The organism is Streptomyces sp. NPDC019224 (assembly GCF_040632605.1).
GTDB lineage: Bacteria > Actinomycetota > Actinomycetes > Streptomycetales > Streptomycetaceae > Streptomyces.
Genome location: NZ_JBEYCF010000021.1, coordinates 56,771 through 112,467 on the forward strand (window position 1 = coordinate 56,771; position 55,697 = coordinate 112,467).

At 73.4% G+C, this 55,697-nt stretch carries 29 protein-coding genes; 19 read left to right on the plus strand and 10 right to left on the minus strand.

Going from position 1 to position 55,697, the window contains the following annotated elements; translation table 11 throughout:
* Positions 1 to 471: 471 nt before the first annotated feature.
* The 9 genes from ABZ564_RS16085 (at position 472) to ABZ564_RS16125 (ending at position 11,174) form a co-directional block, all read left to right on the plus strand.
* Complete coding sequence (locus ABZ564_RS16085) at positions 472 to 1,146, plus strand: ScbR family autoregulator-binding transcription factor (RefSeq protein WP_360855885.1); 675 nt, start codon at positions 472 to 474, stop codon at positions 1,144 to 1,146.
* 514 nt (positions 1,147 to 1,660) lie between these two features.
* Positions 1,661 to 2,680, plus strand: a complete 1,020-nt coding sequence (locus ABZ564_RS16090; RefSeq protein WP_360855888.1) for a LacI family DNA-binding transcriptional regulator — start codon at positions 1,661 to 1,663, stop codon at positions 2,678 to 2,680.
* 90 nt (positions 2,681 to 2,770) lie between these two features.
* The gene (locus ABZ564_RS16095; RefSeq protein WP_360855891.1) at positions 2,771 to 4,063 is read left to right on the plus strand and encodes an extracellular solute-binding protein; all 1,293 of its coding nucleotides are present in this window, start codon (positions 2,771 to 2,773) and stop codon (positions 4,061 to 4,063) included.
* Complete coding sequence (locus ABZ564_RS16100) at positions 4,060 to 5,001, plus strand: sugar ABC transporter permease (protein ID WP_360855894.1); 942 nt, start codon at positions 4,060 to 4,062, stop codon at positions 4,999 to 5,001. Before ABZ564_RS16095 ends, ABZ564_RS16100 begins: the two co-directional genes overlap by 4 nt.
* A gap of 1 nt (position 5,002) precedes the next feature.
* The gene (locus tag ABZ564_RS16105) at positions 5,003 to 5,860 is read left to right on the plus strand and encodes a carbohydrate ABC transporter permease (protein ID WP_360855897.1); all 858 of its coding nucleotides are present in this window, start codon (positions 5,003 to 5,005) and stop codon (positions 5,858 to 5,860) included.
* Between the two features lie 5 nt (positions 5,861 to 5,865).
* Positions 5,866 to 6,945 carry a glycosidase gene (locus tag ABZ564_RS16110; RefSeq protein WP_360855899.1) on the plus strand — a complete coding sequence of 360 codons (1,080 nt, stop codon included), beginning with the start codon at positions 5,866 to 5,868 and terminating at the stop codon, positions 6,943 to 6,945.
* Positions 6,942 to 8,183, plus strand: coding sequence for a Gfo/Idh/MocA family oxidoreductase (locus tag ABZ564_RS16115; RefSeq protein ID WP_360855901.1), 1,242 nt, complete (start codon positions 6,942 to 6,944; stop codon positions 8,181 to 8,183). Before ABZ564_RS16110 ends, ABZ564_RS16115 begins: the two co-directional genes overlap by 4 nt.
* The gene (locus tag ABZ564_RS16120; protein WP_360855904.1) at positions 8,180 to 9,802 is read left to right on the plus strand and encodes a glycoside hydrolase family 13 protein; all 1,623 of its coding nucleotides are present in this window, start codon (positions 8,180 to 8,182) and stop codon (positions 9,800 to 9,802) included. The genes ABZ564_RS16115 and ABZ564_RS16120 overlap by 4 nt, the downstream gene beginning before the upstream one ends.
* Positions 9,783 to 11,174, plus strand: a complete 1,392-nt coding sequence (locus ABZ564_RS16125) for a phosphomannomutase/phosphoglucomutase (protein ID WP_360855907.1) — start codon at positions 9,783 to 9,785, stop codon at positions 11,172 to 11,174. The genes ABZ564_RS16120 and ABZ564_RS16125 overlap by 20 nt, the downstream gene beginning before the upstream one ends.
* A gap of 387 nt (positions 11,175 to 11,561) precedes the next feature.
* Here ABZ564_RS16125 and ABZ564_RS16130 read toward each other — a convergent pair whose 3' ends face one another.
* A complete protein-coding gene (locus tag ABZ564_RS16130; RefSeq protein WP_360855975.1) occupies positions 11,562 to 12,125 on the minus strand; it encodes a TetR/AcrR family transcriptional regulator in 564 nt (187 codons plus the stop codon).
* A 318-nt stretch (positions 12,126 to 12,443) separates the two neighbouring features.
* Between ABZ564_RS16130 and ABZ564_RS16135 the strand changes: the two genes are divergently transcribed.
* A complete protein-coding gene (locus ABZ564_RS16135) occupies positions 12,444 to 14,345 on the plus strand; it encodes an RICIN domain-containing protein (RefSeq protein ID WP_360855910.1) in 1,902 nt (633 codons plus the stop codon).
* A 103-nt stretch (positions 14,346 to 14,448) separates the two neighbouring features.
* Here the strand turns inward: ABZ564_RS16135 and ABZ564_RS16140 are convergent, their stop codons facing one another.
* Positions 14,449 to 14,736 (minus strand): hypothetical protein, encoded by a 288-nt coding sequence (locus ABZ564_RS16140; protein WP_360855913.1) that lies wholly within the window; start codon positions 14,734 to 14,736, stop codon positions 14,449 to 14,451.
* A 175-nt stretch (positions 14,737 to 14,911) separates the two neighbouring features.
* Between ABZ564_RS16140 and ABZ564_RS16145 the strand changes: the two genes are divergently transcribed.
* From ABZ564_RS16145 to ABZ564_RS16160, 4 genes are read left to right on the plus strand one after another with little or no spacing between them, the layout of a single operon-like run.
* The gene (locus ABZ564_RS16145) at positions 14,912 to 15,667 is read left to right on the plus strand and encodes a (5-formylfuran-3-yl)methyl phosphate synthase (protein WP_360855916.1); all 756 of its coding nucleotides are present in this window, start codon (positions 14,912 to 14,914) and stop codon (positions 15,665 to 15,667) included.
* Between the two features lie 7 nt (positions 15,668 to 15,674).
* The gene (locus tag ABZ564_RS16150; protein ID WP_360855919.1) at positions 15,675 to 17,084 is read left to right on the plus strand and encodes an aldehyde dehydrogenase family protein; all 1,410 of its coding nucleotides are present in this window, start codon (positions 15,675 to 15,677) and stop codon (positions 17,082 to 17,084) included.
* Positions 17,081 to 18,193, plus strand: coding sequence for an NAD(P)-dependent alcohol dehydrogenase (locus tag ABZ564_RS16155; protein ID WP_360855922.1), 1,113 nt, complete (start codon positions 17,081 to 17,083; stop codon positions 18,191 to 18,193). Before ABZ564_RS16150 ends, ABZ564_RS16155 begins: the two co-directional genes overlap by 4 nt.
* Positions 18,190 to 19,107 (plus strand): class I SAM-dependent methyltransferase, encoded by a 918-nt coding sequence (locus ABZ564_RS16160; protein WP_360855925.1) that lies wholly within the window; start codon positions 18,190 to 18,192, stop codon positions 19,105 to 19,107. The genes ABZ564_RS16155 and ABZ564_RS16160 overlap by 4 nt, the downstream gene beginning before the upstream one ends.
* 123 nt (positions 19,108 to 19,230) lie before the next feature.
* Here the strand turns inward: ABZ564_RS16160 and ABZ564_RS16165 are convergent, their stop codons facing one another.
* Positions 19,231 to 20,247, minus strand: a complete 1,017-nt coding sequence (locus ABZ564_RS16165; protein WP_360855927.1) for an Lrp/AsnC family transcriptional regulator — start codon at positions 20,245 to 20,247, stop codon at positions 19,231 to 19,233.
* A 157-nt stretch (positions 20,248 to 20,404) separates the two neighbouring features.
* Between ABZ564_RS16165 and ABZ564_RS16170 the strand changes: the two genes are divergently transcribed.
* Positions 20,405 to 21,694 (plus strand): MFS transporter, encoded by a 1,290-nt coding sequence (locus ABZ564_RS16170; protein ID WP_360855930.1) that lies wholly within the window; start codon positions 20,405 to 20,407, stop codon positions 21,692 to 21,694.
* Complete coding sequence (locus ABZ564_RS16175; protein ID WP_360855933.1) at positions 21,691 to 22,977, plus strand: amidohydrolase; 1,287 nt, start codon at positions 21,691 to 21,693, stop codon at positions 22,975 to 22,977. Before ABZ564_RS16170 ends, ABZ564_RS16175 begins: the two co-directional genes overlap by 4 nt.
* A 157-nt stretch (positions 22,978 to 23,134) precedes the next feature.
* Here ABZ564_RS16175 and ABZ564_RS16180 read toward each other — a convergent pair whose 3' ends face one another.
* Entirely contained in the window at positions 23,135 to 24,073 is a 939-nt protein-coding gene (locus tag ABZ564_RS16180) for an aldo/keto reductase (protein WP_360855936.1), read from the minus strand.
* Between the two features lie 190 nt (positions 24,074 to 24,263).
* On the opposite strand from ABZ564_RS16180, the gene ABZ564_RS16185 reads away from it, so the two are divergent.
* The gene (locus ABZ564_RS16185; RefSeq protein ID WP_360855939.1) at positions 24,264 to 25,064 is read left to right on the plus strand and encodes a GNAT family N-acetyltransferase; all 801 of its coding nucleotides are present in this window, start codon (positions 24,264 to 24,266) and stop codon (positions 25,062 to 25,064) included.
* 174 nt (positions 25,065 to 25,238) lie between these two features.
* A complete protein-coding gene (locus tag ABZ564_RS16190; protein WP_360855942.1) occupies positions 25,239 to 26,465 on the plus strand; it encodes a hypothetical protein in 1,227 nt (408 codons plus the stop codon).
* Positions 26,466 to 26,561: 96 nt separating this feature from the next.
* Here the strand turns inward: ABZ564_RS16190 and ABZ564_RS16195 are convergent, their stop codons facing one another.
* On the minus strand, positions 26,562 to 27,290 hold the full coding sequence (locus tag ABZ564_RS16195; protein WP_360855945.1) for an alpha/beta fold hydrolase: 729 nt from the start codon (positions 27,288 to 27,290) through the stop codon (positions 26,562 to 26,564).
* Positions 27,291 to 27,440: 150 nt separating this feature from the next.
* A complete protein-coding gene (locus ABZ564_RS16200) occupies positions 27,441 to 28,034 on the minus strand; it encodes a VOC family protein (RefSeq protein WP_360855948.1) in 594 nt (197 codons plus the stop codon).
* 276 nt (positions 28,035 to 28,310) lie between these two features.
* Here ABZ564_RS16200 and ABZ564_RS16205 point away from each other — a divergent pair, with 276 nt between their 5' ends.
* Positions 28,311 to 31,508 carry a TIM-barrel domain-containing protein gene (locus ABZ564_RS16205; protein ID WP_360855978.1) on the plus strand — a complete coding sequence of 1,066 codons (3,198 nt, stop codon included), beginning with the start codon at positions 28,311 to 28,313 and terminating at the stop codon, positions 31,506 to 31,508.
* A 31-nt stretch (positions 31,509 to 31,539) separates the two neighbouring features.
* Here the strand turns inward: ABZ564_RS16205 and ABZ564_RS16210 are convergent, their stop codons facing one another.
* The 4 genes from ABZ564_RS16210 to ABZ564_RS16225 all read right to left on the minus strand — a co-directional run bounded on the left by ABZ564_RS16210 (position 31,540) and on the right by ABZ564_RS16225 (position 55,291).
* The gene (locus tag ABZ564_RS16210; RefSeq protein ID WP_360855951.1) at positions 31,540 to 32,745 is read right to left on the minus strand and encodes a TerD family protein; all 1,206 of its coding nucleotides are present in this window, start codon (positions 32,743 to 32,745) and stop codon (positions 31,540 to 31,542) included.
* Positions 32,746 to 32,898: 153 nt separating this feature from the next.
* Positions 32,899 to 33,348: a spore-associated protein gene (locus ABZ564_RS16215; RefSeq protein ID WP_360855954.1), complete on the minus strand. Its 450-nt coding sequence runs from the start codon at positions 33,346 to 33,348 to the stop codon at positions 32,899 to 32,901.
* A 107-nt stretch (positions 33,349 to 33,455) separates the two neighbouring features.
* Positions 33,456 to 40,985, minus strand: a complete 7,530-nt coding sequence (locus ABZ564_RS16220) for an amino acid adenylation domain-containing protein (RefSeq protein WP_360855957.1) — start codon at positions 40,983 to 40,985, stop codon at positions 33,456 to 33,458.
* Complete coding sequence (locus ABZ564_RS16225) at positions 40,982 to 55,291, minus strand: amino acid adenylation domain-containing protein (RefSeq protein WP_360855960.1); 14,310 nt, start codon at positions 55,289 to 55,291, stop codon at positions 40,982 to 40,984. The genes ABZ564_RS16220 and ABZ564_RS16225 overlap by 4 nt, the downstream gene beginning before the upstream one ends.
* Positions 55,292 to 55,697: the final 406 nt, after the last annotated feature.

The following is a 55,697-nucleotide window of genomic DNA, read 5'->3' on the forward strand; positions in this document are numbered from 1 at the left end:
ATCGGACGCGGACGCCGTTCCACGGCTACTGCGGTCAGGGCGGTGCCGCTGAGGGCGCCGCGGCGGACTCGGACCCTCAGGATCACCTCGTCCGAAACATCATGGTCGTTACGTTAATTTGGCCTATTCAATTTTCGCAATCACCAATTCGAGTGCACCGAAAAGCCTCGGAAGGTGTCCGACGAGTTTGCGAGCCGGCCCGGCGAGCGCCGTTGTCCCGCGTCGGCCAATCGGCAGAAACGCCTGATGGGGATGGCGTTCCGAGGTCGTCGACGGGGGCGGGCGGGGGCGGGGTTCACGCGCACCCCGAAACGATTCTTCCGGCAGAACGCCGGATTGCGCGGAGCCACCCACACACACGCCCGGACGATGAATAATAAGATCTTCGCGCGATGCGACTGCACCCTACGCCGACGGGCGGAACGGACTTTCATGTCGCGGTGCCAGAACATACGAGCGAAGGTGGAACAGGTGCAGGACAGGGCGCGCGCGACCCGCAAAGCACTGCTGGAATCGGCGGCACACCTATTCGCCGAACGGGGATATGCGGGAACGAGCGTCAATGACATAAGCGACCACTCGGGAAAAACCAGCGGGGCGATCTACTTCCACTACTCCAGCAAGGAGAAACTCGCGCTGGCCGTCGTCCGCGAGCAGTTCGCCACCTGGCCGCAGCTCGCCGCCGCGTACGCCGCACCCGGCGTCCCCCCGCTGGAGAAACTGGTCGCCCTCAGCTTCCGCGTCGCCCAGTCCCTCAGCGAGGACGTCCTGGCGCGGGCCGGCGCCCGGTTGTGGGCGGAGCGCCGCGCCATCGAGGCGCCCGTGCCCGCACCGTTCGACGCCTGGACGCTGGCCTGCGCGCGGCTCCTCGCCCAGGCCCGGACACGGGGCGAACTCGCGGCGGGAGTCGAGCCGTCGGCGGCGGCCGTGGCGCTCGTGTGCGGGTTCTACGGGCACTGCACGCTGACCGACGAGATGCCGGACAAGGGGACCTGGGCGGAGCGGCTGGACCAGTGGTGGCGCATGGTCCTCACATCCCTTCAGGCAAAACCCGATCCGGCGGGTCTGCTCGCCCGGGCGCGGGCCCGGATCCCCGCACAGACCGACGCGTCACGCGCCGACTCCCTTTCCCGGCAGGGCGGCTGAGCACCCGCGGTCCGGCTCCCGCCGCGGGACCCGCGTCGGCGGCATGGCGGCCGGGCCGCCGACGGTCGAGGACGGGCGGCGCCGAGACCGGCGCCGGTGTCCCCTCCCCCGCCCACGAGACCGCCGCCCTGCGGTAACGGGGCGACAGGGAAGCCGCGTTGGAGGCACAGGCAGAATCCCTGTCCATCCGGCGGGAGACGTGCGACCGGGGCGGCACGGCCGACTGCCCAGCCTTCACGGCCCGCGCCCCTCTCCGTTTCGGCACCCTCGAAACAGCCCGCACCAGCTGGGGGCGGCGCCCGGAACCGGGGCTCCGGCACCACACGGCCCGGCACCGCAAGGCGGGCCACGAGGGGTTTCCCTTCCCCGCCCCGACCAGGGAGCGGTGACGCGCATCACAGGCTCCCGCATCTTGACGGCTTCTTCCCAAACCGGTTTGGTTGTCCTCGTTCGAGTAGTCAAACCGGTTTGAGGACAGCTCGTCCTCGGCCCGCCGCAAGAAAGTCCAGGCACCATGGCACGCAAGCCCACCATCGCGGATGTCGCTCGGCGTGCCGGTGTCTCACGTGCCACGGTCTCCTTCGCCCTGAACGACCGGCCCGGCGTCGCCGAGGAGACCAAGCAACGGATCCTCGCGGCGACCCGGGAGCTCGGCTGGACCCCCAGCCGTCAGGCCAGGGCCCTCTCGCTCGGCAAGGCCGGCGCCTTCGGCCTCGTCCTTGCCCGCGACACGGAGCAGGTCGGCGCCGACCCCTTCTTCCCGGCGTTCATCGCCGGCGTCGAGGCGGTGATCGGGCAGCGCGGCGACGGATTGATGATCCACATCACCGCTCCGGACAACGAGCAGAGCGTCTACCGGCGCCTCGCCTCGGAGCAGCAGGTGGACGGGGTCCTCCTGACCGACCTGCGCCGCGACGATCCGCGGCCGGCTCTGCTGCGGGAGCTCGGTATGCCGGCCGTCGTGGTCGGTCAGTCCGAGTGGGGTGACGGCCTGACGGCGGTGAGTCTGGACGACGAGCCGGCCTACACGGCCGCCGTCCGGCAGCTCGCGGAGCTGGGACACCGGCGCATCGCCCACGTCGAGGGGCCGCAGGAACTGCTGCACGCGCATCGGCGCCGGACCGCGTGGGAGCAGACCCTGCGCGCGCTCGGTCTGCCCGAAGCGCCCGTACTGCCGGGCGGTTTCACACCCGAGGGCGGCGCACTGGCGACCAGACAGCTGCTGGCCTCGGCCGAGCCGCCGACCGCGATCGTCTACGGCAACGACCTCGCCGCCATGGCCGGGCTCTCGGTGGCCCAGGAGCTGGGTGTCCGGGTTCCCGACCAGTTGTCGCTGGTCGGCTACGACGACGCTCCCCTGACGCGGTACAGCTACCCGCCGCTCGCCTCCGCCCGTGCGGATGCCCGGGGCTGGGGCGAGGCGGCGGCACGCACGCTCGACGCGGTCATCGCCGAGGGCGCCGCCGACCATGTGCGGCTGCCACCGGCGCAGTTCGTGCCCCGCGGATCGATGGGGCCCGCGCCCCGCCGGTGACGTACGGGGGGCAATCGACCGGTCGTGCTCGCGCCGACCGGGAATTCCGTGCGGCGACGAGGCCGCACGTGAACAGTTCGGAGATCAATCATGCTGAGGAGAACGGCGTACGCGCTGCTCGTGCTCGCTCTCGCGGGCACGGCGACGGCCTGCGGCCGGTCGGCTCCCGATCCGGCCACCGCCGCCACGGCGCGCGGCCCGATCACGGTCTGGCTTTCCAACAACGCGCAGGAGGTGCAGTGGGGCAGGGCGATGGTCGCCGCGTGGAACGCGGACCATCCCGACCAGCACGTCACCGCGCAGCAGATCCCGGCGGGGAAGACCTCCGAAGAGGCCATCAGCGCCTCGATCATCGCGGGAACGTCGGCCTGTCTCGCCTTCAACACCTCGCCGGCTGCGGTGCCGACGTTCCAGAAGCAGAACGGTCTCGTCGCCCTGAGCGACTTCCCCGACGGTGAGAAGTACATCACCGAGCGCGGCGGCTCCCTCACCGACCAGTACCGCTCGACCGACGGCAAGTTCTACCAGCTGCCGTGGAAGAGCAACCCGGTCATGATCCTCTACAACAAGAAGCTGTTCGCGAAGGCCGGTCTCGATCCCGAGCACCCGAAGCTCGCCACGTACAAGGAGTTCCTCGAGACCTCCCGCACGCTCGTGCACAGCGGCGCCGCGAAGGCGGCGATCTGGCCCTCGCCGAGCAGTGACTTCTTCCAGCCCTGGTACGACTTCTACCCGGCGTTCGCCGCGCAGAGCGGTGGCAAGCAGCTCATCGAGAACGGCAAGCCGCAGTTCGACTCGGCGGCGGGCCGGCAGGTCGCGGCGTTCTGGCGCACCCTGTACGCGGAGAAGCTGGCGCCCCAGGAGCAGTACCCGGGCGACTCGCTCAACGACGGCAAGGCCGCCATGGCGACCGTGGGCGCGTGGGCGGTGGCCGCGTACAAGGACAACGTGGACATCGGTGTGGCACCGGTGCCGACCTCCGTCGCGAAGAGCGCCAAGCACTCCTTCAGTGACGAGAAGTCCGCGTCGATGTTCAGCGCGTGCAAGAACCGGGCCACCGCCTGGGACGTGCTGAAGTTCGCCAGCTCCGCCGCGCAGGACGGGAAGTTCCTGGAGGCGACGGGCCAGATGCCGCTGCGTGAGGACCTGACGTCGAAGTACCCGGCCTACTTCGCGAAGAACCCGACGTACAAGGCCTTCGCCGACCAGGCGGAGCGCGTCGTCGAGGTGCCGAACGTGCCGGGCTCCATCGACATCTGGCAGGCCTTCCGCGACGAGTGGACGAAGTCGGTCGTGTTCGGCCGCGAGTCCACGGCCGAGGGGCTGCGCAACGCATCGTCCGAGATCACCGACCTGCTGAACGAGTACGGGGACCCGTCATGAGCGTGAACCTGGACGCGGCGCCCGGCGCCGCACGCACGAGGGCCAGGGCGACCGCGCCGCGCCGCAGGGCGAGCGGCAGGTCCCGGGTCGGGGCACTGTTCGTGTCGCCGTACGTGCTGTTCATCGTGGTGGTCTTCGCGATACCCCTCGTCTACACGGTGTGGATCTCCTTCCACCGCTTCTACTTCACCGCGCCGGGCACGGACATCGACTCCCCCTGGGTGGGTCTGTCGAACTACCGGGACGTCTTCACCGACCCGGTCGTCGGCCGGGCGTTCCTCAACATCCTGATCTTCCTCGTGATCAACGTGCCGCTGACCGTGGGCCTCTCGCTGGTCCTGGCGACGGCGCTGAACGCGAAGATCCGGGGCCGTTCGTTCTTCCGTGCCGCGTTCTACGTCCCGTACGTGACGGCGAGCGTCGCCCTGGTCGCCGTATGGCAGTTCCTCTTCGGGTCGGACGGGTTCGTCAACCACCTCCTGGGCTCGCACGCCCCGGACCCGTCGTGGCTGGTCAACTCGCATCTCGCGATGCCGATGATCGCCGTCTTCGTGACCTGGAAGCAGCTCGGCTTCTTCGTGATGCTGTACCTGGCCTCGCTGCAGAACGTGGGCAAGGAGCTGTACGAGGCGTCCGCCATGGACGGCGCCGGGCGGGTGCGGCAGTTCTTCTCGGTGACGGTTCCGGGCGTACGGCCGGCGACGACGCTCGTGGTGATCTACGCGATCATCACCGGCGCCAACCTGTTCAGCGAGCCGTACCTGCTGACCGGGGGCGGTGGCCCCGACCACTCCTCCACCTCTCCCGTCCTGCTGATGTACCAGAAGGGCATCGAGCAGGGTCACCCCGACTTCGCGGCCGCGCTGGGCGTCGTCCTCGTCGCCTTCGTGATGGTCGTGTCGCTCGCCGCCCGCAAGCTCACCGAGAAGGGCGACTGACATGAGCGCCACCACACCGAGGCCCACCCGCCGCGTCTCCGCGGGCAGCGTCCTGCGCTACGTCCTGCTGTCGCTCGGCGCCGTCGCCTTCCTGTTCCCCTTCTACTACATGATCGTCGGCTCGCTGCGCGGGACGACGGCCGGTGACCTGTCCGCGGCGATACCGTCCGGGCTGACCGGTGACAACTACGCGGCGGTCAACGGCGCGATCTCCCTGGGGCGCTCCCTGCTCAACTCGGGGATCATGACCATCGGGGTGCTGCTCTGCACGCTCGTGTTCGGGGTGCTCGCCGGGTACGCGCTGGCGCAGCTCCGCTTCCGGGGCAAGGGGGCGGTCTTCGCGGCCCTCCTGCTCGTGCAGATGGTCCCGTTCCAGCTGCTGACGCTGCCGCTGTACGTCCTCGTCGTCCGCGACTACGGTCTCGGGGACAACTACCTGGGCATGATCCTGCCGTTCGCGATCAACTCGACGGCCGTGTTCCTGTTCCGCCAGTTCTTCGCGCAGATGCCGCAGTCCCTCTTCGAGGCGGCCCGCATCGACGGCGCGAGCGAGCTGCGCATCCTGTGGAAGATCGCGCTGCCGATGGCCCGGCCCGCCGTGCTGACCGCGCTGCTGCTGACGTTCATCGGGCCGTGGAACGAGTTCCTGTGGCCGTTCCTCGTCACCAAGAACGCCGACATGCAGCCGCTGGCCGTCTCGCTCGCGAGCTTCCTCTCCAACCTTCAGGGCACGGTCTCCAACCCGGCCGGTGCCCTGCTGGCCGGCGCCTGTGTGCTGGCCATCCCCGCGGTGGTCCTGTTCCTCCTGTTCCAGCGCCACTTCACCTCTACCGACATCGACTCCGGAGTTAAGGGCTAATCGCCATGAGCAACACCACCACCGCCACCCACATCCCGTACCGCATGGTCCGCAAGGGCGTGGTCATGTCCCCCCTGGCCGGTGAGGCGAACGAGGTCGAGGGTGTCCTGAACCCCGCCTCCGGCCGCACCCCCGACGGAAAGCTGCACCTGCTGCCGCGTCTGGTCGCCGAGGGCAACGTCTCCCGGGTCGGCCTCGCCGAGGTGACCTTCGACGAGGCGGGCGTGCCGAACGGCGTCGAGCGCCGCGGCACCGTCCTCGCGCCCGACGAGGGCTGGGAGCGCGGCAAGAACAACGCCGGCGTCGAGGACCCGCGCATCACCTGGATCCCGTCGCTCGGCAAGCACGTCATGAGCTACGTCGCCTACGGCCCGCTCGGCCCGAAGCCGGCGCTCGCCGTGTCGGAGAACCTCACCGACTGGACCCGTATCGGTCCGATCCAGTTCGCCTACCAGCCGGACCTGGACACCGACCTCAACCTCTTCCCGAACAAGGACGTCGTCCACTTCCCCGAGCCGGTCCCGGGCCCGGACGGCGAGATGGCGTACGCGATGCTGCACCGCCCGATGTGGGACCTGGGCTGGTTCCGTCCCGGTGAGGGTGTGCACCTGCCCGCCGGCGTCACCGACGAGCGGCCCGGCATCTGGATCAGCTACGTGCCGGTCGCCGAGGTGGAGGCCGACATCACCGCCCTGGCCCGGCCGCGCGGCCACAAGCTGCTGGCCCTGTCCGAGTACCCCTGGGAGTCCCTGAAGATCGGCGGCGGCCCCGCCCCGATCCGGGTGCCCGAGGGCTGGCTGCTCATCCACCACGGCGTGTCCGGCTCCATCGAGGACCCGTGGGCGCAGAACCAGGACGTGTCGTACGCGGCCGGCGCGATGATCCTCGACCCGGCCGACCCGTCCCGTGTCATCGCGCGGTCGGACCAGCCGCTGATGGCTCCGGAGACCGAGGAGGAGCGCTCGGGCACCGTCCCGAACGTCGTCTTCCCGACGGCCATCGAGGAGATCGACGGCGAGCTGTACGTGTTCTACGGCATGGCCGACGCGCACATCGGCGTGGCCCTCCTGGAGCGCACGGCATGACGGACGGCGCCCTCGGTATCGGCCTGGCCGGCTGCGGCGGTTTCGCGGAGTTCGTCCTGGACGCCGTGGCCGGTCTGCCGGGCCTGCGGCTCGCGGCGGTAGCCGACCCCTCCCACGAGCGGGCCCGGCTGCTCGGTGAGCGGCACGGCGTCCCGGCGCTGGGTTCGCTGGACGACCTGCTGGAGCGGGACGACGTGGCGGCGGTACTCATCGCCACGCCGCCCGCCACCCATGCCTCGATGGCCACGGCCGCGCTGCGCGCGGGGCGCCACGTCTTCTGCGAGAAGCCTCTCGCCACCACGACCGAGGACGCCTCCGCGGTCGTCCAGGAGGCGCGGCTCGCCGGGCGCGCCCTGGTCGTGGACCATGTGCTGCGCTACAACCCGCTGCTGCGGGCCGTGGAGCGGCTGACCCGGCGGGGTCTGCTCGCGCCGCCGCGCCGGTTCCTGTTCGAGAACGACGCGTCCGACGAGGACCTGGGGTCCGACCACTGGTTCTGGGACCCGGCGCACAGCGGCGGCATCTTCATCGAGCACGGCGTCCACTTCTTCGACGCCGCCCGCGCACTGCTCGGATCCGATCCGGTGAGTGTGCGGGCCACCGCGGTCGGCCGCCCCGGCGGCCCGGTCGACATGGTCAGCGCCGATGTCGTGCACCCCGGGGGCGTACTCGCCTCGCACCTGCACTCCTTCACCCACGCCCATCGCGCCGAGCGTCAGCTGATGCGCCTGGACCACGGGTTCGCGGAGACGCGGATCAGTGGCTGGATCCCCGTGCACGCGCGGATCACCGCGTGGGTGGACGAGGAAGGGGCCCGTGCCTGGGAGGAGCTGCCCGGGCAGCGGGACGAGCTGCTGGCCGTCGAGGGGTTCCGGCCCGGCGGCGGTGAGCGGATCACCGTCCACGTCGAACGGCACGCCGGGTCCACCGCCCCGGCCCGGGGCCGGGGCGAGGAGCGCACGGTGCCGCACCGTGTGACCGCCGTCCTGGATCTCGGCGGCGAGGCGCGCAAGCAGTACGTGTACGCGCAGAGCGTGCGCGCGGCGATGGCCGACCTGGTGCGGTCGGCCCGCGAGGGTACGCCTCCGGTGGCCGGTGCGGTCAGCGGGTTCGCGGCGGTCGCGGTCGCCGAGGCGGCCACGGTCGCCGCCGCGACCGGCGCCGAACAGAGCGTCCTCTCCCCGGGTCCGGCCCTGTCCGCACCCGTCCGCGAACAGGCCGAAGGAGCGTCCGCATGAGCTGGTGGCAGGACATGGTCTGCTACGAGGTGTACCCGCGGGCCTTCGCCGACTCGAACGGGGACGGGACCGGCGACCTGGCGGGCCTGACCGCGCGCCTGGAGCACATCCGGGACCTGGGCGCGGACGCCGTGTGGTGCACCCCGTTCTACCCGTCCCCGCTGGCCGACGGCGGCTACGACATCTCCGACTACACGGGGGTGGCCCCGGACCTGGGGACCGACGCGGACGCCGGACGGCTGACGGCCCGCGCCCATGAGCTGGGTCTCAAGCTGATCGTCGACCTCGTCCCGAACCACACCTCCGACCGCCACCCGTGGTTCCTGGACGCCCTCGCGGCGGGCCCGGGATCGGCGGAGCGGGAGATGTACCTGTTCCGGGCCGGCCGGGGCGCGGCGGGCGAACTGCCGCCGAACGACTGGCGGTCGGCGTTCGGCGGGCCCGCCTGGACGCGGGTCGCGGACGGCGAGTGGTACTGCCATCTGCACGCACCCGAGCAGCCCGACCTGAACTGGCGCAACCCGAAGGTGCGTGACGCCTTCACCGAGGTGCTGCGCTACTGGCTCGACCGGGGTGTGGACGGTTTCCGGGTGGACGTGGCACACGCCCTCTTCAAGGCGGAGGGCCTGCCGGACGCCGGGCCCGGGCAGCACACCGACCCGCTGCAAAACCACCTGATGCCGTACTACGACCAGGAGGAACTGCACCCGCTCTACCGCGAGTGGCGGGCGCTGCTCGACACCCATCCCGCGCCGCCGGGGGCGGTCGCGCCGCACGACCGGGTGATGGTCGCGGAGTCGGCCGTCTTCGACCCGGAGCGGCTGGCCCGCTACATCCGGCCCGACGAGATGCACCAGGCCTTCAACTTCGCCTTCCTGGAGGCGGCGTGGGAGCCGGCCGAGCTGCGCCGCGTCATCGACGACTCGTTCGGTGTGCCGGGCGCGGCCGTCACCTGGCTGCTCTCCAGCCATGACGCGGTGCGTCCCGTCACCCGGTACGGTTCCCCGGCGCGGGCCCGCGCCGCCGCGCTGCTGATGCTGGCGCTGCCGGGTTCCGCGTATCTCTACCAGGGCGAGGAGCTGGGCCTGCCCCAGGCCGAGGTGCCCGTCGACCGCATCCTCGACCCGCTGTGGGAGCGGTCGGGCCGCACGGAGCGCGGGCGCGACGGTGCGCGGGTGCCCCTGCCGTGGTCCGGCGCGCAGGCTCCGTACGGTTTCACCACGGCGGACGCCGGGGCCACCTGGCTGCCGCAGCCCGCGGACTGGGCCGGTCTCACCGTCGCCGCGCAGGAGGCGGACCCCGGCTCCACGCTCGCCCTGTACCGGGCGGCGCTGCGGCTGCGCCGCGCCCATCCGGCACCGGACCCGGCGGCGCCGCCCGTCTGGATGTCGGAGCCGGGCGCGCCCCTCCTGGCGTTCCGGCGCGGGGAGTTGACGTGCGCCGTCAACCTGGGCGCCGAGCCCGTACGTACCGCCGCACTCGGCATGTCCGGCCGCCCGCTGCTCAGCAGCGGTCCGCTCGACGGGGACGCGCTGCCGCCCGACACGGCCGTGTGGTTCCTCACCCCGACTTCCTCCCGTTCCTCCCAAGGAGACCCCGATGACGACGCCCGTGACTGACCCGACGCCCCGGACCGACCTGTCCGGGCTCGTCAAGGCGTACGACGTGCGCGGTGTGGTGCCGGACCAGTGGGACGAGTCGACGGCGGAGCTGTTCGGTGCCGCGTTCGTCCGGGTCACCGGGGCGGACGCGATCGTGACGGGCCACGACATGCGGCCCTCCTCCCCCGGGCTGGCCCGGGCCTTCGCCCGGGGCGCCACCGCGCAGGGTGCCGATGTCACCGAGATCGGTCTGTGCTCGACGGACCAGCTGTACTACGCGTCGGGCTCGCTCGGGCTGGCCGGGGCGATGTTCACCGCCTCGCACAACCCGGCCCGGTACAACGGCATCAAGCTGTGCCGGGCCGGCGCGGAGCCGGTGGGCCAGGACACCGGTCTCGCCGAGATCCGCGCCCTGGTGGAGCGCTGGACGGATGAGGGGGCGCCTGCCCCGGCCGCCCGCGCGGGCGCCGTGACCGGGCAGGACACCCTGGCCGGCTACGCCGCGTATCTGCACTCCCTGGTGGACCTCTCGTCGGTCCGCCCGCTGAAGGTCGTGGTGGACGCGGGCAACGGCATGGGCGGCCACACGGTTCCGACGGTGCTCTCGGGTCTGCCGCTGACGGTGGTACCGATGTACTTCGAGCTCGACGGTACGTTCCCGAACCACGAGGCCAACCCGCTGGAGCCCGCGAACATCGTCGACCTGCAGGCGCGGGTGCGCGCCGAGGGCGCCGATCTCGGGCTCGCGTTCGACGGCGACGCGGACCGCTGCTTCGTCGTCGACGAGAACGGTGACCCGGTCTCGCCGTCGGCGATCACGGCCCTGGTCGCCTCGCGCGAGCTGGCGCGGCATCCCGGGGCGGCCGTCATCCACAACCTCATCACCTCCCGCGCGGTGCCCGAGGTGATCCGTGAGGCGGGCGGCACCCCGGTCCGTACGCGTGTCGGCCACTCCTTCATCAAGGCGGAGATGGCCCGCACCGGGGCCGTGTTCGGCGGCGAGCACTCCGCGCACTACTACTTCCGGGACTTCTGGAACGCGGACACCGGCATGCTGGCCGCGCTGCACGTCCTCGCCGCCCTCGGCACCCAGGACGGCCCGCTGTCCGCGCTGACCCGCCGCTTCGAGCGTTACGCCGCCTCGGGCGAGATCAACTCCACGGTCACCGACCAGGCCGCCCGTACGGCTGCCGTCCGTGCGGCGTGGGAGTCCCGCCCGGACGCCACGGCCGACACACTCGACGGCCTCACCGTCAGCGGCACCGACTGGTGGTTCAACCTCCGCCCGTCCAACACGGAACCGCTGCTGCGGCTCAACGTGGAGGCCCGCACGGAGGAGCTCATGCGGCAGGTCAGGGACGAGGTGCTGGCGACGGTGCGGGAAGCCTGACCGACGGCGGGGCGCCGGCCCTCGGCGCCCCGCCCTCCCCACTCCCCCGGCCTGTCGGTGCCGCCGGGCACGATGCGGCTCCATGAGCCTGCACTACGAAGTCGTCTTCACCTGTTTCCTCCGCGACGACACACCCGCCACGGTCCTGGACACCCTGAGGTGGCACCTCGGACCGACCGGGCAGCCGCCGGCAGGACACGGCGAGGAGGAGTACGACTGCCCTCTGCTCGCCCCCGACCCTGGGCGAGGAGGTCGGTTGTCACGAAGTGCAACTGCTCGCGGCCGACGACGCGTACGTGCGCACGTTCCACGAGGCCTGCGGCTTCACGCCGCGGGCCCGGGGCTTCCGCCGCCACCTCGAACGGAAGGCGGGACCCGTACCGGTGATCAGCCGGCCCCACCGAACCGGTGAGGGGCCAGCGACTTCAGCAGGGCGGTGAGCACCAGGTCCGTGGAGGCGGCCATGTCCACGGAGCCGGGCGCCAGCAGCCATTGCACCTGCAAGCCGTCCATGACGGCGATGACGGCGTTGGCCGCGTTCTCGACCTTCTCGGGCTTCTCGTCGGGGAGTTCGCACGCCTCGCGGAGGGCGTCGGCGACGAAGGTCCGCAGGCCGTCGTAGCGGTCCCGGAAGTAGTCCTGCGCCGGGTGGTCGTCCGTGACGGACTCCGCCGACAGGACGGCGTAGAGGCGGACGATGCCCTCGCGTTCGGCGTTGCGGGTCGCCGTGTCGACGAGGTGGCGCAGGAAGGCGAGGCCCTGCGGGCGATCGGGGCCCAGTTGCTCGATGTCCGACTGGTCGCGGAGTTCGAGGACGCTGGTGAGCAGGAGCGCCTTGGACCGGAAGTAGTGCAGGACGCCGGCCTGGGTGAGGCCGACCCGGTCGGCGATCTCGGCGAGCGAGGCGTTGTTGTAGCCGCGGGCGGCGAAGGTGTCCATCGCGATGTGCAGGATGTCCCGCTGCCGCTGCCGGGCTTCCGGGCTGCGGGGCGTGCGGGGTTTGGCCGACCGGCCGGGCCCGCCTGCTGACTGGTTGCTCACCGGCACAGCTTAGACCGGCCGCGACGCGGGTCGGGCGGGGCCTCGGGGGCGCTGACCCGGGGGCGTTCGGGGTGTGAAAGCGCCGTGGAGCAAAGCCGCGCCGAGTACTTACTAACCACTTAGTGAGTGTGCTTTCATATCGCCCGTCATCCAAGGAACCGCGCCCCGCCACGGCTGCGGTGGATGCGCCATGTCCTCCCCCCAGGCATGACCGAAGGAGAGCCGCACATGTCCCACGACACTCCCCCGCGCCCACGGGCACGCGCCGCAGGTGCCGCCCTGGCGATGGCCGTCGCGGCCATCGGCCTGGCCGGCAGCGGCACGCCCGCCCGGGCCGCCGACCCCACGGCGCAGGTATGGGTCACCACCCCCGACGGCGCGAAGAAGCTGTCCGCCGAGGGAACCGTCGCCTTCACGGGCTCGCCGCAGAGCGTCGACATCCGCGTCGACGCGAACAGCAGGGGCCAGCGGTTCACCGGGGCGGGCGCCTCGGTCACCGGGGCCTCGGCCCACCTCATCCAGGGCCTGCCGCAGGACAAGCGCAACGCGCTGATGACCTCGCTGTTCTCGTCCGCCGGCGATGGCATCGGGCTCAGCTATCTGCGCCAGCCGCTCGGCAGCAGCGACTTCAACGCCGACAGCAGCCTCTACACGTACGAGGACAGCCCCGGGTCGTTCTCCATCGACCGGGACAAGGCCGAGATCATCCCGGTCCTGAAGCAGGCCACCTCCGTCAACCCGGCCATCCGCTTCATGGGCACCCCGTGGTCGCCGCCGGCCTGGATGAAGACCAACAACGCGCTCAACGGTGGCAGCCTGAGGACGGAGAGCTACCAGGCGTACGCCGACTACCTGGTCGAGGCGGTCAAGGCGTACGGGCAGCAGGGCATCACGCTGACGGACCTCACCGTGCAGAACGAGCCCGAGTACGCCGCGAGTTACCCGTCGATGACCATGACGGCCTCCCAGCAGGCGGCCTTCTTCAAGGTGCTCGACCGTGCGCTGACGGCGGCGGACCTGCCGACGAACCTGCTGGCGTTCGACCACAACTGGGACCACCCCGACTACCCGTTGGAGGTGTTCGGCGGGACCCCGGGCATGAGCCGGGTCATCGGCGCGGCGTTCCACTGCTACGGCGGCAACCCCTCCGCCCAGCAGCGGGTCGTCGACGCCGGGAAGCGCGTCTTCTTCACCGAGTGCTCCGGCACCGAGAGCGCCGACCGGTCCGCCACGTTCGCCGACACCCTCAAGTGGCACGCCGAGAACCTCGTCGTACAGAACATGCGCAACGGCGGCGAGACCGTCATCGACTGGAACCTGGCGCTCGATCAGAACGGCGGGCCGCACCAGGGAGGTTGCTCCGACCGCTGCAACGGGGTCGTGGAGATCGCGAACGGCGGTGTGACGCGCAACGCCGAGTACTACGTGCTCGGTCACGTCGCCAAGTTCGTCGAGCCCGGCGCCACCCGCATCGGCTCCACCAGCCAGGGCAGCGGCGGGGTGGAGAACGTCGCCTTCCAGAACCCCGACGGCACCCGTGCCGCGTACGTCGTCAACTCGGCCACGAGCGCGCAGCGGTTCTCGCTGACCGACAACGGGAAGTCGCTCGTGTACACACTGCCCGCCGGCGCGGTCGCCACCTTCGTGTGGAGCGGTACGGACGGCGGTACGACAGAGCCGCCCGAGGGCTCCATCGACCCGTCCGCCTGGTACCGGGTGAAGAACGCCGACAGCGGTGCCTGCCTGGACGCCGCCGACTGGGGCACCGCCGACGGGACCGCCCTGCAGCAGTGGAGCTGCACCACCGGCGCCAACCAGGGCTGGCAGTTCCGGCCGGCCGGTGACGGCACCTACCAGGTCGTCAACCGGCACAACGCGAAGGTGTGGGACGTCGACGGCGGCCCCGGAGCGACTGCCGCCGGCACCCGGGTGCACCTGTGGTCGTACGTCGGCGGCGCCAACCAGCAGTGGCGGGCGGAGCCCTCCGGCGCAGCCGGCCAGTACCGCTTCGTCGCCCGCAACAGCGGCAAGTGCCTGGCCGTGGACGGGGCTTCCACGGCCGACGGGGCGCGGCTGTCGCAGCAGCAGTGCGACGGCTCGGCGGCTCAGAGGTTCTCGCTGGACCGCTGAGTCCCGTCCGCGCCCTCGCCCGGCCGGGGGTCGGGCGCCGGGAGCCGGGCGGTGCGGTGTCCCCGTGGGCGGAGCGCTCGCGGGGACACCGCGCGTCCACGGCTCAGCCGAGACCGCGATGGGCCGCCCACAGGGTGCCCGCGCGGCTCGCCGCCTCGGCCACCAGGTCCGCCAGTTCCGGCCGGTCCGGCACCGGGAACGACACATAGGCGCCGCGCCCGCCCTCCACCGGCCGGCCGTACGCCTTCACGGCGAGGTGGCCGTCGGGCAGGAGCCGGACGTTGAGGGTGCTGAGCCGGAACGTCGTGCCGCGCCGGTTGTCGGTCCAGCGGAGCTCCGGCGGGACCGTGACGTTGATCGCCAACGCGCTCACTTCCAGGTCGCTGCTCATCCCCGCATGATCCCACGGTGCCCCCCTCGCGCCGGGGCGCGCGGCGCACTGCGCGTGGGCGGCTGTGCTCCCGGGGGGCTCCTCGCGCCCTACCGGGGCCCGTGGGTGGCGGAAATGATGAGCACACCGCAGGTCAGCGAGGTGATCCGCACCTCCGCGGTGGAAGGAGCCCATAGTGTTGCTTCTCATCTCTCCGGACAGCGTCGAGGAAGCGATCGACTGTGCGAAGGCGGCGGATTACCTCGACATCGTCGATGTGAAGAAGCCCGACGAGGGGTCGCTCGGCGCCAACTTCCCCTGGGTCATCAGGGAGATCCGGGAGGCGGTCCCGGCCGGCAAGCCGGTGTCCGCGACCGTGGGAGATGTCCCGTACAAGCCCGGCACGGTGGCGCAGGCGGCGCTGGGGGCCGTGGTCTCCGGTGCTACGTACATCAAGGTCGGTCTCTACGGGTGCACGACGCCCGACCAGGGCATCGACGTCATGCGGGCGGTCGTACGGGCGGTGAAGGACTACCGTCCGGAAGCGCTGGTCGTCGCCTCGGGATATGCCGACGCCCACCGCGTCGGGTGCGTCAATCCACTCGCCCTGCCCGATATCGCGGCCCGGTCCGGGGCCGACGCGGCCATGCTCGACACCGCGATCAAGGACGGGACGCGGCTGTTCGACCACGTGCCGCCGGAGGTCTGCGCCGAGTTCGTCGGCCTCGCCCACGCCTCCGGTCTCCTCGCGGCCCTCGCGGGCAGCGTCAAGCAGGTCGACCTCGCCACCCTGACCCGCATCGGCACGGACATCGTGGGCGTGCGCGGGGCGGTCTGCGAGGGCGGTGACCGCAATGCCGGAAGGATCCAGCCGCATCTGGTGGCCGCGTTCCGGGCGGAGATGGACCGGCACGCCCGGGAGCACGCGGCCGGCGTCACCGTCGCGGGCTGACCGCGGGATGCCGGCCTTCGATGCGGTGGCCGAGGCCCGCGTGCCCGGCCGGGCCGCGCGGTTCGCGGTCGTCGACCCGGCCACCGGGGAGACCTTCGGCGAGGCCCCCGACACGCGGCCGGACGAACTGGACGCGGTGATCGGCCGGGCGCACCGGGCCTGGCCCGGGTGGCGGGCCGACACCGGCGCCCGGACCCACGCGCTGCTCGGCGCGGCCGACGCCGTGGAGGCGGCCGGTGGCGACCTCGCCCGGTTGCTCACCCGGGAGCAGGGCAAGCCGCTGGCCGAGTCGTACGCGGAGATCGCCCGTACGGCGGCCCGGCTGCGGTACTTCGCCGAGCTGGCCCCGAGGACGCGGCGGATCAGCGACGGCCGGCCCGTGCGCAGCGAGGTCCGCTGGCGTTCCCTCGGGCCCGTCGCCGCGATCGTGCCGTGGAACTTCCCGCTGCAACTGGCGGCGGCGAAGTTCGCGCCCGCGCTGGCGGCGGGCAACACCATGGTCCTCAAACCGTCCCCCTTCACCCCGCTCGCCACCCGGCTGCTGGGGTCCGTACTCGCCACCGCGCTGCCCGAGGACGTGTTCACCGTCGTCACGGGGCGCGAACCCCTCGGTGCGCGGCTGGCCTCCCATCCGGGCATCCGGCACGTCACCTTCACCGGTTCGGTGTCCACCGGCCGGGCGGTCGCCGCGGGGGCGGCGGCCTCCCTCGCCCGGGTGACCCTGGAGCTGGGCGGCAACGACGCGGCCGTCCTGCTGGACGACGTCGATGTGGAGCGGATCGCGGACCGGTTGTTCTGGGCCGCGTTCCGCAACTGCGGGCAGGTCTGCATGGCGGTCAAGCGCGTGTACGCCCCCGCCCGGCTGCACGCCGAGGTCGTCGAGGCGCTCGCCCAGCGGGCGAAGTCCGTCGTCGTCGGTAGCGGCCTGGACCCGGCCACCCGGCTGGGTCCCGTCAACAACGCGCCGCAGCTGGCCCGGGTGCGGGAGGTCACCGAACGGGCCCTCGCGGACGGCGCCCGGGCCGCGGCGGGCGGCCACCGGCTGGACGGGCCCGGCTACTTCTTCGCACCGACGGTCCTCACCGATGTCCCGGCCGGCAGTGCGGTGGTGACGGAGGAGCAGTTCGGGCCGGTCCTGCCGGTGCTGCCGTACGGGAGCCTCGACGAGGCGGTCGACGCCGCCAACGGAACCGGCTTCGGGCTCGGCGGCTCCGTCTGGGGCACCGATCCGGACCGGGCCGAGGCGGTCGCGGACAGGCTGGAGTGCGGGACGGCGTGGATCAACCACCACGCCGAGCTGTCCCTCGCCCAGCCCTTCGCCGGGATCAAGGACAGCGGGGTGGGCGTCGCCGGCGGACCGTGGGGGCTGTACGGCAACCTGCGGCCGTTCGTCGTCCACCGCCCGGAGGACGCATGACGACGCGATTCCGGGCGGCGGTGCTGCGCTCGTACGAGGACCCGTTCGCGGTCGAGGACGTCGTCCTGGACACGGAACCCGCCGCCGGCGAGATCCTGGTGGAGATCGCGGGCGCCGGGATGTGCCGTACGGATCTCGCGGTACGGCGGTCGGCCGGCCGCAGCCCGTTGCCGGCGGTCCTCGGCCACGAGGGGGCCGGGGTCGTCGTACGGGCGGGGGGCGGCTCCGACACGGAGATCGGCGTCGGCGACCACGTCGTCCTGAGTTTCGACTCCTGCGGGCACTGCCGGAACTGCCGGGGCGCGGCCCCGGCCTACTGCGACTCCTTCGCCGCCCTCAACCTCTTCGGAGGGCGGGCAAAGGAGGCGCCCCGGCTCACCGACGCGGACGGCAAGGCGCTGGCTCCCCGGTGGTTCGGGCAGTCCTCGTTCGCCGAGTACGCGCTCGTGTCCGCCCGCAACGCCGTCCGCGTCGACCCCGCGCTGCCCGTGGAGCTGCTCGGGCCGCTCGGCTGCGGCTTCCTCACCGGGGCCGGGGCGGTCCTGAACACCTTTCGCGCCGGGCCCGGCGACACGCTGGTGGTGCTCGGTGCCGGGGCGGTGGGTCTGGCCGCCGTCATGGCGGCGGGGGCGGCCGGGGTGCCGGTCGTGGCGGTGGACCGGCATCCGCGACGGCTGGAGCTCGCCGAGCGGTTCGGCGCCGTCCCCGTGGCCGCCGACGCGGCCGGGCTGCCGGAGCGCGTCCGCCGGCTGACCGACGGCGGCGCGCAGTACGCGCTGGACACGACGGCCTCGCCCCGGCTCGTCAACGACGCGCTCCGGGCACTGCGGCCGACCGGCACCCTGGGCCTGGTGGCCCGCCTGCACACCGCGCTGCCGCTGGAGCCGGGGACGCTGGACCGGGGCCGGAGCGTCCGCCACGTCTGCGAGGGGGACGCGGTGCCGGGGCTGCTGATTCCCGTACTGACGGGGCTGTGGCGCGCCGGACGTTTCCCCTTCGACCAGCTGATCCGTACCTATCCCCTGGCCGACATCAACGAGGCCGAACACGACTGCGAAGCGGGCCGGGTGGTCAAACCCGTCCTGCTCCCGGAGGGAAGAACCCGATGAACGAGGCAATCGGCATCACGGAATCACCGCAGCCGGACACGGAGGGGGTGGACGGCGGCGTGGGTCTGACCGCTCTCCTGGTCGCCGCGTCCCGCGCGATCGAGAGCCACCGCCGCGACAGCCTGGCGCAGGACGTCTACGCCGAGCACTTCGTGCGGGCGGCACCGGCCTGCGCCGAGTGGCCGGTGCGCATCGAACAGGTCCCGGAGGGGGACGACAACGCGTTGTGGGGTCGGTTCGCCCGCTACTTCGGGCTGCGCACCCGGGTCCTCGACGACTTCGTCGTACGGTCGGTGCTCGCCGGCGCCCGCCAAGTGGTGCTGCTGGGAGCCGGATTGGACACGCGGGCGTTCCGGCTGGACTGGCCGTCCGACTGCGTGTTCTTCGAGATCGACCGGGCGGGTGTGCTGGCCTTCAAGCACCGGGTGCTGACGGAGCTGTCGGCCGCCCCGAAGGTGAAACGCGTGCTGGTCCCGGTCGATCTGCGCGACGACTGGGTCACCGCGCTGACCAGTGCCGGCTTCGACCCCGCCGCGCCGAGCATCTGGCTGGCGGAGGGGCTGCTCTTCTATCTGCCGGGCCCCGCAGAGACGTATCTCATGGACACCGTGGACCTGCTGGCCACCGAGGGCAGCTCCCTGGCCTTCGAGGCGAAGCTGGAGGCGGACCTCATGGCGTACCGCGACAGCGCGATCTACACGGCGACCCGGGAACAGATCGGCATCGACCTGCTCGACCTCTTCGACAAGGGCCCCCGGCCCGATTCCGCGGGCCGCCTCGCGGCCAGGGGCTGGTCAGCCTCGACGCACACCCCCTTCGAGTTCGCCCGACGCCACGGGCGGGGTCCGCTGCCGGAGGCGAACGACGCGCTGGAGGGGAACCGGTGGGTGTTCGCGTACCGGCGCCGGATCTGACGGCCGCCGCGGCTACGGCAACACGCGGGTGAGCCGGACGACTTCGCCGTCCTCCTCCGTGGAGAGGTGGCCCCGTGGACATGCCCTTGCTCACCCCGGGGCCGCCGGGCGCGACGGCCGGACTCAGAAACCGATGGCCACGTGCCGTACCGCGCGTCCGTCCTCGCCCAGGACGCGTCCCATGCGCTTGGCGGTGTGCAGCGTGACGGTACGCTCCTGGACGGTCAGCCGGGGGTACCGCTCGTCGAGCAGTGACTCCAGGGCCGTTATGCCGTCGAGGTCGCGCAGCCACACCGAGAGGAGCAGGTTGCACGAGCCGGTCACGGATGCGCAGAGCCTGACTTGCGGGAGGCGCGCCAACGCGGCTCCGGTGGCGTTGAGTTCGCCGTGCGGGACGACCGCCCGGTACGTGGCGATGCCCGGCCATCCGGCGGGCTGCTGGGCGAGGTCGCAGCGCACCACGATGTCGCGGTCGCGCAGTTCGCGGCCGACGCGGCGGCGCACCGTGGATTCGCTCAGGCCGGTGTGCGCCGCGAGTTCCGCCCAGCCTGCGCGGCCGTCGGCGCCGAGTGCTTCCAGGAGCCGGCGGTCGGTGTCGCCGCGCAGGGCGTGCGGGGAAGGGCTGCCGGGGTGGCCGGCCGCGTGCGGGGCGGTGAGCCGGGCACGGCCCGCCGGTTCCAGGGCCCGCACCTTCCAGCCGCTGCCCTCCTGGTAGATCCGCAGCCCGAGCCGGGTACGGGTGGACCGTACGCCCGGAAGCAGCGCGAGATCGGTCCCGATGCGGCGGCCGAGCGCGGGCAGGTCGGGGGCGACGACGGTCAGGAACAGGTCGAAGTCGCCGACGACGTGCTCGACGCTGGCCACCCATGGGAGCGCGGTGAGCCGTTCGCTCAGCGCGTTGAGGCGGCGCGGCCGGCAGGTGACCTCCACATAGCCGACGGTGGCGGTGGCGGGTCCGGCGTACGCGGTGACCCAGGCCAGGCCGGAGCGTTCCAGACGTGCCCAGCGGCGGGCGGCGGTGGTGGCGTCGACGCCGACGGCCGGGCCGATGCGGGACCAGGGGGCGCGCGGATCGGTCTGGAGGGCGTCGACGAGCGCGAGGTCGGTCTCCTCGAAGGCTGCGGTCGCTCTTCCAGGCACCCCGTACTCCTGAGTGGTAGTGGCGGAATCCGGCTCCACGGCCCGGCCTCCTGGCTTTTTCCTGCGATTGGGCGCTCTTTCTGTGCGACGGCCGGATTCTGTCCCCACTTCCGAGCCGCACCACCACCATCGCACGCCCACCCCTGAAGGAGTGTCCGTGGCTCCACCGCCCCCGGCTCCGGCCGGCACCAGAGAGCGCCTCGACCGCGGCGCGAGGATCACTGTCGGGCTGCTCTTCGGCGCCTGGCTGATCGACTACATCGACCGGCTGGTCATCAATCTCGCGCTTCCCTCGATCGGGAAGGAGTTCGACCTCAGCCGTGCGGAGCAGGGCCTGGCCGTCTCGGCCTTCTTCCTCGCGTACGCGGCATGCCAGATCCCCGGCGGGATGCTCGCCGACCGGTTCGGGGCCCGGCGGGTGACCTGCTGGGCGCTGTTGGTCTGGTCGGCGTTCACGGCGCTGACCGGGTTCGCCGGGTCGTTCGCGATCCTGCTGGTCGTCCGGTTCCTGTTCGGGGCGGCGGAGGGGATCTTCCCCGGGGCCTCGATGAAGGCGATCACCGAACGGACCACCCCGGGGCAGCGGATGGGTGCCAACGGGGTGGTGCAGTCCGCGAACGCGGTCGCCGCGGTCGTCGCACCCCTGGTGGCCGCCCCGCTGATCACGCACTTCGGGTGGCGCTCGGCGTTCTTCACGGTGGCCGGTGCCGGGGTGTTCGTGTACGCGGCGGTCCAGCTGTGGCTGCCCGAGCCGCGGGTGGAGAGGACCGGGCTCCGCGTCCCGGCCCCGAGCGGCGCCCGCGTCGTGCTGCGCTCCCGCGCCATGTGGGGGTTCGCCGCGATGTTCTTCGGCTATGACATCATCGTGTGGGGGCTCAACACGTGGGTCCCGTCCTATCTGAACGAGGAGCGGGGCGTCTCGCTGTCCTCGGCCGGTGCGCTCGCGGTCATCCCGGCTGCCGCCGCCACCGTGTCCGTGATCATCGGCGGCCGGCTCGCGGACCGGCTGCAGGGGCAGCAGCGCAGGATCGTGGTGCCGTCGATGAGCGTGTCCGCCGTCGCCCTCGTCCTGATGGCGACGGCGACGAGCACGGTGGTGTTCATCGTGTGGATGACCGTGGCGACCGCCGCGGCGTCGCTGTCGTACATGCCCGTCTACGCGGTGCCGCTGCGCAGCCTGCCGCCCGGACTCACGGGCGCGGGCGCCGGGCTGATCACGTTCGGCGGCCAGTGCGCCGGGGTGGTCGCGCCGACCGCGATGGGAGTGCTCGCGGACCGGGCTGGCTTCGGCGCCGCCTTCGGCTTCCTGGTGCTCGGTGCCGTCATAGCCGGCGTCGTCGCCGTCCTCACCCCGCAGGACACCGCCTCCTTCCGCCGGTCGCTGCGGCTGCCGGACCCCGGCGGCGCGGTGCCCGCCCTCCGACCCGTAGAAAGCGAGAAGTCATGACCACCTCCGTACCCACCGTATTCGCCGACGGGCTCGGCGCTCTGCTGCCCGCGCTGCGCGAGCTGTACCGGGATCTGCACGCGCATCCCGAGCTCTCGCTCCAGGAGACGCGCACGGCCGGCGTCGTCGCGGCCCGGCTCCGCGCGCAGTCCGGCTGGGAGGTCACCGAGGGGGTCGGTGGCACCGGTGTCGTCGGCGTGCTGCGCAACGGCGACGGGCCGACCCTGCTGCTGCGGGCCGACATGGACGGCCTGCCGGTCCTGGAGGCGACGGGGCTGCCGTACGCGTCCGTGGACCGGGCCACCGACCCCGACGGGAACGACGTGCCGGTGATGCACGCGTGCGGCCACGACATGCACATCACGTGTCTGCTCGGGGTGGCCGCGCTGCTCGCGGGGCAGCGGGACGCCTGGCGGGGCACCGTCGTCGCCGTGTTCCAGCCCGCCGAGGAGACGGCCGAGGGCGCGCGGAAGATGCTCGACGACGGTTTCGCGGAGCGGTTCCCGAAGCCGGACGTGTGTCTCGCCCAGCACGTGGGGCCGTTCCCGACGGGGGTCGTGCTGACCCGTCCGGGGGCGTTGATGGCCGCGTCCGACAGCTATCGGGTGCGCCTGTTCGGGCGCGGCGGCCACGGTTCGTCGCCCGAGACGACCGTGGACCCGGTGGTGATGGCGGCGGCGGTGGTGATGCGGCTGCAGACGGTGGTCTCGCGCGAGATCGGCGCGTCGCAGGCGGCCGTGGTGACGGTGGGGGCGATCCACGCCGGCACGAAGGAGAACATCATCCCGGACGAGGCCGAACTGAAGCTCAACATCCGCTCCGTGGACCCCGTCGTGCGGGAGAAGGTCCTCGCCGCGGTGGACCGGATCGTACGTGCCGAGGTGGCGGCTTCGGGCGCGCCCAAGGAGCCGGAGATCACCCCGCTGAACGCCTTCCCGCTCACCGTGAACACCGTGGACGCCACCGCGACGACGATCGACGGGCTGCGCGGCGCCCTCGGTGAGGACGCCGTGCTGACGCTCCCGCAGCCGCTCAACGGCAGCGAGGACTTCGGTCTGTTCGGTACCGAGCTCGGCGCGCCGTCCGTGTTCTGGCACTTCGGCGGAGCCGACCGGGCCGCGTTCGGGGGGATCGACCCGGCGGATCTCGCCACGCACGGCTTCCCGGCCGGGCTGCCCATGAACCACTCGCCGTTGTTCGCGCCGCTCCAGGACCCGACGATCGAGCTGGGGGTACGGGCCATGCTGGGCGCCGCCCTCACGTGGCTGGACGGCGGGGAGTAGGACCTGCACGGCCCCGCACCCGCTCCCTCCCGGCCGTGGAAGCCGGGCGGGTGCGGGGCAGGATCGAGTCGGCGTACCCGCCGTCGGCACGGAGGGCGCCGCCCGTGGTGGCGGAGGCGCACGGGGTGGTCCGGCGCGGCGCCGGGCCGGACCCGCCCTACCGCGCCGCCTCGAAACGTGCCAGGTGGTGGTCGTCGAGCCGGACGTCCCGGGCGGCCAGGGCCTCCTCGGCCTGCTCCACCCGGCTCACGCCGACGATCGGGGCGACGCCCTGGTGCAGCAGCCACGCGAGGACGACCTGGTTCTTCGTGGCGGAGACCTCCCCGGCGACCTCGTCCAGGACCGTGAGCACCCGGGTGGTGCCGGGGTGGTCGTACGTCTCCGGGAACGGCTTGTCCTGGCGTGTGTAGGCGCCCCAGAGCAGGGAGCTGTACGCCCACACCTCCAGCCCTTCCGCCCGGGCGAGGTCCAGGTCCTCGGCGGTGAGCAGACGGTGGCCGCCCTCGGCGAGAGGGGTGAGCGGGCGCGGCTGGGCGAGGGAGTGACGCAGTTGCAGGGCGGTCCAGGGCTCCGCGCCCTGCTCGCGGGCCAGTGACCGGGCCCGCTCGACGCGCCACGCGGGGTGGTTCGCCGCACCGACCCGCAGCGCCACCCCCTTGGCGACCAGTTCGCCGAAGGCTCCGACCGTCTCCTCCAGGGGCACGGTGCGGTCCTCGGCATGGGCCCACAGCATGTCGACGTGGTCGACTCCCAGGCGTTCCAGGCTCTCCTCCATGCCCGCGTGGACGGCGCGGGCCGACAGCCCCTCGGCGCTGTCGGGCCAGGAGTGCGGGACGAGCGGGTTCTGCCGCACCTTGGTCGCGATCCGTACGGCGTCGCGGGCGCCGGGGCGGGCCGCCAGCCAAGCGCCTATGACGCGCTCACTGGCGCCGCCGACACCGCTGGGGTCGGCCCAGAAGGAGTAGCAGTTCGCGGTGTCGAGCCAGTCGCCGCCGCCGGCGACGAAGGAGTCGAGGATCGCGAAGGCCGTGGCGGAGTCGACCTGCGTGCCGAAGCCCATGGTGCCCAGGACGATTCGGGGGTTCGTGGTGTTCATGTCCCTCATGCTCCGCCTTGAAGTGCGCTCCAGGTCAAGCCCGTTGTTCCGGCGCTTCCCCGAAAGGCGCACGGGTTCGCGAACCGGCCCGTTCCCTGCCGGACCGGACCTATGATCCGAGCGACGGCGGCCCGCGGCCGGCTCGCGCCGGGGCGGGTCCTTCTCGCGCTCGGAACCTTCAGGAGTCGTGGTGGCGGATCTCGCGGAATCGGTCGAATCGATGGAACAACTCACCGTGGCCTGGCGGGCCATGGTCCTCGACCGGGACGCCGGGGCGGACGTACGGGACCTGCCCGGGATCGCCGTGCGCTGGGCCGACTGCGGTTTCGCGTTCTGGAACTGCGTCACCCTGACCGATGCCGGCGCGGACGCGGCACTCGCCGGCCGGCGCATGAGCGAGGCCGCGGACATCATGCGGGCGAAGAGGCGGCCCGGCTTCCTGTGGGTCTTCGAAGGGCTCCTCGACGAAGAGGCGCGCGCCTCGCTGGACGCGGCGGCCGAACGGGCCGGGCTGGCGTACGCCTTTCCCGGTACGGGCATGGCCGGCGACCTGTTCCCGCTTCCCGAACCGGCGCACCCCGAGCTGGAGTTCGTCCGCGTGCGCGAGGAGGAGCAGCTGCTGGCGTACGCGGATCTCAACTCGCGCGCCTACGGCTTCCCCCTGGAGGCGGGCCGCGACGGGCTCGCCGGGTCCTCGCTGTGGAAGAGCGGGATCCACGCCTATCTGGGGCTGCGGCAGGGGGTTCCGGTGACGTGTGCCGCGACGGTGGAGGCGGCGGGCCGGCTCTTCGTGGTGCTGGTCGCCACCGATCCCCGTTGGGAGCGCCGGGGGTACGGGGAGGCGGTGACGCGCAAGGCGCTGTACGAGGGCGCCCGGGCGACGGGCCTGACCCGCGCCACCCTGCACGCGACGGCGGCGGGCGCCCCGGTGTATCCCCGGATCGGCTTCACCCCGAATTCGGCGATGCGCTTCTACGGCCTGCGGGCCTGAACATGAGGGCGCCGGACGGCGCCCACGGCCCGCCGGCCCTGTCACAGAACCGTGACAGGGGGCATCACAACCCGGGGCCCGAATGGCCTGTCCAACTGTGCGGGACGGCGGGCTGACCCACCCGCCGTCAGCAGGTGCGGCAACCGGCCGCGCCGCCCACACCTCACGGGGGACATGTTGAACACCATTGCGCGCGCCCTGCGTTCGTCCGTCGTCGTCTCGGCCGCCGGGCTGCTGCTGACCGTCACCGGGGCCGTTCTGGCCCCGGTCGCCCTCGCCGCGCCGACGGACACCGAGATGCCCGTGCTCGCCGTGTCCACCGCGGCACCCGCGGAGATCGGGCTCGGCGGTCTGCCGGTCGGCTTCACCACCACGGCGTCGAACCCCGGCACCTCCGACACCTCGTCGGCGCGGCTGATCTACCGCATCGACGGCGGGAGCGGGCTCCCGGAGAACGCCCTGAGCCTGGAGTACCGGCTGGACGGATCGGCGTGGAAGCCGGTGCCGCTGAGCGGCATCACCGGCACGGTGTACGGCGGTGAGCTGCCCGAGCGGTTCGCGCTGGCCGCCGGCAGGTCGCGGACCGTCCAGCTGCGTCTCGGGCTTCCCATGGGCACCCCGCACAACGGCGACAGCAACGGCGGCACCGACCACCTGAAGCTGACGACGATGATCTCCTACGGTGCCGCGGGCGCCGCCGGCGACACCGACGTGGACGACGTGGCGGTCAAGGGGCTGAGCACCCGCCTGTCCGGTGTGCCCGCCGCCGCGACCGCGGGCGGACCGGGGATCACCTTCCGGGCGACCGTCGACAACCCGACGGCGTCGGCGTACGAGAACGTCACCGACGTGCTGTTCACCAACCGCCACACCACCGTCCAGGTGCTGCGCTCGGGCAGGTGGACGACGCTCGAGCCGATCACTTCCCCCGCCGAACCGGATGTCTACGGCTTCGACGTGATCGGCAAGGACGTCTCCCTCGCGGCGCACGGCAGCGCCTCCGCCGAGATCCGGGTGACGTACCGCGAGGACGCGCCGGCCGGGAAGACGGAACTGTCCCCGTGCGCGATCGTCAACGAGGGTTCGATCCCGTTCAGGGGCATCACCAGTTGCGGCCGGTCGGCGACGGTCGAGGTGAAGGCGGCGGGTGCCTCCGCCACCCCGTCCCCGTCCCCCTCCACCACCGCCACCGTGTCCCCGTCGGCCACCGCGACCGCGCCGGCCTCCCCCGTCACGGCGGGCACCGGCACCGCCTCGGCGCCCTCCGGCATGGCCGCGCAACTGGCCGAGACCGGGAGCGGCGGCCTCCCGGCGACGGCGGTGGCCGCGGCGGGCCTCGTGGCGACCGGGGCGGGCGCCCTGGGCTTCACCGCGCTGCGCCGCCGCCGCGGGCGGGCCTGAGCGGACACCGGGCGGGGGCGGTTCCCCGTCGCGGCATGCGCAAGGGGTCCGGCCCCCGGCGGCGCCGGGGGCCGGACCCGTCCGGGTCTCGCGGGGTCAGGAGGCGACGAACCGCGCGATCTGACCGAGCACCACCGCGTCCGCCAGGTAACCGATGTGGGTCTGGCAGAGCACGTTGTTGTTCGTCGCGCCGCTCAGCCGCGTGCTGGTGTACGGGAGGATGATGCCGTCGCACGCCGAGTACCAGGTGGCGTACTTGGTGTCGCCCGGGGTCTCGTCACCGGAGGTGATCTGGGAGATGAACGAGGAGCCCGGGTACATCTGCTGGCAGGTCGTGTAGATCAGGCAGGCGCCGGCGTACGTGGTGCCGTGGTTGGCGCCGGCGATGGAGGCGAGGTGGCTGACACTGGTGTTGCCGCCCAGCACCTTCAGGTAGTACTGGCTGACGAGGCCGCCCATGGAGTGGTTGACGATCGCGACCTTGCTCGCGCCGGTCCTGGACTTCACGTTGTTGACGAACGTGGCCAGGCCCTGGGCGTTGGTGACGTTGTTGCCGTAGGAGTCGTACTCGTACGCGAACAGGTTCGAGCTGGACCAGCCGTTGAGGCGGAAGACGCTCATGGCGGTGGTCCAGTTGGAGGCGCTTCCGGTGTAACCGTGGACGAAGACGACCGGGGTGCTGGTCGACAGCGGCTGCACGGCGGCCGCGGGGGCCGGGGTGGGCGTCTCGGCGGCACCGGCCGTGGTGGCCGAGGAGAAGAGGGTGAACGCGACCGTGACGGCCGCGAGGACGCCGAGGAGCCGGCGCGGTGAACGACGACGCATGGAGCACTCCTGAGGGGAACGCGGGGATGTGGTGGCCTGCCCGCACAAGGTTCCGGGTACGGGGCGCCCGCGCCATCGGCTAATTCACCGGTGTCGGCAACTGGTCGGGCCGGATAGGAGACGCCTGCCGGCTGCGGTGCCCCGCCGCCGTCAACCGCCGACGTGAAAGGTGTTCCCGCCGGGATCGCGGTGTGTGCCCGGTTCGACGCCGGGCCGGCTGACCAGGAGGCGCATCCGGTCCCGCTCGGCCCGCGGCGCGGCGGGTGGACCCATCACGAGCGAGACCGGGGCGGTGGGGGCCCGGCGCAGGCGCACGCACCGGTCGTGGTCCTCCTCCACGGGCCAGCCGGACCAGGTCGCCCAGAAGTCCCGCTGGGCGTCGCGTTCCTCCTCGGTGACGTCGAGGCAGACCGCGACGATCCCGGAGCCGGCGCGCACGCCCGGATGCCCGGGGCGCAGAAGACAGAACTCGTTGCCTTCCGGATCGGCCAGCACGTCCCACGGCACGTCGCCCTGGCCGATGTCGGCCCGGGTCGCCCCGAGTGCGAGCAGGCGCGCGGTCTCCGCCTCCCAGCGCGGTCCGCCGGCCAGGTCGAGGTGCAGGCGGTTCTTGTGCGCCGGCTTCGGCCGGTCGACCTGCTCGCAGCGCAGCCGCAGGCCGCCGGTGCGCCCCCTGGTCGCGTCGGCCCAGAAGCGGGCCATGCTCCTCACGTCGCAGGCGTCGATCACGATCCCGGTCAGCATCCCGTTCCCCTGTCCTGGGCGCCCTCGTCCGCCCAGTGTGCCGTCACGCTCCTCGGGGCGTGAACTCGGTTCCGGCGTCGGTCTTATGGACACCGCGCCATGGGCGTGCTCTCATGCCGCTTACACCTTTCCAACGATGCACAACGAGCGGTGCGGGCGGGCCGGCCGGTCGGTGTGAGAACGGAGTCGCACATGAAACGCCCATCAACGCGGTGGCGGCCGAAAGGGCTGAGGCGGTGGATCGGTGGAGCCGCCGTACTCGGCACCGCAGCGGCCATGACGGTGACGGGCACGGCCGGCCCGGCGTCGGCGGGCGGTGCGCACAGCCACCGGATCCCCACGGTCACGTCCGGCGACGCCCGGTTCGAGATCCTGTCGCCCACACTGATCCGGACCGAGTACGCGGGTGACGGCGAGTTCACCGACGAGGCGACGTTCAACGCGATCGGCCGCGGCTCCTTCGCCCCGGCGGCGTACACCGCGAAGACGTCGGGCGGCTGGCTCACCCTCACGACGAGCGCGATGACACTGAAATACAAGGCCGGGTCCGGGCCGTTCGACGCCAAGAACCTGTCGGTGCGGCTCAACGCCGGCGACACCCCCGTGACCGCCGCCCCGTGGCACCGGATCACCTGTGCGCCGGGGGCGCTCTGCGAGGCCGAGAACCTGCGGGCCGACGGGGTCTCCGTGGCGTCCGACCACCGCGGCTACACCGGGTCCGGATTCGCCGCCGGGTTCGAGAGCACCGGCGCCTCCCTGTCGTCCGACATCGATGTCAGAACGGCGGGCGCGTACCGGCTCGCGGTGCGGTACGCCAACGCGCGCGGCGGTGACGGGCAGACGGAGCCGCGCACGCTCAGCGTGTCCGTGGACGGCGGGGACGAGCAGCGGGTGACCCTGGCGCCGACGGCGGACTGGGACACCTGGGACGTCGCCTCCACCGGGGTGCGGCTGGACGCCGGGCACCACACGGTCAGCCTGACCCGGACCGCCGCGGACTCCGGCAGCGTCAACGTCGACAGCGTCGCGCTGCTGGGCGAGGACGAGGCGTTCCCGCCCGCGTCCACCACGGCGATCGCGGACTGCCGGTTCGGCGTGAGCTGCGAGGCGGAGGCCGGGCGCATCGACGGTACGACGAGGGTGGCGACCGATCATCAGGGCTTCGCCGGCAGCGGCTTCGTCGCGGAACTCAACCAGGGCTCGTCGCTCACCACGCGTGTGGTGGAGGTCCCCTCGGACGGCACGTACACCCTGCGCGTCCGTTACGCCAACGGGGCGGGCGGCGACGGCCGGCACCAGACGCGTACCGCCACCGTGTCGGCGGGCGGAGCCACCGGCACCCTGTCGTTGCCCGCTACGGACGACTGGGACACCTGGTCCACGGCCACCCTGCCCGTCCACCTGAAGGCGGGGGCCAACGACGTCACGCTGAGCTGCCCCGACGCGGACAGCTGCCATGTGAACGCGGACACGGTGTCCGTCGCCGCGCCCGCCGACCCGGCCCCGCAGCCGCATGTGGCCCTCGGTGGTTACCGGCGCGGCCTCGACGGCGTCACCGGCAACGGCGCCGCCCCCGTCACCACGCCCGGCCTCCTCAACCGGGACGGCTGGTACCTCCTCGACGACACCCCGTCGGCGCTCTACGACACCGCGTCGCGGAAGGTCACCCAGCGCTCCGGCCACAACGGCGCTCCCTACCAGGACGGTTACCTCTTCGGCTACGGCCACGACTACAAGCAGGGCCTCGGCGACCTGGCCACCCTCACCGGCCCGCCCGCGCTCCTGCCCTCCTGGGCGTACGGCGTCTGGTACTCGGAGTACATCGACCGCACCGACGCGGACTACCGGAACACGATCCTGCCGAAGTTCCGGTCCGAGGGCGTGCCGCTGGACGTGCTCGTGACGGACACCGACTACAAGGCCGTGAACGCGTGGAGCGGCTGGGAGATCGATCCGGCCAGGTTCCCCGATCCGAAGGGGTTCTTCGACTGGTCCGAGGCGCAGGGCCTGCACAACACCCTCAACGTGCACCCCAGCATCCTCGCCGCCGACCCGAAGTTCGCCCAGGCGCAGAAGACCGCCAAGGGCAAGCTGAAGAAGGGGAGTTGCGGCGGAGGCGCGGGGCCGGACTGCTACGTCTTCGACTTCGGCGACCCCGATCAGCTGCAGGCGTACATGGATCTGCACCGGTCCATGGACGAGCAGGGCAACGACTTCTGGTGGATGGACTGGTGCTGCGACGCGGCGCAGTCGTCACTGCCGGGTGTGACCCCGGACGCATGGATCAACCAGCAGTACGCCGACGCCACCGGTGAGCACCTCGACCGGCCGTTCGTCCTCTCGCGCGCCTTCGGTTCCCTCCAGGCCTCCGGTTACAGCGGCCAGCAGGCGGTGCCCACCGGCCCCTGGGCGGACAAGCGCACCACGGTCCACTTCACCGGCGACACGTACTCCACCTGGGGGACCCTGAAGTTCGAGGTGGGATACACGCCGGCCGAGTCGGCGGCGACGGGGATGGCCAACGTCACCCATGACATCGGCGGCCACAACGACACGACGGGCCTCAAGGGCTCGGAGACGTTCACCGACGGCGGCGGGACGCACACCACGTCGAAGCTGCCCGACGACCTGTACGCGCGCTGGGTCCAGTTGGGCACCTTCCAGCCCGTCGACCGGCTGCACAGCAACCACAGCGACCGGCTGCCCTGGCAGTACGGTGACGAGGCGTCGGCGTCCGCGGAGAAGTTCCTCGGCCTGCGGGAGAAGCTGCTGCCCTACACGTACACGCTCGCCGAGGAGGCCAACCGGACCGGCGTGCCGATCGTCCGGCCGCTGTACCTGGAGTACCCGGAGGAGCAGCAGGCGTACACGAGGGCCGGCAGCGAGTACTTCTACGGTTCCGACATGCTGGTCGCACCGGTCACCACGCCCGGCACCTCCACGAAGACGTCGGTCTGGTTCCCGCCGGGGCAGTGGACGGACTACTTCACCGGCAAGACCTACGAGGGCGGCACCACCCAGGACGTGACGACCACGCTGGACACGATGCCGGTGTTCGTCAGGGCCGGCGGGATCGTGCCGGCCCGGACGCATGACGTCGCGCACGACGGGGCGGCCGGCTCGGACGATCTCACGCTCACGATCGCCCCGGGCGGCTCGGGTTCCTTCAGCCTCTACGAGGACGACGGGGGTGCCCCGGGTGCTGTCCGGAGCGCCACGACGAAGATCTCGTACAAGGAGTCGGGCGGGCGCCACACGGTGTCGGTCAGCCCTGCGAAGGGGGCCTTCCGGGGTCAGCCGAAGGACCGGGTGTGGACCCTGTCGATACCGGCGGACCACGCGCCCGGGCACGTCACGGCGACCGGCGCGCATCTGTCCGCGCACGCGTACAGGTGGGACGCCGGCTCCAAGACCCTGACCGTCACCCTGCCGAGGCGCGGCGTCCATGCGCCGGTGACCGTCACGTACTGGTAGGAGCCCCTGCTCAGGGCCACCTGGCGGCCGGTCAGTCCTTGCCGGCCGGCTGCCAGGACAGGCCCCAGCCGTATGCGAGGTCGACGGCCTGCTGTTTGAGGATGCCGGGCGGCAGCAGTACGTACTTCGCCTCCCGCCGGACGATGAGTTCCCCGCCGATGTTCTCGATGAGGGCGATCGCCGCCACCGGTGAGGGGACCGTGCACTCGTCGAGCAGCACCTCGATCGGTGGCCCGGCGGGCGGGTGGAGCGTGGCCACGCCGTGCAGGCCCGCGAAGCTCGACGCACCGGAGTAGATGGCCACGAACACCAGGAGGCGCTTGATCTCCGATGTGTGGTCGAGGTTGATGGTGAGGTTCTCGCCGGACTCGCTGCCGCCGGTCCGGTCGTCGTGGTCCAGCTGGACGTAGGGCGGCTGGTCGAACGAGCCGAACTGGTTGTTGATGGGGTGCACGATCCCGCTCGCCCCGTTCTGCAGCTCCCACAGGCAGGAGAGGTCGAGGTCGACGTCCTCGAGGCGGACGGCGCCGCGGCCCTTGTTCATCCAGCCGCGCGGGGGTGTGCGGGCGCTCCAGGAGAGGTTGACCCGCATGGCGCCGGAGGTCGCGCCCTGTTTGGCGAGCGAGACGGAGGGCGCCGTCTTGGTGAGCGTGATCTTCGTCAACCGCACCGGTGGTACGGGGACGGGCGGGTCGGGCGGGACGGGCGGCGCGGGCTCGTCGACGGTGATGCCGAAGTCGGTGGCGAGCCCGGCCAGACCGGAGGCGTATCCCTGGCCCACGGCCCGGAACTTCCACGCGCCGTTGCGCCGGTACAGCTCACCGAGGACGAACGCGGTCTCCGTGGTGGCGTCCACCGGGTCGAACCGTGCCGTCTCGACACCGCTGGCCGCATCGAGCACCCGCACGTAGAGGCCGGCCACCCTGCCGAACGTGCCGTCGGTGGAGGCCGCGAGGACCACGCTCGCGATGTCCTGCTCCACTGCGGAGAGCGCCACCTGGATCGTCTCGACCACACCGGCACCGTCCTGGCGCCGGCCCTCGTGCCGCACGGCGCCACGGGGGTGCACGGGCTGGTTGTAGAACACGAAGTCGTCGTCCGAGCGGACCCTGCCGCCCGCCGTCAGCAGCAGGGCAGACGCGTCGACGTCGGGCGCCCCGGGACCGGTGCGCCAGCCGAGCTCCACCCGCACGCCCGCACTCGCGATCGGCGTGTTGGCGCCCTTGGGCAACGACATGTGGCTCCCCCTCAGCAGTCCGCCCGACTCGGGAAGCGTACGGAATGCCGAGGTGTCCACGCCATCGAACCAGTGAATTACCCTGCCTCGTTGGAGAGTTGGCAGGGCCCGCCCCCGGCGCAGGCCGGGGGCGGGCCCTGCGGGCGACGCGGATCAGCGGACTTCGAGGCTCCGCTGCTCCTTGAACGCGGCGCAGTTGGAGTTCTCCACGGACACGTACACGTTGGCGATGTGGCCGCCCCAGCTCACGCAGTGGCCCTTGCCGTAGACGTAGGCCGGGCCGGCGTACGACGTGTAGTTCCCGTAGTCCCCCGCCGACTCGTCGGTGTCGGCGACGTAGATGTGCGTGGACATCTCCTTCGCCGCGCCCGGGTTGGACCGGATGGTCACCACGCAGTTCTTGCCGTTCGACGCGTTGTACGTCAGGTAGACCGTGCCGAGGGAGCCCACGGCGGCGGAGTTCACGGTCTTGTAGGCGCTCCCGCAGACCTTCTGCGGGGTGACGTTGGGCGCGGCGGAGGCGGTCGGGCCGAAGGCGGCCGTCGCACCGGCCATCAGGGTGGTCAGGGCCCCGGCGGTCGCGAGAGTACGGATGTTTCGCATATTTCCCCCTTGTAGCTCAGAGAGTGCTTTGCTCCCACTTGTTGGGACCTCCGAGGGGCACGGATGGTTGTACCCGGATTGCCTGGGATCTCCTGGTGCGTCATCGGCTAGGACAGGGGACGCGCTCCAGGGGCGGGCAGGAAGCCCGTGACCTGGAAGTACGTCAGGTAGCGGGTCAGGACCTCGTCGGTGAGGGGCTGTTGGTGGACGCCCGCCCCCGCCGCGGCCCGGGCCGTGCGGCTGGAGTCGAAGCGGCGGTGGTCCGCCTCGTCGTGGCCGGCCCGTCCCTCGTCGCCGAGGAACAGCTGGGCGGCGTTGTCCGGGTGTCCGGCCACCCGGGCCCGCCACTCCTCGGGGGTCACGGACCGCAGCTCGTACCCGAGGCGGGCCGCCGCCTCGAAGACGCGGCCCAGGGACGGCGCGTCCGGGTTGGTGTAGTGGTACGCCCCGGCCCCGGCCCGGCCGGAGGTGCTGAGCGCCACCACGGCGGCGCTGACGTAGTCCACGGGCACCCAGTCGGTCGTCCCGTGCGCCAGGTCGGGCACCGCCGCGGCCTGGAGGCAGCCCTTGATGAGCTGCCAGAGCAGGTCGCGGTCCTGGCAGGCGCCGGTGGCCGTGTCGCCGCTGATGCGGCCGGGGCGGTGGACGGTCACCGGCAGACCGCGCTCGCGGGCCAGGCCGACGAGCTGCTCGGCGACCCATTTGCTCTGGGCGTACCCGTCGGGCAGGCCGGCCGCCGGGCCGGTGGGGGACGACTCGGTGAGCGGTTCGGGGTCCGCGCCGCGCGACGGGGCGTACACCCCGGTGGTGGAGACGTAGTGCAGGCCGGGCGAGGCGGAGTCCGCGAGAAGGCGCAGCAGTTCCTCGCTGCCGGCCACGTTGGGCGCGCGCAGATCACCGTAGGGGGCGGCGAAGTTGACGCGTGCCCCGTTGTGCAGGACGGGGCCGAGGCGACGGGCGAGGGCGGTCCGCTCGTCCGGTGCGAGGCCGAGGCCGGGGGCGGCGAGGTCGCCCGGGAGGGGGTGGATCAGGTCGGCGTACCGGGGGCGCCACAGGCCGTAGTGCTCCAGGTTCGCCCGGACGCGCCGGGCCGCGCTGTCGGCGCTCGACGCCCGGACGAGGCAGTCGACCGGGCCGTCCGTGGCCTCGATGAGGTCACGCAGGAGAAAGGCGCCGAGGAAGCCCGACGCGCCGGTGAGCAGGGGGCGCGCGGAGGGGCGGGCGGGGCGCGGCCGGGCAGGGCTCCGGCGGGCGGCGGTGATGTCGGACGCGAGCCGGACCTCGGCGGCGAAGTCCGGGGCGGGTGCGCCCTCGTGCTCCTCCTCCCCCGGTGTCCGGCCCAGCAGGCGGTCGACGCCCTCGACGGTGGGTGTCGCGAACAGGGCGCGCAGGGCGGGGCGCCGGCCGCAGCGCTCCTCGATCCGGCGGGCCAGGGTCACGGCGAGCAGGGAGTGGCCGCCCAGCGCGAAGAAGTCGTCGGTGACACCGACTTCGGGTACTCCGAGGGTCTGGGCGAACACCTCGCACAGCTCGCGTTCCCGGGCGGTGCGCGGCGCCCGCCCGCCGGCCGCCACCGGGTCGTCGGGGGCGGGCAGGGCGCGCCGGTCGGTCTTGCCGTTGGGCGTCACGGGGAGGACGTCGAGCCGGACGTGGGCGGCGGGGACCATGTGGTCGGGCAGGGTGGTGGCGAGGTGGGCGCGCAGTTCGGCCCAGCCGGGGGCGGCGGTGCCTGCGGCCGGGACGGTGTAGGCGACGAGGCGCCGGTCGCCGGGGCGGTCCTCGCGCACGGTGACGCAGGCGGCGGCGACCCCGGGGTGCGCGGTGAGCGTCGCCTCGATCTCACCGAGTTCGATGCGGAAGCCGCGGAGCTTGACCTGGTCGTCGACGCGGGAGACGTAGCGAAGGCGCCCGTCCGGCGTCCACCGCACCAGGTCGCCGGTGCGGTACATGCGGCCGCCCGCACGGTCGAACGGGTCGGCGACGAAGCGGGACGCGGTGAGGGCGGCCCGGCCGTGGTAGCCGCGCGCGAGGCCCTCGCCGGACACGTACAGCTCGCCGGTGACACCCGGCGGTACGGGCGCCAGCCGGTCGTCGAGCACGTGGATGCGGGTGCCGTCGACGGGGGCGCCGATGGGGACGCTGCGGTCGGGGGCGAGCGGGCCGTCCGCGTGCTGGAAGGCGCTCATGGTGGCGCAGACGGTGGTCTCCGTCGGGCCGTAGGCGTTGACGAGGAAGCGGCCCCCGGCCCAGGCGTGGACCAGGGCGGGCGGGCACGCCTCGCCGGCGAGGACCATGGTGAGGCCGGGGGGCAGGGAGCCGGGCGGCATCACGGCGAGGGCGGCGGGCGGGATCGTGAGGTGGGTGACGCCCCGGTCGCGTACCAGGCCGGCCAGGGCGGGGCCGGGCAGCAGGGCGTCGCGTTCGTCGATCTCCAGGCAGGCGCCGGTGAGCAGCCCCATGCACAGCTCCCAGAACGCGGCGTCGAAGCTGACCGACGCCATGTGCAGCACCCGGCTGCCCGGTCCGACGCGCAGCCGCTCGCTCTGGGTCCTGGCCATGGCCCGTACGCCGCGGTGGGTGACGACGACACCCTTGGGCCGGCCGGTCGAGCCGGAGGTGTAGATGACGTACGCCGGGTTGGCCGGGTGGACGCGGGCCCGGGCGGCCCGGCCACCGTCGCCCAGGTCATCGGTGTAGAGGTGCGGCACCGGGTGCCCGGGCAGGCGGCGGTGGAGTTCCGGGGTGGTCAGGAGCAGGCGGGGCCGCGCGTCGTCGAGCATGTGGGACAGGCGCCGGGCGGGGTAGTCCGGGTCCAGCGGCACATAGGCGGCGCCCGCCTTGAGGACGGCGAGCAGGGCCACGACGAGCTGGTGGGTGCGGGGCAGGGCGACGGCCACCCGGTCCTCGGGGCCCACGCCCCGGTCGGTGAGGTGCCGGGCGAGGGCGTCGGCTCGGGCGTCGAGTTCGCCGTAGGTGAGGGTGGTGTGCGCGTCGCGGACGGCCGGGGCGGCGGGGGTGCGCCGGGCCCACTCCTCGAAGAGCGCGGGGAGGGTCGTGGCGGGCAGGTCGTCGGCCGGCCCGGTGCCGAGGGCGGTGAGGCGGTGGTGCTCGGCGGGGGTGAGCAGGTCGTACGTGTGCAGGGGGCGGTCCGGGTCGGCGGTGACGGCGCCGAGCAGCAGCACGAGCCGGTCGGCGAGGCCCTGGACGGTGGGCGCGTCGAAGAGTTCGGTGGCGTAGTCGACGGTGCCCCGCAGGCCGTCGAGGGCGCCGGTGTCGTCGTAGGTCTCGGTGAGGGCGAACGACAGGTCGAACTTGCTGACCTCGGCTTCGGCGGGCATGCCGGTGACGGTGAGGCCGGGCAGGTCGACGGCGGCGGGTGCCTGGTTCTGGAGGACCAGCATGGTCTGGAAGAGCGGGTGGTGGCTCTGGGCACGTGCGGGGTTGAGGAGTTCGACCAGCCGCTCGAAGGGCACGTCCTGGTGGGCGTAGGCGGCCAGGTCGAATTCCCTTACCCGGCCGAGGAGTTCCCGGAAGGTGGGGTCGCCGGTCAGGTCGGTGCGCAGGACGAGGGTGTTGACGAAGAAGCCGACGAGACCGGTCGCGGCCTCGTCGGTGCGCCCGGCGACGGCCGTGCCCAGGGGGATGTCGTCGCCCGCGCCGTGCCGGGACAGGACGGTCGCCAGGGCGGCCTGGAGGACCATGAAGACGCTGGAGCCGCAGGTGCGGGCGAGTTCCGTGACGTGGCGGGCGGTGGCCCGGTCGACGGAGAAGCCGAGGGTGGCGCCGGTGTGCCGGGAGGTTGCGGGGCGCGGCCGGTCCCAGGGCAGCTCGACCGCCTCGGGGAGCCCGTCCAGCGCGTGTTTCCAGTGGTCGAGCTGTCGGCGGAGGAGGCTGTCGGGGTCCTGTTCGTCGCCGAGCAGGTCGCGTTGCCACAGGGTGTGGTCGGCGTAGTCGACGGGCAGCGGTGCCCAGGCGGGCGCCTCGCCCCGGACGCGGGCCCGGTAGGCGGCGCCCAGGTCGTGGGCGAGCGGAGCCAGCGAGGTGCCGTCGGCGGCGATGTGGTGGACGACGAGCACCAGGACGTGGGCGTCGGGGGCCAGGCGGAGCAGGGTCGCCCGGAGCGGCAGGCTGCGCTCGATGTCGATGGCCTCGGCGGTGGCGGCCGCGACGCGATGGCGGAGCTTCGCCTCGTCGACGCTCTCCACGGTGAAGGGGACGACGACGTCGTCGGGCGCGGTGATGTGCTGGTGCGGCCCGTCCTCGCCCTCGGGGAAGACGGTGCGCAGGGCGGTGTGCCGTGCGATGACGTCGGCCACGGCGGTGCCCAGCGCGTCGGCGTCGAGTGGTCCTTCGATGCGTACGGCGAGGGGGATGTTGTAGGTGGCGGAGGGGCCGTCGAGCCGGTGGAGGAACCACAGCCGCTGTTGCGCGTACGACAGCGGGAGTTCGGCGGGGCGCGGTTGCGGCACCAGGGCGGGGCGGGTGCCGCCCTCCGCGCCCTCCAGGGCGGTGGCGAGCGCGGCGACGGTGGGGTGTTCGAAGAGGGTGCGGATGTCGGTCTCGGTGTGCAGGGCGGTACGGATGCGGCCCACGAGGCGGGTGGCGAGCAGGGAGTGGCCGCCCAGGGCGAAGAAGCTGTCGTCGGTGCCGACGCGGTCCACGCCGAGCACGTCGGCGAACAGCCCGGCCAGGATCTCCTCCATGGCGCTGCGCGGCGCCCGGCCCGCGGCAGTGCGCGGGCCGGTGGGCGCGGGCAGGGCCGCCCGGTCGATCTTGCCGTTGGGGGTCAGGGGCAGGGCGTCCAGCGGCTGGATGGCGGCCGGAACCATGTAGGCGGGCAGAACCCGGCCGACGTGTGCGGCGAGCAGCCCGGGGTCCGGTGTCTCGCCGGGCGCGGCGACGACGTAGGCGGTGAGGGTGCGGTCGCCGGGCAGGTCCTCGCGTACGAGGACGCAGGCGGCGCGGACCGCCGGGTGGTCGCGCAGGACCGTTTCGATCTCGGCGGGTTCGATGCGGTGGCCGCGCAGTTTGATCTGCTGGTCGGCCCGGGCCACGTACCGCAGGGTGCCGTCGGCGTCCCGGCGGACCAGGTCGCCGGTGCGGTACATGCGGGCCCCGTCGCCCGCGAAGGGGTCGGCGACGAAGCGGACGGCGGTGAGGGCGGGCCTGCCCAGGTAACCGCGCGCGACGCCGGTGCCGGCGAGGTACAGCTCGCCCTCGACGCCGGGCGGCACGGGGCTCATCGCCGTGTCCAGGACGTAGGCGCGCATGCCGTCGAGCGGGTGGCCGACGGGGGGCGCGCCCTCTGGGTCGTGGTCGGGGCGGACGTGGTGGGCGGTGGCGAAGGTGGTGGTCTCGGTGGGGCCGTAGACGTGCAGGACGGTGGTCGCGGGGTGGGCGGCGGCCACGCGCTGCATGACGCCCGGGGCGGCTGTCTCGCCACCGGCGGCGACCAGGCGCAGCTGTCCGAGGGATCCTGGGTCGGTCTCGGCCAGGACGTTGAACAGGGCCGTCGTCAGGAAGGCGGCGGTGACGCCGTGCCGGGTGACGAGGTCGCGCAGGACGTCGGGCTGGAGCGGTCCTTCGGGGGCGACGACGACGCGCCCGCCGCGCAGGAGCGGCGCCCAGATCTCGAAGGTGGAGGCGTCGAAGACGTACGCGGAGTGCAGCAGGACCGCGTCGGCGGCGCCGCCGTCCCAGCCGTGGTGGGCGGCCAGGGCGGCGATGTCGCCGTGGCTGACGCCGACGCCCTTGGGCAGTCCGGTCGACCCGGAGGTGAACATGACGTACGCGAGCCGGTCGCCGCCCGGTGCGGCGGGGAGCGGGCCCGGGGCGGCGGGGCCTCCGGTGAGGACCCGGCCGGCGCCGTCGACGGTCAGGAGGGCGGTGTCGGGGCCGAGTCGGCGGACCCAGGGCAGGGTGGCGGTCGTCTCGTCGACGACGAGGACGCGCAGGGGGACGGCCTCGGTGACCCGGTGGAGCCGTTCGGTGGGCCAGCGGGGGTCGAGCGGGACGTAGGCGCCGCCCGCCCGGAGGGCGGCCAGCGAGGCGGTGACGGTGGCGGCCGAACGGGCCAGGAGGATGCCGACGCCGTCCTCGGCCCCGGTCCCGAGTCCTGTCAGGTCGGCGGCGAGGCGGTCCGCGAGACCGGTCAGCTGTGCGTACGTCAGCTGCTCGCCGGCCCCGGAGACGGCCACCGCGTCCGGGTGGCGGGCGGCACGCTCGGCGACCGCCTCCGGGACGCTCAGGGTGGTGGTGCCCGCGGGGAGGGGGGCGCCCGTCCCCCGGGTGGTCAGCTCTTCGCGTTCGCCGTCGAGCAGGAAGGGCGCGGTGTCGGCACGCCGGCCGAGGTCCCGCGCCATCGCCGTCAGCAGCTGTCGCATGCGGGAGACGGTCTCGGCGACCTGCTGCCGGTCGAGGACGGCGGCCCGGTAGCCGAAGGTGATCCTCAGGGTGTCGCCGGGGGCGACGGTGAGGGTGAGCGGGTAGTGGGCCGCGTCGGTGCCGCTGAACCCGGTGACGGTGAGGCCGGGCAGCCCGCGCTGGGCGGTGCGCAGGGCTTCGGCGTCCATCGGGTAGTTCTCGAACACGACGAGGGTGTCGAAGAGTTCGTCCAGGCCGGTGACGCCCCGGATGTCGCTGAGGCCCACGTGCTGGCTGCCGAGGAGCCGGCCCTGTTCGGCCTGGAGCCGGGTCAGGAACTCGGCCAGGGTCTCGCCGGACGCGGGGCCGGTCCGCACGGGCACGGTGTTGATGAACAGGCCGACCATGGACTCGACGCCGGGGAGCTCCGGCGGGCGTCCGGAGACGGTGGTGCCGAAGACCACGTCGCTCCGGCCGGTGAGGTGGCCGAGCAGCAGGCCCCAGGCGCCCTGGACCAGGGTGTTCAGGGTGAGGCGGTGGGCGCGGGCCGTCTCGCGCAGGCGGTGCGTCGTGGCCGCGTCCAGGTCGAGGACGAGCGTTTCGGGCAGTTCGGCGGCGCCGTCCGGGCCGTTCCGCTCCGCGAGGAGGGTCGGCGCCTCGATGCCGGCCAGGGCGGCGGACCAGGTGTCGAGGGCGGCGGCGCGGTCCTGCTGGGAGAGCCAGACGAGGTAGGCGCGGTACGGGGTGACGCGCGGCAGCGCGCTGTCGTCGCCGCCCGTCGCGTACAGCTCGAACAGCTCCCGCACGAGCAGGGGCAGCGACCATCCGTCGAACAGGATGTGATGGCTCGTCATGACCAGGCGGTGGCGGTCCGGCGCGGTGCGCACGAGGGTGAACCGCATCAGGGGCGGCGTGGCCAGGTCGAAGCGGCGGGTGCGGTCCGCGGCCAGGAAGGCGGTGAGACGGGCCGCCCCCGCCTCCGCGCCGTCACCGGACAGGTCGAGTTCCTCCAGGGGTACGGGGACCTCGGCCGCGACCGCCTGCACGGGTTCGTCCAGGTCCTCGTGGAGGAAGCCGACGCGCAGGTTGGCGTGGCGGCGCAGCAACGCCGCGATGGCGGCGCGCAGGGCGGTGACGTCGACGGGGCCTTCGAGGTCGAAGACGAACTGCGCGGTGTAGACGTCAACGGCGTGCGAGTCGTACAGGGCGTGGAAGTACATCCCGGCCTGCAGCGGTGTCAGGGGGAGTACGTCCTCCAGTCGGAACCCGTTCACTTGCGTCCACCCCACTTGTTCTGCAGTCGGTCGATCTGGGCCTGGTTGAGCGAGACCAGGGGAAGGTCGGACGGCGTGTAGCCGCCTGCTCCGGGCTGTTCGGTGTGTTCCGCGATGGCGCGCAGGGCGCGGTTGAACGTCTCGGCGAGTGCGCCCACGTCCTCCTCCTTCAACAGGTCGCTGGGCCAGGTCCAGCGGGCCACCAGACGCGGCCCCTCCGGCAGGTCCTCGGTGTGCGCGTTGATGTCGAGGACGTGGTGCACGGGCATGTCCGGGTCCTGGCCGCGCGGCCCGCCGGCGTCGAGCAGGACCTCCCAGTCGCCGCCCGCCGCCCGGCCGGGTGCGGCGTACCGCCCCAGGTAGTTGAAGCCGATCTGGGGCGCGGGGGCGGCCAGCCGGGGGCCCGTCGCGGGGTTGAGGTGGCGCAGCATGCCGTGGCCGACACCGTGGTCGGGGATGGTGCGCAGTTGTTCCTTGACGCGCTTCACCGCACGTTCGACGAGCGCGGCGTCGAAGCGTGCCGGGTCGCGGGCGTCGAGAGGCCCGGGATCGAGCCGGACCGGATGGAGGCTGGTGAACCAGCCGACCGTGCGGGACAGGTCGATGTGGTCGGCGATCTGTTCGCGGCCGTGGCTCTCCAGGTCGAGCAGGACGGCGGTGTCCGGCCGGGGGCTCGCGGGGCGCCGGCCCCGCCGGGCGTTGACGGCGAGGGCGAGCGCGGTGAGCAGGATGTCGTCGACTCCGGCGTGGAAGGCGCCCGGGACGGTGGTGAGCAGGGGCTTCGTCCAGGTGGCGGGCAGGTGGGTGGTGAGGGTGCGGGTGCCGTCGGCCGTGTCCAGGTACGGGTCGAGCGGCCGGTATCCGAGCTGCGGGTCCGGGGTCCTCAGCATCTCCTCCCACAGCGGCAGTTCGCTCGTGCGGGCGGGGGTGCGGGCCTGTTCGGTCAGGAGCTGGGACCAGCGCCGGTACGAGGTGGTCGCGGCGGGCAGTGCGGGTGCCGTGCCGGTGGCCACCTGCCAGGCGTGGGCGAGGTCGTCGGCGAGGATGCGCCAGGAGACCGCGTCCACGGACAGGTGGTGCACGACCAGCAGCAGCCGTCCGCGTGCGCCGGGTCCGGCGTCGCCCCAGACGGCCTCGAAGACGGCACCGGCGGAGGGCCGCAGGCGCCTGCGGGCGCGTTCGCCCGCTTCGGTGAGGGCGGCCCGGGCGGCGTCGGCGTCGAGCCCCGTGAGGTCGACGCGGGTGAAGCGGCGCCCGGCCGTGACGGCTCCGGGCGGCAGCGTTTCGAGTACGGGTTCGCCCCCGGCGGTGCGGGTGACCCGCAGGCGGAGCATGTCGTGGTGGTCGGCGAGGAGTTGGAGCGCGGCGACCAGGGTGTCCTCGCGGGCACCGGCGGGGGTGCTCAGCACACCGGACTGGTTGTAGCCGTCGGTGGTACCGGGGCGTTCCAGGAACCAGGCGGCGATGGGGGTGGGTTCCATGGTGCCGGTGCCGTGCCCGTCCGGTTCGGCGGTGACGCCGTCCAGCGGTGCGGCGACGGCGGCGATGGCCTCGGGGGTGCGGTGGACGAAGACGTCGCGGGGTGTGACGCCGAGCCCGGCTTCCCGGACACGGCTGACGAGCTGGATGGACAGGATGCTGTCGCCCCCGAGCGCGAAGAAGTCGTCGTCGGTGCGGACGGCGGGCGCGCGCAGCACGGAGGCGAACGCGTCGCACAGGACGCGTTCGGACGCGGTACGCGGCTCCCGGCCCGGCCGGGCTGCGGCGGGGCGCTCCGGTGCGGGGAGGGCGGCGCGGTCCGTCTTGCCGTTCGGCAGCAGCGGCAGCGCGTCCAGGGTCATGAAGGCGGCGGGCACCATGTACGGCGGCAGGGCCGCGGTGAGCCGGGTGCGCAGTTCGCCGTCGGTGAGGGGGGCGGCGCCCACGGTGTAGGCGACCAGGCGCCGTTCGCCGGGCCGGTCCTCGCGGACGAGGGCGCAGGCGGCGGTGATGCCGTCGATGCCGGTGAGGGCCGTCTCGATCTCGCCGGGCTCGACGCGGAAGCCGTTCAGCTTGACCTGGTCGTCGGCACGGGAGACGTAGTGGAGCAGTCCGTCGGCGTCCCGTCGGACGAGGTCGCCCGTGCGGTACATGCGGCTGCCGGCCGGGCCGAAGGGGTCGGCGACGAAGCGGGTGGCGGTGAGGCCGGGGCGGCCGAGGTAGCCGCGGGCGAGGCCGACGCCGGCGATGTGGAGTTCGCCGGTCACCCCGGCCGGTACGGGCTGGAGCGCGGCGTCCAGGACGTAGGCGCGGGTGTTGTCGATGGGGCGGCCGAGGGGGGCTCCCCCTTCTTCTCGCCCGGCTCCGACGTGGTGGGCGGTCGCGTCGATCGTTGTCTCGGTCGGGCCGTAGAGGTTGTGGACGTCGGCCGCCCAGGCCCGGCCGGCCCGGGCCGCCAGGGCCCCGGTCAGGGGCTCGCCGCCGCACGCGACGGCCCGCAGGGCCGGGGGTGCCGCCTCGGGCCCGGTCTCGGTGAGGAGCAGCGCGAGGTGGGAGGGCACGAACTGGGCGATGGTGACGCCCTCGTCGCGCATCCGGGCCAGCAGGCCGGCCGGGTCGTGGTTGAGGGCGGGCGGTACGGGGCAGGTGGCGCCGCCGTGCAGCAGGGGCAGCCAGGTCTCCCACACCGAGGCGTCGAAGCTCGGCGAGGTGCGGGCGAGGACCCGGTCGTCGTCGGTGAGGCCGAAGTGGCGGGCCATCCACGCCATGTGGTTGGTGAGCGAGGCGTGGGTGACGACGACGCCCTTGGGCCGGCCGGTGGAGCCGGAGGTGTAGATGACGTACGCGGCGTCGTCCGGGCCGGGCGCGGCGTCGTCCGGTGGTGCGCCGCGTCCGGCCGGCCAGGCGGACCGGTCGCCGAGCGCGAGGCGGGGCACGGCCGTGAACCGGGCGGCGCGCGCCGGGTCGTGGACGAGGAGAAGGGCCGGACGGGCGTCGTCCAGCATGTGCCTCACGCGCGCCTCGGGGTAGTCCAGGTCGACGGGCAGGCAGGCCGCCCCGGCCTTGGCGACCGCGAGCATCGCGACGACCTGGTCGGTGGTGCCTTCGGCGGCGAGGGCGACGAGGTCGCCGCGGCCGATGCCCCGGTCGTGGAGGTGGTGGGCCAGGTCGTCGGACAGGGCGTCCAGTTCGGCGAAGGTGAGCCGCCGCTCGCCGGCCCGGACGGCGGTCCGCCCGGGGGTCCGGGCGGCTTGGGCGCGGAACGCCTCGGGGGCGGTGCGGGCGTGCACCGGGCGGACGGGTCCCGGAGCGGCCCGCTCCAGCTCCGCGCGCTCGTCCGCGTCCAGGAACGCGGCGGTGCGGACGCGCCCGTCGGGGTCGGCGGCGAGCGAGGCGAGCAGGCGGGTCAGGCGCGCGGCCAGGGCGTGCGCGGTGGCGGGCTCGAACAGATCGGTGGAGAACTCCAGGTTCCCGTCCAGACCGGTGGGCCGGCCCGTGTCGTCGCGGGTCTCGGTGAAGGTGAAGGTGAGGTCGAACTTGCTGATTTTGGTGCGCACGGGCTGTTCGGTCACGGTGAGACCGTCCAGGCCGAGAGCGGTGTCCGCCTGGTTCTGGAGAACGATCATGGTCTGGAAGAGCGGGTGGTGGTCCTGGGCCCGGGCCGGGGCGAGGGCGTCCACCAGGCGTTCGAACGGCAGGTCCTGGTGGGCGTAGGCGGCCAGGTCGAACGCCCGGACCCGGTCCAGGACTTCGGTGAAGGTGGGGTCGCCGGTCAGGTCGGTGCGCAGGACGAGGGTGTTGACGAAGAAGCCCACCAGATCGTCCAGTGCTTCGTCGGTGCGCCCGGCGACGGCGGTGCCGAGGGGGATGTCGTCGCCGGCCCCGTGCCGGGAGAGCAGGACGGAAAGGGCCGCCTGGAGCACCATGAACAGGCTGCATCCCCGGGCGCGGGCCAACTCCGCGAGCGCCCGGTGCGTGTCCGCGTCGACGGGGAAGGCGAAGGCGTCGCCCCGGTACGTCAGGACGGCGGGGCGCGGCCGGTCCAGGGGCAGGGCGAGCAGGCCCGGGCTGCCCGCCAAGGCGGTGCGCCAGAAGTCCAGCTGGCGGGCGGCCCGGCTGCCGGCGTCGTTCTCGTCGCCGAGGAGGGCGCGCTGCCACAGGGTGTAGTCGGCGTACTGGACGCGGAGTTCGGGCCGGGCGGGCGCGTCGCCGCGGCTGCGGCAGCGGTAGGCGTCGCCGAGGTCGCGGGCGAGCGGGGCGAGCGACCAGCCGTCGCCCGCGATGTGGTGGACGAGGAGGACGAGCACGTGGGACTCGGCACCGAGCCTCAGCAGCCGGGCCCGCACCGGCAGGTCGCCGGTGACGTCGAAGGCGTGCGCCACCTCGGCGGCCAACACCTCCTCCAGGCCGTCCGGGCGGGTGTCCCGGGGGGTCAGGTCCAGGTCGGCGTTGTCGGCTCCGAGGACGAGCTGACGCGGCACGCCGCCGGTCTCGGGGAAGACGGTGCGCAGGCTCTCGTGCCGTTCCACGACGTCCATGAGGGCGCGCTCCAGGGCCCGCGCGTCGAGCGGGCCGGCCAGGCGGAGCACCAGCGGCACGTTGTACGTGGGGCTGGGTCCCTCGAACCGGTTGAGGAACCACAGGCGCTGCTGCGCGAAGGACAGCGGCAGCGGGTCGGGCCGGCGCGAGGCGCGCTCCAGCGGCAGGGAAGCCGCTTCGGCGCCGTCCAGGGCGGCGGCGAGCGCGGCGGGCGTGGGGTGCTCGAAGACCGCCTTGACCTGGACCTCGACGGCGAGCGCGGTCCGGATGCGGGCGACGAGCCGGGTGGCGAGCAGGGAGTGGCCGCCCAGGGCGAAGAAGTCGTCGTCGGCGCCCACGGACCGGAGCCCGAGGACATCGGCGACGAGTCCGCAGAGGATCTCCTCGCGCACGGTGCGGGCGGCGCGCCCGCGCGGGGCGGTGTGCTGCTCGGGCGCGGGCAGGGCGCGCCGGTCCACCTTGCCGTTGACGGTCAGCGGCAACGCGTCGACCAGGACGAACGCGGAAGGCACCATGTAGGCCGGCAGGGACCGGCCGACGGCCTCGGCGAGGTCGGCGGGGTCCGGGCGGACGGTCCCGGCGGACACCACGTACGCGACGAGCCGCCGGTCCCCCGGCACGTCCTCGCGTACGACGGTGAAGGAGTCGGCGACGCCCTCGCAGCAGGCGAGGACGGACTCGATCTCGCCGGGTTCGATGCGGTAGCCGCGCAGCTTCACCTGGCTGTCGGCGCGCGAGACGTAGGCGATCTGCCCGTCGGGGGTCCACTTCACGAGGTCGCCGGTGCGGTACATGCGGCCGCCGGCCGCGTCGAAGGGGTCGGCGACGAACCGGGTGGCGGTCAGGGCGGGCAGGCCGGTGTATCCCCGGGCGACGCCGCGGCCGGCGAGGTACAGCTCGCCCGTGACGCCCGCGGGAACCGGTCCCAGCGCGTCGTCGAGCACGTACAGCCGCATGCCGTCCAGGGGCCGGCCGATGGGCGGCGGGCCCGGCGGCAGGTCGGCGGCCACGTCGTAGCGGGTGGCGAAGGTGGTGGTCTCGGTGGGGCCGTACACATGCAGGACGCGTACGCCGGGCGCGGCGCCGGCGACCCGCTGCATGGCGTCCGGCGAGGCCAGTTCGCCGCCGGCGCAGACGAGGCGGAGGCCGGCGAAGGCGCCGGGGCCGGTGTCCGCGATCACGTTGAGCAGAGCGGTCGTCAGGAACACGGCGGTGACGCCCTGTTCGCGTACCGCGTCGCTCAGGGTGCGGGCCTCCAGCACGCCGTCCGGTGCGACGACGACCGTGCCGCCGCGCAGGAGCGGCGCCCAGATCTCGAACGTGGACGCGTCGAAGACGTACGCCGAGTGCATCAGAACGGCGTCGGCCGCGCCGCCGCCCCAGGCGGAGTCCGCCGCCAGCGCCGCCACGTCGGCGTGGGTGACCCCGACGCCCTTGGGCAGGCCGGTCGAACCGGAGGTGAACATGACGTACGCGAGAGAGCCGGGGGCCGGTACGGCGGCGGCCCGGCCGGGGACCGCCGGCGCGCCGCGCAGGATGCGGCCGGCCCGGTCCGCGACCAGGACCGGAATCCGGCGGGCGGTCTCGGTCACCCAGGCGGAGGCGGCGGACGGCTCGTCGACGACGAGGACCCGCACGTCCGCCGCTTCGGCGACCTGATCGAGCCGTTCGCGGGGCCAGCGGGCGTCCATCGGGACGTACGTGGCGGCGGCGCGGACCGCGCCGAGGGAGACGGACACGACCGCCGGTGACCGGGCGAGCAGGACGCCGACGCCGGTCTCCGGGCCCGCTCCCAGCCCGGCGAGGGCACGGGCCAGGCCGGCGGAGACGGTGTCGAGTGCGGCGTACGTGAGGGTGGTGCCGTCGCCGGCCACCGCCACGGCGTCCGGGGTGCGGTGGGTCTGGGCGGCGAAGAGCGCGGGCAGGGTGGTGTCCGTCGCGGGGACGGGCAGTTCGCGGCCGGTGCCCCACTGGGCGGCCCGGGCCCGCTCGTCGGGGGTCAGCAGGTCGTAGTCCGCGAGGGGCCGGGCGGGGTCGGCCGCCACCTGCTCGAGGAGCCGGAGCAGGCGCGCCGCGAGGGACTCCACCGTGACGCGGTCGAAGAGGGCGGCGGCGTACTCGATACCGGCGGTGAGTCCGCCCGCGCCGCGCTCCTCACCGAACGCGAAGGTGAGGTCGAACTTGCTCAGCCCGTTGTGGACGAGCCGGTCCTCGACGGTGAGCCCCGGCAGGCCGGGGCGGACGGCCTCCTGGTTCTGCAGGACCAGCATGGTCTGGAAGAGGGGGTGGTGGTTGCGGGCCCTGACCGGGTTGACGCTCTCGACCAGCCGCTCGAAGGGCACGTCCTGGTGCGCGTAGGCGGCGAGGTCGAACTCCCTTACCCGCGCGAGCAGTTCGCCGAAGGTGGGTGCGCCGGACAGGTCGGTGCGCAGGACGAGGGTGTTGACGAAGAACCCGACCAGGTCCTCCAGCGCCTCGTCCGTGCGGCCGGCGACGGGCGTCCCGAGCGGGATGTCGTCGCCCGCGCCGTGCCGGTGCAGCAGGGTGGCCACGGCCGCCTGGAGCACCATGAACAGCGTGGTGCCCGACTCCCGCGCCACGCGCAGGAGTCGGGCGTGCAACTCGGGCGGTACGTCGAAGGCGTGGACGGCCCCCGAGGGGTCGGTGACGACGGGGCGCGGGCGGTCGAGCGGGAGATCGATGAGTCCGGGCAGTCCGGCGAGCGCGGTGTGCCAGTGGTCGAGCTGTTCCCGCAGCACGCTTCCGGGGGTGTCCGCGTCGCCCAGGACGGTGTGCTGCCAGAGGGTGTAGTCCGCGTACTGGAGTCCGTCGCCCGCCTCCGGCTCCCGGCCGGTGAGGCGGGCCCGGTAGGCGTCCCCGAGGTGGCGGGCGAGCGGGGCGAGGGACCAGCCGTCGCCGGCGATGTGGTGCAGGACCAGCACGAGTACGTGGTGGCCGGGCGCGGTGCGCAGGAGCCGGGCGCGCAGCGGCGGGTCGGTGAGCACGTCGAACGGCTCGCTCACGGCGTCCAGGACGGCCGCTTCCAGCCCGGCGGGTGCCGTGCTCTCCACGGGCAGGCGGGGCGCGACGTCTTCGGCGGGCAGGACGGACTGGTGCGGCACGCCGTCCCGTTCGGGGAAGACGGTGCGCAGTGCCTCGTGCCGTTCCACGACGTCTCGCAGGGCGGCGCGCAGGGCGTCGGTGTCCAGCGGGCCGTCGATGTCGAGGACGAGCGGGATGTTGTAGGCGAAGCCGGGTCCTTCGAGCCGGTTCAGAAACCAGAGCCGCTGCTGTGCGGAGGACAGCGGCAGCGGATCGGGGCGCTCGGCGGCGGGCAGCACCGGCGGGCGGGAACGCTCCTGGGTGCCGAGGGTCCGGGCGAGCCCGGCGACGGTCGGGTGTTCGAACAGGGTACGTACGGCGAGGTCGGCGCCGAGGACCGTGCGGACGCGGCTGACGACGCGCATGGCGAGGAGCGAGTGCCCGCCGAGGTCGAAGAAGCTGTCGTGCGGCCCGACGCCGGGGCGGCCGAGGACGTCGGCGAAGATCCCGGCGAGCAGGTCCTCGCGCGGGGTGAGCGGCCCGGCACCCTCGCCGGTGTTCTCGGGCTCGTCGTCCGGCCGGGGCAGGGCGCGCCGGTCCGTCTTGCCGTTGGGCAGGAGGGGCAGGCCGTCCAGGACGACGACGGCGGCGGGCACCATGTAGTGCGGAAGTGTCTCGGCGAGGGCTTCCCGCAGGGCGGCGGGGCGCGGCCCGGGGTCCGCGGTGACGGCGTAGGCGACGAGGCGGCGCTCGCCGGGCACGTCCTCCCTGATCATGGCGCAGGCGGCGGTGACGCCGGGCCGGGCGAGCAGGGCGGCCTCGATCTCGCCGGGTTCGATGCGGAAGCCCCGCAGCTTGACCTGGTCGTCGGCGCGGGAGACGTGGTCGAGCAGGCCGGCCGTGTTCCACCGGACGAGGTCGCCCGTCCGGTACATGCGGGCGCCGGTGCCGTCGAAGGGGTCGGGGACGAACCGCGACGCGGTCAGGCCCGGCCGGTTCAGGTACCCGCGGGCGAGGTTGGGTCCCGCGAGGTACAGCTCGCCGGTGACTCCGGGCGGTACGGGCCGCAGCCGGTGGTCCAGGACGTAGGCGCGCATGGTGTCGACGGGCCGGCCGATCGGCACCGTCTCGTGCGGGGTGTCCGGGGTTGCGGGGACGCGGTGGGCGGTCGCGTCGATGGTGGCCTCGGTGGGGCCGTAGAGGTTGTGCACCTCCGTGCGCCACAGCTCTGCCGTGTCCTCGGCGAGGGCGCGGGGCAGGGGTTCCCCGCCGCAGAGGACGGCGCGCAGGCCGGGCAGGGGGGCGGCGTGGGCCGCCTCGGACAGGACGAGGGCGAGGTGGGAGGGCACGAACTGGGCGACGGTGACGCCGAACCGGCTCATCCAGGAGACCAGCGTGTCCGGTTCCGTGTTGGCTCCGGGCGGCAGCACGCACACTTCCGCCCCGGTCATCAGGGGCAGCCACACCTCCCACACGGAGGCGTCGAAGCTGGTGGAGGTCCGGGCGAGGACCCGGTCCTCCGGACCGGTCGTCAGATGCCGTGCCATCCAGGCCATGTGGTTGGCCAGGGAGGCGTGGGTGACGACCACGCCCTTGGGGCGGCCGGTGGACCCGGAGGTGTGGATGACGTAGGCGGGATCCGCCGGGTGGGGTGCGTACGGGAGCTGCGGGACGGGGTGCGCGGGCGGCGGGACCGGGACGTCGAGGGCGAGCCGTGGGATGTCGCCGGTGGGCAGGTCCGCGTGCACGTCCTCGGTGGTGAGGACGAGGACGGGCCGCGCGTCGTCCAGCATGTGACGGATGCGGGCGCGCGGGTACGCCGGGTCGACCGGCAGGTAGGCGGCGCCCGACCGCAGCACGGCCAGCATGGCGACGACGGTGTGCACGGAGGGCGGGGCGGCGATGGCGACCCGGGTCTCCCGGCCCGCGCCGCGCTCGCGCAGCGCGTGGGCGAGGCTGTCGGCCCGGGCGTCGAGCTCGGCGTAGGTGAGGTGGGTGTGCGCGTCGCGCACGGCGACGGCGTCGGGTGTACGCAGGGCCTGCGCCCGGACCGCTTCGGGGGCGGTCGGCTCCGGCAGGGGCCGCAGGGTGCCGCGTCCCTGGGCGAGGAGGCGGTCCCGCTCGCCGGGGGTGAGGGGGTCCAGGTCGCCGATGGAGCGGCCGGGTTCGGTCACGGCCTGGGTGAGGACGTGGGCGAAGCGGTCGCAGAGGGCGCGGGCGGTGGCGGCGTCGAAGAGGTCGGTGGCGTACTCCAGATGGCCGCCGATGCCCCCGGCCGCTTCGTGGGCCTCCGGGTCCCCGGTGGTTTCGGTCAGGGAGAACGTCAGGTCGAACTTGCTGCCCCCGGGATGCCGCGACCGGTCGCGGACCGTGATGCCCGGCAGCGCCGGCTCGGCCCGGTCCTGGTTCTGGAGGACCAGCATCGTCTGGAAGAGGGGGTGGTGGTCGCCGGACCGCTCCGGGTTGACGGCTTCCACGATCCGCTCGAAGGGCAGGTCGCTGTTGCCGAACGCCGCGATGTCGAACCGCTTGACCCGGTCGAGGAGTTCGCGGAACGTCGGGTCGCCCGAGAGGTCCGTGCGCAGGACGACGGTGTTGACGAAGAAGCCGACCAGATCGTCCAGCGCCTCGTCGGTGCGCCCGGCCAGCGCGGTGCCCAGCGGGATGTCGGTGCCCGCGCCATGGGCGCCGAGCGTCACGGCCAGGCCCGCTTGGAGCACCATGAACGGGGTGCAGCCGGCGGTGCGGGCGAGCCGGACGAGCGCGGCGTGCGCGGGGGCGGGAAGTGCGAAGGGGACGGAAGCGCCCCGGTGGCTGGGCACGGCGGGGCGGGGCCGGTCGAGGGGCAGGTCGAGCAGGCCGGGGGCGCCGCGCAGGGCCTCCTGCCAGAAGGCGGTCTGCCGGGCGGCCGGGCCGTCCGGGTCGCCGTCGTCGCCGAGGAGTCGGTGCTGCCAGAGGGTGTAGTCGGCGTACTGCACGCGCAGCGGCGCCCAGTCCGGTGTGCCGGTGCCCTCGGTCCTGGCCAGGTAGGCGGCGGAGAGGTCGCGGCAGAGCGGGGCGAGGGACCAGCCGTCGGCGACGATGTGGTGCAGGACGAGCACCAGGGTGTGCCGGGCGGGCCCCTGGCGGAGCAGGTGGGCGCGGACGGCGGGGTCGCGGCTCAGGTCGAAGGGGGCGGTGCTCAGGCGGCGTACCGTTGCCGCCTCCCAGGCGTCCGCGTCCCCGTCCGCCGGCGGGTGTTCGACGGTGAGGGGGACGAGCGACGTGGCGGCGGCCGCGTCGACGATCCGCTGGCGGGCGACGCCGTCGTGTTCGGCGAAGAGGGTGCGCAGGCTCTCGTGCCGGGAGACCACATCGGCCAGGGCGCCGCGCAGCGCGTCGGTGTCGAGAGGGCCGTCGAGCTCCAGGACCAGCGGCACGTTGTACGTGTCGCCGGGCCCCTCGGCCCGGTTGAGGAACCAGAGGCGCTGCTGCGCGAAGGACAGCGGCAGCACCTCGGGCCGGGTCTGCGCCACGAGGACGGGCCGGGCCGCCCCGGCGGTGTCCAGTGCGGCGGCCAGGGAGGCGACCGTGGGGTGGTCGAAGAGTGTGGCGAGGGCGAGTTCGACGCCGAGGGCCGCCCTGACCCGCCCGGTGAGGCGGGTGGCGAGCAGCGAGTGGCCGCCCAGGGCGAAGAAGCTGTCGTCGATGCCGACCGCGCTCACGCCCAGGACATCGGCGAACAGTCCGGCCAGCACCTCCTCGTACGCGGTGCGCGGGGCGCGTCCCGCGCCGGTGGCGGTACGGGGAGCGGGCAGGGCACGACGGTCGACCTTCCCGTTCGGGTTGAGAGGCAGGGCGTCGAGCACGACGAAGGCGGACGGCACCATGTACGCGGGCAGTGTGCGCCCGGCGCGGCGGGTGAGCGCGGCGGTGTCCGGGCGGGCGCCGGGGGCGGGCACGACATAGGCGACGAGTCTGCGGTCGCCGGGGGTGTCCTCGCGGACGACGACGCAGGCGCCGCGCACGTCCGGGTCGGCGAGCAGGACGTGTTCGGTCTCCGCCGGTTCGATGCGGAAGCCGCGCAGCTTGACCTGGCCGTCGGCACGCCCGACGTACTCGATGTCCCCCCCGGCGGTCCAGCGCACGAGGTCGCCGGTGCGGTACATGCGGGTGCCGGGCGCACCGTACGGGTCGGCGACGAAGCGGCCGGCGGTGAGGGCGGCGCGGCCCTGGTAGCCGCGGGCGACGCCGTGCCCGCTCACGTACAGCTCCCCCACCACACCGGGCGGCACCAGGCCGAGGGTGTCGTCGAGGACGTACAGGTTCATCCCGTCCAGGGGGCGGCCGATGGGCGGCGCACCGGTGCTGTCAGCGGTGACGGGGTGGCGGGCGGCGAAGGTGGTGGTCTCGGTGGGGCCGTAGACGTGCAGGACGAGCGTGCGGGGCGAGGCCGCGGCGGCCCGTTGCATGAGGTCGGGGGTGGCGGCCTCACCGCCGGCGGCGACCACGCGAAGACCGGAGAAGACCGCCGGGTCCGCCTCGGCCATCACGTTGAACAGGGCCGTCGTCAGGAACAGCGCGGTGACGCCGTGCCGCTCCACCGCCTCGCGGACGACGCGCGCCTCCAGGACGCCGCCGGGGGCGACGACCACTTGGCCGCCGTTCAGGAGCGGCACCCAGATCTCGAAGGTGGAGGCGTCGAAGACGTACGCGGAGTGCATGAGCACGGCGTCGGACACGCCGTCGGTCCAGGTGGTGTCGGCGGCGAGGGCGAGGACATCGGCGTGGGTGACGCCGACGCCCTTGGGCAGGCCGGTGGAGCCGGAGGTGAACATGACGTACGCGAGCCGGTCGGGTCCGGTGGTCCGGGGCAGCGGACCGGGCCGCTCCGGCGCGCCGTGGAGCACCCGGCCGCACGCGTCGACGACGAGGAGCGGCAGGCCGGCGGCGGCCTCGCGGACCCAGGGTTCACGGGCGGTCGTCTCGTCGGCGATCAGGGCGCGGACGCGGGCGGCCCCGGCGACGCGGCCGAGCCGTTCGGCGGGCCAGGCCGCGTCCATCGGGACGTAGGCGGCGCCCGCGGAGACCGCCGCGAGGGTGGCGGCCGGCACGGCGGCGGAACGTCCCAGGAGCACCCCGACGCCGTCCTCGGCGCCGATACCCCAGCCCGTCAGCGCGCTCGCCAGTTCGCCGGCCGTCCGGTCCAGTTGCCGGTACGAGAGGGTGTGGGGCCCGTCCACGACGGCCGGGGCGTCCGGTGTCCGGCGTACCTGGGCCCGGAACGCCTCCGGGAGAGTCGTGGCGAGGGTCTGCGTGGGCAGTCCGGTGCCGTGCCCCTGGGCGCGCAGGGCGGGGGCGGCGGTCTCGTCGACGAGCGGCAGGTCGCGCAGGGGCAGACCGGGGTCGGCGGCGGCGAGGGCGGACACGAAGGAGATGACGGCCTGCTCGTGCAGCCGTACGTCCTCGGGGCGGTAGAGGTCGGGACGGGCGTCGAACCCGATCAGCGGCCCCTTGCCCTCGGCCCGTTCGGAGACGAAGAGCGACACGTCGTCGACCGGGCCGATGGACAGCACCCGGGAGGGCGCCTGGATGCCGGCGAAGTCGCGGTCGTAGTCGTAGCCCATGATGTTGACGACGATGCCGGTGAGGCGGGCCGCGTCGTCGCCCATGTTCAGTTCACGGGCGAGCTGGTCCCGCGAGAAGCGGCGGTGGCGCAGGGCGGCGCGCATCTCCGCCGCGGCCTCGCGGACGAGGGCGCCGACGGTCGTGCCGGGGGTGAGCGTCAGGCGCAGCGGCAGGATGTTGGCGGTCATGCCGACGATGTGCCGCAGCCCGCCGTGCCGGCCGTTGGAGGCGAGGCCCACGGTGACGTCGGATGTTCCGGTGACCCGGGCGGTGTGGGCGGCGACCGCGGCGACCAGGACGGCGCTCCAGGTGGTGCGGTGGGCGGCTGCGAGCCGGCGCAGGTCGTCGAACACGCTCACGGGCAGCGACTCGCCGGTGTGCAGCCGTACGCCCGGCCCGTCGGGCGCGGCCGGTGCGGGGAGGTCGGTGCGCCGGCGGATGAGCGGCCTGCCGCTGTGCGCGTCGTCCCCGGAGGCGTCGGGGGCGAGGTCGGCGAACTTGGCGGTCCAGTAGGCGCGATCGGCCTCGTAGCGGTCCGAGTTCCGGTAGGCGGTCTCGTCGGCGACGAGTGCGCGCAGGGGCGCGGCGGGCAGGGTGACCTCGGCGAGGTCCTCGCCCCGTACCGCGCGCCCGTAGAGGTCGGCCACGATGCGGGTGAAGACGGCGCCGCCGAGACCGTCGACGGCTATGTGGTGGAAGCGGACGTACCAGTAGTGCAGCCGGCTGCCGGCGCGGAGCAGCGCGAGGTGGTGCCGGGGACGGTGGAGGGTGTCGGCCGTGGCCATGTCCTCGGCCAGATAGCGTTCGACCTCGGCTGCCGGGTCGGCGGCGTGGGACACGTCCACGGTACGGAGCCGGCTGGGGTCGGCGCCGGGGTCGCGGACGATGCGCTGGAGGAGGGTGTCACCCTCCGTGATGAACTCGAGGTTGAGGCTGTCGCACAGCTCGGCGGCCCGGTCGACCGCTGCGGCGAATGACGTCTCGTCGAGGTCGCCCCGGATCTCGACGCATTCACCGATGTTGTATTTCGAGCTTTCGGGGTCGACGAGTTGCCCGTACCAGACGCCCTGTTGGGCGACGGTCGTCCCGAAGAACTCTTCGGGGGCGGATTCCGGGGAGAGAGGATCGTTTTCGCGCATGCCGGGACACACCTTCGGGGAGGGTTTTCAAGGGGACGAAGAGGGCAGGACGGAGTCGGCCATGCCGGTGCGGCGCCCATGGCGGACAACGGGCGGATAAAAGCGAGGAGGACGTCACCGCGTCCATGGCATCGGGTACCGGCTCAGCGGCCACCCGTTCCGGAAACCGGGAGCGCACTCGCTTTCTTCGCGTATTCCGGACGTGCTCCTGAGCGGTCCGTCAATGAGGTGAGAAAGCCGCGTGAAGGCAGCATGAACATTTTTGGTCGAGGCCCGATCGATCATCCCTCCGGAATGATCGTTTTTGCTCGAGTTCACGTTCCGGCGCGGGGGCAGGGACGCACGGACCAGCGAGGGCCTGATCCCGCTGGAGATCGCCCTCCCCCTCCGGGAGGCGAAGCGGGGC

Bases quoted from the DNA above. Each gene is read 5' to 3' on its own strand.
- ABZ564_RS16140 (WP_360855913.1), bottom strand. From the start codon at position 14,736: ATGAGCAGCGACCTGGAAGTGAGCGCGTTGGCGATCAACGTCACGGTC.
- ABZ564_RS16100 (WP_360855894.1), top strand. From the start codon at position 4,060: ATGAGCGTGAACCTGGACGCGGCGCCCGGCGCCGCACGCACGAGGGCC.
- ABZ564_RS16090 (WP_360855888.1), top strand. From the start codon at position 1,661: ATGGCACGCAAGCCCACCATCGCGGATGTCGCTCGGCGTGCCGGTGTC.
- ABZ564_RS16095 (WP_360855891.1), top strand. From the start codon at position 2,771: ATGCTGAGGAGAACGGCGTACGCGCTGCTCGTGCTCGCTCTCGCGGGC.
- ABZ564_RS16215 (WP_360855954.1), bottom strand. From the start codon at position 33,348: ATGCGAAACATCCGTACTCTCGCGACCGCCGGGGCCCTGACCACCCTG.
- ABZ564_RS16150 (WP_360855919.1), top strand. From the start codon at position 15,675: ATGCCGGCCTTCGATGCGGTGGCCGAGGCCCGCGTGCCCGGCCGGGCC.
- ABZ564_RS16135 (WP_360855910.1), top strand. From the start codon at position 12,444: ATGTCCCACGACACTCCCCCGCGCCCACGGGCACGCGCCGCAGGTGCC.
- ABZ564_RS16105 (WP_360855897.1), top strand. From the start codon at position 5,003: ATGAGCGCCACCACACCGAGGCCCACCCGCCGCGTCTCCGCGGGCAGC.
- ABZ564_RS16225 (WP_360855960.1), bottom strand. From the start codon at position 55,291: ATGCGCGAAAACGATCCTCTCTCCCCGGAATCCGCCCCCGAAGAGTTC.
- ABZ564_RS16195 (WP_360855945.1), bottom strand. From the start codon at position 27,290: ATGCGTCGTCGTTCACCGCGCCGGCTCCTCGGCGTCCTCGCGGCCGTC.
- ABZ564_RS16160 (WP_360855925.1), top strand. From the start codon at position 18,190: ATGAACGAGGCAATCGGCATCACGGAATCACCGCAGCCGGACACGGAG.
- ABZ564_RS16125 (WP_360855907.1), top strand. From the start codon at position 9,783: ATGACGACGCCCGTGACTGACCCGACGCCCCGGACCGACCTGTCCGGG.
- ABZ564_RS16120 (WP_360855904.1), top strand. From the start codon at position 8,180: ATGAGCTGGTGGCAGGACATGGTCTGCTACGAGGTGTACCCGCGGGCC.
- ABZ564_RS16205 (WP_360855978.1), top strand. From the start codon at position 28,311: ATGACGGTGACGGGCACGGCCGGCCCGGCGTCGGCGGGCGGTGCGCAC.
- ABZ564_RS16110 (WP_360855899.1), top strand. From the start codon at position 5,866: ATGAGCAACACCACCACCGCCACCCACATCCCGTACCGCATGGTCCGC.
- ABZ564_RS16200 (WP_360855948.1), bottom strand. From the start codon at position 28,034: ATGCTGACCGGGATCGTGATCGACGCCTGCGACGTGAGGAGCATGGCC.
- ABZ564_RS16115 (WP_360855901.1), top strand. From the start codon at position 6,942: ATGACGGACGGCGCCCTCGGTATCGGCCTGGCCGGCTGCGGCGGTTTC.
- ABZ564_RS16210 (WP_360855951.1), bottom strand. From the start codon at position 32,745: ATGTCGTTGCCCAAGGGCGCCAACACGCCGATCGCGAGTGCGGGCGTG.
- ABZ564_RS16175 (WP_360855933.1), top strand. From the start codon at position 21,691: ATGACCACCTCCGTACCCACCGTATTCGCCGACGGGCTCGGCGCTCTG.
- ABZ564_RS16190 (WP_360855942.1), top strand. From the start codon at position 25,239: ATGTTGAACACCATTGCGCGCGCCCTGCGTTCGTCCGTCGTCGTCTCG.
- ABZ564_RS16155 (WP_360855922.1), top strand. From the start codon at position 17,081: ATGACGACGCGATTCCGGGCGGCGGTGCTGCGCTCGTACGAGGACCCG.
- ABZ564_RS16180 (WP_360855936.1), bottom strand. From the start codon at position 24,073: ATGAACACCACGAACCCCCGAATCGTCCTGGGCACCATGGGCTTCGGC.